General features: G+C 38.2%; 47 protein-coding genes and 4 pseudogenes (1 of these 51 cut by a window edge). 28 read left to right on the forward strand and 23 right to left on the reverse strand.

Annotated features, from left to right (window positions below):
- Window positions 1-81 precede the first annotated feature (81 nt).
- Complete coding sequence (locus AAFX60_014550; GenBank protein XDF79644.1) at window positions 82-1,452, forward strand: NCS2 family permease; 1,371 nt, start codon at window positions 82-84, stop codon at window positions 1,450-1,452.
- 78 nt (window positions 1,453-1,530) lie between these two features.
- On the opposite strand, the gene AAFX60_014555 is transcribed toward AAFX60_014550, so the two are convergent.
- From AAFX60_014555 to AAFX60_014590, 8 genes and pseudogenes are all read right to left on the reverse strand, one after another.
- On the reverse strand, window positions 1,531-2,139 hold the full coding sequence (locus tag AAFX60_014555) for a CDP-alcohol phosphatidyltransferase family protein (GenBank protein XDF79645.1): 609 nt from the start codon (window positions 2,137-2,139) through the stop codon (window positions 1,531-1,533).
- Window positions 2,132-2,779, reverse strand: coding sequence for an ATP-binding cassette domain-containing protein (locus AAFX60_014560; GenBank protein XDF79646.1), 648 nt, complete (start codon window positions 2,777-2,779; stop codon window positions 2,132-2,134). Before AAFX60_014560 ends, AAFX60_014555 begins: the two co-directional genes overlap by 8 nt.
- 13 nt (window positions 2,780-2,792) lie before the next feature.
- Window positions 2,793-4,454 (reverse strand): thiamine ABC transporter permease, encoded by a 1,662-nt coding sequence (locus AAFX60_014565; protein XDF79647.1) that lies wholly within the window; start codon window positions 4,452-4,454, stop codon window positions 2,793-2,795.
- Window positions 4,455-4,471: 17 nt separating this feature from the next.
- A pseudogene (locus AAFX60_014570) lies at window positions 4,472-5,616 on the reverse strand (ABC transporter substrate-binding protein).
- 240 nt (window positions 5,617-5,856) lie between these two features.
- Complete coding sequence (locus AAFX60_014575; protein XDF79648.1) at window positions 5,857-6,534, reverse strand: TVP38/TMEM64 family protein; 678 nt, start codon at window positions 6,532-6,534, stop codon at window positions 5,857-5,859.
- A gap of 15 nt (window positions 6,535-6,549) precedes the next feature.
- Window positions 6,550-7,323 carry a (Fe-S)-binding protein gene (locus AAFX60_014580; GenBank protein ID XDF79649.1) on the reverse strand — a complete coding sequence of 258 codons (774 nt, stop codon included), beginning with the start codon at window positions 7,321-7,323 and terminating at the stop codon, window positions 6,550-6,552.
- Window positions 7,320-9,116 (reverse strand): FAD-dependent oxidoreductase, encoded by a 1,797-nt coding sequence (locus AAFX60_014585; protein ID XDF79650.1) that lies wholly within the window; start codon window positions 9,114-9,116, stop codon window positions 7,320-7,322. The genes AAFX60_014580 and AAFX60_014585 overlap by 4 nt, the downstream gene beginning before the upstream one ends.
- A gap of 29 nt (window positions 9,117-9,145) precedes the next feature.
- On the reverse strand, window positions 9,146-10,129 hold the full coding sequence (locus AAFX60_014590) for a rhodanese-like domain-containing protein (protein XDF79651.1): 984 nt from the start codon (window positions 10,127-10,129) through the stop codon (window positions 9,146-9,148).
- A 412-nt stretch (window positions 10,130-10,541) separates the two neighbouring features.
- Between AAFX60_014590 and AAFX60_014595 the strand changes: the two genes are divergently transcribed.
- The 4 genes from AAFX60_014595 to AAFX60_014610 all read left to right on the forward strand — a co-directional run bounded on the left by AAFX60_014595 (window position 10,542) and on the right by AAFX60_014610 (window position 14,647).
- Window positions 10,542-12,239 (forward strand): PhnD/SsuA/transferrin family substrate-binding protein, encoded by a 1,698-nt coding sequence (locus AAFX60_014595; GenBank protein ID XDF80178.1) that lies wholly within the window; start codon window positions 10,542-10,544, stop codon window positions 12,237-12,239.
- An 8-nt stretch (window positions 12,240-12,247) separates the two neighbouring features.
- Window positions 12,248-12,865, forward strand: coding sequence for a response regulator (locus AAFX60_014600; GenBank protein XDF79652.1), 618 nt, complete (start codon window positions 12,248-12,250; stop codon window positions 12,863-12,865).
- Between the two features lie 93 nt (window positions 12,866-12,958).
- A complete protein-coding gene (locus AAFX60_014605) occupies window positions 12,959-13,633 on the forward strand; it encodes an NAD-dependent epimerase/dehydratase family protein (protein ID XDF79653.1) in 675 nt (224 codons plus the stop codon).
- 78 nt (window positions 13,634-13,711) lie between these two features.
- The gene (locus tag AAFX60_014610; GenBank protein XDF79654.1) at window positions 13,712-14,647 is read left to right on the forward strand and encodes a LysR family transcriptional regulator; all 936 of its coding nucleotides are present in this window, start codon (window positions 13,712-13,714) and stop codon (window positions 14,645-14,647) included.
- A gap of 66 nt (window positions 14,648-14,713) precedes the next feature.
- On the opposite strand, the gene AAFX60_014615 is transcribed toward AAFX60_014610, so the two are convergent.
- A complete protein-coding gene (locus tag AAFX60_014615; GenBank protein ID XDF79655.1) occupies window positions 14,714-17,122 on the reverse strand; it encodes a glycoside hydrolase family 2 protein in 2,409 nt (802 codons plus the stop codon).
- A gap of 446 nt (window positions 17,123-17,568) precedes the next feature.
- Here AAFX60_014615 and AAFX60_014620 point away from each other — a divergent pair, with 446 nt between their 5' ends.
- The gene (locus AAFX60_014620) at window positions 17,569-19,452 is read left to right on the forward strand and encodes a methyl-accepting chemotaxis protein (protein XDF79656.1); all 1,884 of its coding nucleotides are present in this window, start codon (window positions 17,569-17,571) and stop codon (window positions 19,450-19,452) included.
- A 327-nt stretch (window positions 19,453-19,779) separates the two neighbouring features.
- Here AAFX60_014620 and AAFX60_014625 read toward each other — a convergent pair whose 3' ends face one another.
- Window positions 19,780-20,553 (reverse strand): LuxR C-terminal-related transcriptional regulator, encoded by a 774-nt coding sequence (locus AAFX60_014625; GenBank protein ID XDF79657.1) that lies wholly within the window; start codon window positions 20,551-20,553, stop codon window positions 19,780-19,782.
- 329 nt (window positions 20,554-20,882) lie between these two features.
- On the opposite strand from AAFX60_014625, the gene AAFX60_014630 reads away from it, so the two are divergent.
- Window positions 20,883-21,167, forward strand: a complete 285-nt coding sequence (locus AAFX60_014630) for a hypothetical protein (GenBank protein ID XDF79658.1) — start codon at window positions 20,883-20,885, stop codon at window positions 21,165-21,167.
- Window positions 21,168-21,248: 81 nt separating this feature from the next.
- Here the strand turns inward: AAFX60_014630 and AAFX60_014635 are convergent, their stop codons facing one another.
- The gene (locus tag AAFX60_014635; GenBank protein ID XDF79659.1) at window positions 21,249-21,734 is read right to left on the reverse strand and encodes a hypothetical protein; all 486 of its coding nucleotides are present in this window, start codon (window positions 21,732-21,734) and stop codon (window positions 21,249-21,251) included.
- A 191-nt stretch (window positions 21,735-21,925) separates the two neighbouring features.
- On the opposite strand from AAFX60_014635, the gene AAFX60_014640 reads away from it, so the two are divergent.
- From AAFX60_014640 to AAFX60_014655, 4 genes are all read left to right on the forward strand, one after another.
- Window positions 21,926-22,876, forward strand: coding sequence for an HlyD family efflux transporter periplasmic adaptor subunit (locus AAFX60_014640; protein XDF79660.1), 951 nt, complete (start codon window positions 21,926-21,928; stop codon window positions 22,874-22,876).
- A gap of 4 nt (window positions 22,877-22,880) precedes the next feature.
- Window positions 22,881-23,807 (forward strand): ABC transporter ATP-binding protein, encoded by a 927-nt coding sequence (locus tag AAFX60_014645; GenBank protein ID XDF79661.1) that lies wholly within the window; start codon window positions 22,881-22,883, stop codon window positions 23,805-23,807.
- Window positions 23,804-24,904 (forward strand): ABC transporter permease, encoded by a 1,101-nt coding sequence (locus AAFX60_014650; protein ID XDF79662.1) that lies wholly within the window; start codon window positions 23,804-23,806, stop codon window positions 24,902-24,904. Before AAFX60_014645 ends, AAFX60_014650 begins: the two co-directional genes overlap by 4 nt.
- Before the next feature lie 450 nt (window positions 24,905-25,354).
- On the forward strand, window positions 25,355-25,477 hold the full coding sequence (locus AAFX60_014655; protein ID XDF79663.1) for a hypothetical protein: 123 nt from the start codon (window positions 25,355-25,357) through the stop codon (window positions 25,475-25,477).
- A gap of 74 nt (window positions 25,478-25,551) precedes the next feature.
- Here the strand turns inward: AAFX60_014655 and AAFX60_014660 are convergent, their stop codons facing one another.
- Window positions 25,552-26,211: a nitroreductase family protein gene (locus AAFX60_014660; protein XDF79664.1), complete on the reverse strand. Its 660-nt coding sequence runs from the start codon at window positions 26,209-26,211 to the stop codon at window positions 25,552-25,554.
- A gap of 218 nt (window positions 26,212-26,429) precedes the next feature.
- On the opposite strand from AAFX60_014660, the gene AAFX60_014665 reads away from it, so the two are divergent.
- From AAFX60_014665 to AAFX60_014680, 4 genes are all read left to right on the forward strand, one after another.
- Window positions 26,430-27,599 (forward strand): methyltransferase domain-containing protein, encoded by a 1,170-nt coding sequence (locus tag AAFX60_014665; protein XDF79665.1) that lies wholly within the window; start codon window positions 26,430-26,432, stop codon window positions 27,597-27,599.
- A 75-nt stretch (window positions 27,600-27,674) separates the two neighbouring features.
- Window positions 27,675-27,884, forward strand: a complete 210-nt coding sequence (locus AAFX60_014670) for a hypothetical protein (GenBank protein XDF79666.1) — start codon at window positions 27,675-27,677, stop codon at window positions 27,882-27,884.
- A gap of 41 nt (window positions 27,885-27,925) precedes the next feature.
- Window positions 27,926-28,210 (forward strand): GNAT family N-acetyltransferase, encoded by a 285-nt coding sequence (locus AAFX60_014675; protein ID XDF79667.1) that lies wholly within the window; start codon window positions 27,926-27,928, stop codon window positions 28,208-28,210.
- Window positions 28,211-28,397: 187 nt separating this feature from the next.
- Entirely contained in the window at window positions 28,398-29,327 is a 930-nt protein-coding gene (locus AAFX60_014680) for a Gfo/Idh/MocA family oxidoreductase (GenBank protein ID XDF79668.1), read from the forward strand.
- 3 nt (window positions 29,328-29,330) lie between these two features.
- Here the strand turns inward: AAFX60_014680 and AAFX60_014685 are convergent, their stop codons facing one another.
- From AAFX60_014685 to AAFX60_014700, 4 genes are all read right to left on the reverse strand, one after another.
- Window positions 29,331-30,182, reverse strand: a complete 852-nt coding sequence (locus tag AAFX60_014685) for a DMT family transporter (protein ID XDF80179.1) — start codon at window positions 30,180-30,182, stop codon at window positions 29,331-29,333.
- A gap of 111 nt (window positions 30,183-30,293) precedes the next feature.
- Window positions 30,294-31,397 (reverse strand): alkene reductase, encoded by a 1,104-nt coding sequence (locus AAFX60_014690; GenBank protein ID XDF79669.1) that lies wholly within the window; start codon window positions 31,395-31,397, stop codon window positions 30,294-30,296.
- A 12-nt stretch (window positions 31,398-31,409) separates the two neighbouring features.
- The gene (gene gloA, locus AAFX60_014695; protein ID XDF79670.1) at window positions 31,410-31,790 is read right to left on the reverse strand and encodes a lactoylglutathione lyase; all 381 of its coding nucleotides are present in this window, start codon (window positions 31,788-31,790) and stop codon (window positions 31,410-31,412) included.
- A gap of 189 nt (window positions 31,791-31,979) precedes the next feature.
- Complete coding sequence (locus AAFX60_014700) at window positions 31,980-33,092, reverse strand: NADH:flavin oxidoreductase (GenBank protein ID XDF79671.1); 1,113 nt, start codon at window positions 33,090-33,092, stop codon at window positions 31,980-31,982.
- 330 nt (window positions 33,093-33,422) lie between these two features.
- On the opposite strand from AAFX60_014700, the gene AAFX60_014705 reads away from it, so the two are divergent.
- The 3 genes from AAFX60_014705 to AAFX60_014715 all read left to right on the forward strand — a co-directional run bounded on the left by AAFX60_014705 (window position 33,423) and on the right by AAFX60_014715 (window position 37,253).
- Window positions 33,423-34,889: an oligopeptide:H+ symporter gene (locus tag AAFX60_014705; protein XDF79672.1), complete on the forward strand. Its 1,467-nt coding sequence runs from the start codon at window positions 33,423-33,425 to the stop codon at window positions 34,887-34,889.
- 344 nt (window positions 34,890-35,233) lie between these two features.
- A complete protein-coding gene (gene dtpA / locus AAFX60_014710; GenBank protein ID XDF79673.1) occupies window positions 35,234-36,718 on the forward strand; it encodes a dipeptide/tripeptide permease DtpA in 1,485 nt (494 codons plus the stop codon).
- Between the two features lie 184 nt (window positions 36,719-36,902).
- Window positions 36,903-37,253 carry a rhodanese-like domain-containing protein gene (locus AAFX60_014715; GenBank protein XDF79674.1) on the forward strand — a complete coding sequence of 117 codons (351 nt, stop codon included), beginning with the start codon at window positions 36,903-36,905 and terminating at the stop codon, window positions 37,251-37,253.
- 9 nt (window positions 37,254-37,262) lie between these two features.
- Here AAFX60_014715 and AAFX60_014720 read toward each other — a convergent pair whose 3' ends face one another.
- The gene (locus tag AAFX60_014720) at window positions 37,263-37,970 is read right to left on the reverse strand and encodes a DNA-3-methyladenine glycosylase I (GenBank protein XDF79675.1); all 708 of its coding nucleotides are present in this window, start codon (window positions 37,968-37,970) and stop codon (window positions 37,263-37,265) included.
- Between the two features lie 201 nt (window positions 37,971-38,171).
- On the opposite strand from AAFX60_014720, the gene AAFX60_014725 reads away from it, so the two are divergent.
- From AAFX60_014725 to AAFX60_014740, 4 genes are all read left to right on the forward strand, one after another.
- On the forward strand, window positions 38,172-38,642 hold the full coding sequence (locus tag AAFX60_014725) for a hypothetical protein (protein XDF80180.1): 471 nt from the start codon (window positions 38,172-38,174) through the stop codon (window positions 38,640-38,642).
- 289 nt (window positions 38,643-38,931) lie between these two features.
- A complete protein-coding gene (locus AAFX60_014730) occupies window positions 38,932-39,201 on the forward strand; it encodes a PTS sugar transporter subunit IIB (protein ID XDF79676.1) in 270 nt (89 codons plus the stop codon).
- Window positions 39,202-39,216: 15 nt separating this feature from the next.
- The gene (locus tag AAFX60_014735; GenBank protein ID XDF79677.1) at window positions 39,217-40,473 is read left to right on the forward strand and encodes a PTS ascorbate transporter subunit IIC; all 1,257 of its coding nucleotides are present in this window, start codon (window positions 39,217-39,219) and stop codon (window positions 40,471-40,473) included.
- The gene (locus AAFX60_014740; GenBank protein ID XDF79678.1) at window positions 40,470-40,919 is read left to right on the forward strand and encodes a PTS sugar transporter subunit IIA; all 450 of its coding nucleotides are present in this window, start codon (window positions 40,470-40,472) and stop codon (window positions 40,917-40,919) included. Before AAFX60_014735 ends, AAFX60_014740 begins: the two co-directional genes overlap by 4 nt.
- Window positions 40,920-40,988: 69 nt before the next feature.
- Here the strand turns inward: AAFX60_014740 and AAFX60_014745 are convergent, their stop codons facing one another.
- Together AAFX60_014745 and AAFX60_014750 are read right to left on the reverse strand one after the other, a co-directional pair.
- The gene (locus tag AAFX60_014745) at window positions 40,989-41,297 is read right to left on the reverse strand and encodes a hypothetical protein (GenBank protein ID XDF79679.1); all 309 of its coding nucleotides are present in this window, start codon (window positions 41,295-41,297) and stop codon (window positions 40,989-40,991) included.
- A gap of 182 nt (window positions 41,298-41,479) precedes the next feature.
- Entirely contained in the window at window positions 41,480-42,460 is a 981-nt protein-coding gene (locus tag AAFX60_014750; protein XDF79680.1) for a hypothetical protein, read from the reverse strand.
- A gap of 489 nt (window positions 42,461-42,949) precedes the next feature.
- Here AAFX60_014750 and AAFX60_014755 point away from each other — a divergent pair, with 489 nt between their 5' ends.
- Together AAFX60_014755 and AAFX60_014760 are read left to right on the forward strand one after the other, a co-directional pair.
- A complete protein-coding gene (locus AAFX60_014755) occupies window positions 42,950-43,777 on the forward strand; it encodes a type II CAAX endopeptidase family protein (GenBank protein ID XDF79681.1) in 828 nt (275 codons plus the stop codon).
- A gap of 164 nt (window positions 43,778-43,941) precedes the next feature.
- Window positions 43,942-44,178 (forward strand): hypothetical protein, encoded by a 237-nt coding sequence (locus tag AAFX60_014760; GenBank protein XDF79682.1) that lies wholly within the window; start codon window positions 43,942-43,944, stop codon window positions 44,176-44,178.
- 167 nt (window positions 44,179-44,345) lie between these two features.
- On the opposite strand, the gene AAFX60_014765 is transcribed toward AAFX60_014760, so the two are convergent.
- Entirely contained in the window at window positions 44,346-44,657 is a 312-nt protein-coding gene (locus AAFX60_014765) for a hypothetical protein (protein ID XDF79683.1), read from the reverse strand.
- A gap of 293 nt (window positions 44,658-44,950) precedes the next feature.
- On the opposite strand from AAFX60_014765, the pseudogene AAFX60_014770 reads away from it, so the two are divergent.
- Together AAFX60_014770 and AAFX60_014775 are read left to right on the forward strand one after the other, a co-directional pair.
- Window positions 44,951-48,147: pseudogene (locus tag AAFX60_014770) on the forward strand (DUF3427 domain-containing protein).
- Window positions 48,148-48,169: 22 nt separating this feature from the next.
- On the forward strand, window positions 48,170-49,870 hold the full coding sequence (locus AAFX60_014775) for a class I SAM-dependent methyltransferase (protein XDF79684.1): 1,701 nt from the start codon (window positions 48,170-48,172) through the stop codon (window positions 49,868-49,870).
- Window positions 49,871-49,888: 18 nt separating this feature from the next.
- Here the strand turns inward: AAFX60_014775 and AAFX60_014780 are convergent, their stop codons facing one another.
- On the reverse strand, window positions 49,889-50,920 hold the full coding sequence (locus AAFX60_014780; GenBank protein ID XDF79685.1) for an alpha/beta hydrolase: 1,032 nt from the start codon (window positions 50,918-50,920) through the stop codon (window positions 49,889-49,891).
- A 555-nt stretch (window positions 50,921-51,475) separates the two neighbouring features.
- On the opposite strand from AAFX60_014780, the pseudogene AAFX60_014785 reads away from it, so the two are divergent.
- A pseudogene (locus AAFX60_014785) lies at window positions 51,476-52,422 on the forward strand (hypothetical protein).
- Between the two features lie 85 nt (window positions 52,423-52,507).
- Here AAFX60_014785 and AAFX60_014790 read toward each other — a convergent pair.
- Both AAFX60_014790 and pflB read right to left on the reverse strand, forming a co-directional pair.
- Window positions 52,508-53,895, reverse strand: a pseudogene (locus AAFX60_014790) (DASS family sodium-coupled anion symporter).
- A 358-nt stretch (window positions 53,896-54,253) separates the two neighbouring features.
- On the reverse strand, window positions 54,254-56,551 hold the full coding sequence (pflB, locus tag AAFX60_014795) for a formate C-acetyltransferase (GenBank protein XDF79686.1): 2,298 nt from the start codon (window positions 56,549-56,551) through the stop codon (window positions 54,254-54,256).
- Window positions 56,552-57,078: 527 nt separating this feature from the next.
- Between pflB and gbpA the strand changes: the two genes are divergently transcribed.
- On the forward strand, window positions 57,079-57,671 hold the 5' end (the start) of the coding sequence (gbpA, locus tag AAFX60_014800) for an N-acetylglucosamine-binding protein GbpA (GenBank protein ID XDF79687.1). 886 nt of this gene lie beyond the right edge of the window; only the first 593 of its 1,479 coding nucleotides appear in the window; its start codon is at window positions 57,079-57,081; the stop codon falls past the right edge of the window.

Consider the following 57,671-nt stretch of genomic DNA (forward strand, 5'->3'; position numbering starts at 1 on the left):
ATTTTGCTCAGTTTGTGTGAAAATGCGCGCAAATTATGACTGCAACTTTAACGCACTTTAGTATTTAGTAAGGATAGTTCCATGTCTCAGGACAATGCACAGCAAGCTGAAACAACATCAAATTTTGAAAAGAAATTAGATGGTTTTTTTAAAATTTCACAACGTGGTAGTTCAGTTCGAACAGAAATGATTGCGGGTTTAACTACTTTTTTAGCGATGGTTTATTCGGTTATTGTTGTACCAAGCATGTTAGGAGCGGCAGGCTTTGATACTGGTGCAGTATTTGTTGCTACCTGTTTAGTTGCTGCATTTGGCTCACTGTTAATGGGGTTATGGGTTAACTTACCAATGGCAATTGGTTGTGCTATCTCATTAACTGCGTTTACTGCGTTCAGTTTAGTATTAGGTCAAGGCGTAAGTATTCCTGTTGCGCTTGGTGCTGTATTTATTATGGGTGCTTTGTTTACGCTTATTACGGTAACGGGCATTCGTCAGTGGATTTTAAATAACTTACCGTCAGGTATTGCTCATGGTACTGGCATTGGTATCGGTCTCTTCTTACTGCTAATTGCTGCAGATGGCACGGGGCTTATCGTAAAAAATGCACATGCGGGTCTGCCTATTATGCTAGGTGACATTACTTCGTTTTCTGTGATCATGTCAGTACTTGGTCTTGCGGCTATCTTTGGTTTAGAAAAGAAACGTGTTCCTGGTGGTATTTTATTAGTGATTGTTGCTATCTCAATCATCGGTTTAATTTTTGATCCAAGCGTAACTTACAATGGGTTCTTTGCTTTGCCGAGTCTAGAAACCGCTGACGGTAGTTCATTGATTGGTTCTATGGATATCATGGGGGCTTTAACACCTGCGATTCTTCCTGTTGTTGTTGCTTTAGTTATGACGGCAGTGTTCGATGCGACGGGTACTATCCGTGCGTTAGCAGGTCAAGCAAACTTACTAGATAAAGACGGTAAAATCATTGATGGCGGTAAAGCATTAACTGCGGATTCTGCAAGCTCAATGGTTGCTGGCTTTGTTGGTGGTGCTCCGGCTGCTGTTTACATTGAATCGGCGGCAGGTACTGCTGCTGGTGGGAAAACAGGTCTTACAGCAACGGTTGTTGGGGTGTTGTTCTTAGTGATGATCTTCTTATCACCAGTAAGTTACTTAGTACCTACTTATGCAACTGCTCCTGCACTTATGTACGTTGGTTTATTAATGCTAAGTAATGTATCTAAACTGGATTTTGAAGATTCAGTTGATGCATTATCTGGCCTTGTGTGTGCAGTATTCATTATTCTTTCTGCAAACATCGTAACAGGTATCATGATCGGCTTTACTACACTTGTTGTTGGCCGTGTTTTTGCTGGCGAGATTAAGAAGCTGAATGTTGGTATTGTCTCTATCACGGTTGCATTGATTATTTTCTATGTTGGTGGTTGGGCTATTTAAGTTGCCATAATAGATTGTTCAAAATTAAAAACGGATGGCATAAACCATCCGTTTTTTTATGCGTGGAGTTGATTAAATTTACGGTTTTAAAGTATGGAACCCAGAGTAAATGCGAGTAAAGGTGGTAAACCAACAAGCGGCACCAAACACATAGGCGATAATGGCAAAATGGGTTGGAAACAGACAAAATGCGATAAAACACGCAATGGTTTCTGTTCCTTCGGTTAAGCCACTCATGTAATAAAGGGATTTGTGTTTATAAACTGGATTATCAATTCCTTGTTTACTTGCCATAATAGCAAAAGCCAAAAAGCTGCTTCCTGTCCCAACAAATGAGAAAATTAAAAACGCACCCGCAATGGCATTTTGATCAGGATTAGCGAGGACAAACCCAAAAGGGATCAGAGAATAAAACAGAAAATCCAAACTGATATCAAGAAAACCTCCCGCATCAGTTATGCCTTGTATTCGAGCTAATGCCCCATCTAATCCATCACAAATGCGATTCAAGACAATAAATACTAGAGCCAATAAATATTGCTCTGCAATAAGAGCAGGGAAGGCTAAGCAGCCTAAAACAAAACCAAATAGCGTCGTTTGGTTGGCTGTAATTCCCAGTTTATTAATGAGCTTGGCACTTTGCGCTAAAGGCCAACGAATCACTTTAATACTGAAACTATCAAGCATGAGTTACCTCCCAAGGCCAAGTAAGTACTCGACTTCCTTGTGGAACATCTTCTTTATCGTGTGTCACCATTAAAGCCGGAACATTGGCTTCTTTTAGCTGTTCAACCACCCAATCTCTAAATTGAATACGAAGGTCTTTATCTAATTTACTAAATGGTTCATCCAGAAGGGCCACTTTGGGTTTTGCAAGTAGCATACGAGTTAAACTGATGCGCGCTCGTTGGCCACCAGAAATCTGAGCAGGAAAAGAGTTGGCAAGCTTGGTTAGCGAGATATGCTCTAATGCTTGCATTGCTTGTGTTTTACGATCATTGCCTTTGATTGCATTAGGTAGTGCAAACGCTAAGTTTTCCCAAACGGTGAGGTGAGGAAATAACAAATCGTCTTGAAATAAGATCCCGACTTTACGTTTATGTGCAGGAAGCTTGGTTAAATCAGCACTGTCTAAAGTTAGGTTTCCAGAATAAGAAAACTCATCAGAAAGGTGCCCTGCAATCACATCTAATAAGGTGGATTTTCCACAGCCACTAGGCCCCATTAAGGTTAGGATTTCTCCTTTTTTTACTCTCATATTTAGAGAGGTAAATAGAGCTTCGCCACCGGTTTTATGAATAGCGAGGTTTTCAAGATAAAGACACATTCGGTAATTAACCTTAAATAGAAATACGGCGACATTTTATCGGCAAACGGCTGATCATAATCGCAAAGGTAAAGAAAAATAACGGTAGTAAAGCCTGCCAAATTGCGTATATCGCAGTCACTCTACGATCAAAACCGCTTGAAAGCGCAACCGCTTCAGTTGTAATTGTGCTAATTCTGCCGGCACCGAGCATTAATGTCGGAAGATATTGCGCTAAGCTCACGCTGATCCCAACCGCCCATGCAAAAACAATAGCAGGCAATAAAATAGGCATTTTTACTTTCCACCAAGCTTGTAGCGGTGATTTTCCTAGGCTCAAAGCAACACGAGTAAGACCGGTATCAAAGCTTTTCCAAGGACCATCAAGTGATAAATAAACAAATGGGAAAGCAAAGAAAACATGCGCCCAACATACCCAGAAAAAATAGGAATCACTGCTTAAATAAAGCGTAACTACTTGCAAGCCAAATAATATAGAAAGTTGAGGGATAAGCATTGGAATTGCAATGATATATCCCGGAACTTGCCATTTGTATTTAATGCGGTATTCATGAGCTAACACCGCAAGCACTAACGCAATAGAAGCGGTAATGATGGCAATGGAAAGACTCTGATTTATGGTGCTCAAAATGCTGTCCCATTCTAATTGCCAAAATCGTTCACTATAACGACTAGGTAATAAATCTGGGAATCGCCAACGTTGTGCAAAACTCCAGATAATCATTAGTGGCACCATTAATACCGTGAGCGAGATGATGAGTAAGAAAAGGGATTTGCCAGGAAGAGAAATACCGCTACGACCTGAGTATTGCCAGCATTTAATGCCTTTTGTTATTGTCCATTCCACCAAGCGAGCAAAAGCGATTAATAGAGAAGCAATAGCAAAAAGTACAACAGCTCCGGCCGCTGCACGAGGCAGTAAATTTAGATCGGGCTCTGTAAACCACTGCCAAACTAAAACCGCAAAAGTCGGTGGGTTGGTTGGCCCAATAATTAAGGCGACATCAACAACGGATAAGCTATATGCAATGACAGCAAGCATTGGGAAGCGTAGTTTTGCTAACCATTGTGGAAACACGCATTTCCACCACATTTGTGCTTTGCTATAACCTAAAGAGGCACTGACCTTCTCTATTTGATCAATTTTAAGTTGGGTAAGAATTGAGATGCTCATTAGCAATAAGAACGGCACTTCTTTTAATGCCAGCATCACAATTAAACCAAGCGCATGCGGGTCTTTGATTAAGAATGCGAGGTCATTAATGTCTTGAGGTGAGGCATCGTAACCAAATAGACCGTGAAGAGCGCGAACTCCCATTCCTGTTGGTGCAAATAAAAAAGCAAAACCAATTGCAAAGGCTACATGGGGTGTAGCTAATAAAGGCGATAGTGATAATTCTACTTTTCGCCAAAATCTACTTCCCCATGTGGCTTGTAAAACAGCAAAGGTGATCAAACACGCTAAATAGCTGCTGGTTATGGCTGAATATATTGTGAGCCCGATAGAGCGCCATACTCCCTCCCAAGAAAAAACCAATGCAAAACCATCTAAGGAAAAGTGATGCATACCAAGAGGTGGAATATAGCCCAGAGCAGACACTGCAACTCCCAGTAACCCGGGAAGTGTAGGCAGAATACAGACTGCAATAATAATAAGATATAGAGCTCGTAACATACTAATTTTACTTAAACTTAACTACCGAAGCGTTTTAACCATTCTTTTTCGATAGCCGCTTGCCAACTTGGGTGCGGTTCAGAAACAGATTTAAATTGTTGCGTATTCTTTGCGCTACCCGTTAGGTATTTGCTACTTAATACAGAGGGATCACCCCAGACATTCAAATCCCCTTTACGAGATTGTGCTTCTGGGCTTAATAAGAAATTAATGGCAACTTGTGCACCCGCACTTGCTTTTGCATTCCATGGAATAGCTAAAAAGTGAATGTTAGAGAGCGCACCAGAATCCATGGCATAAGCTTTAGTCGTATTGGCTAAGTTACCATTGGCTTGTGCAGAATATACAGCGTTTGGATTGAAAGTAACGGCTAAATCAAGCTGTCCATCATCAAGTAGTTGAATCGTTTCCGATGTACCAGCAGGGAACTGCTTACCGCCACGCCAAGCCACTTTATGGAATTTTTCGAGGTAATCCCACAGTGGTGCGGTTACGGCATTAAAATCCGATTCAGAAACGGGTTTTTGCAGCGCAGGATTATTGTTTGTTAGCTCAATTAACATAGATTTTAAGACGCTCGTCCCATGAAACTCTGGTGGGCGAGGATAACTTAAGCTGTTTGGTTTTTTCTGAGCATAACTTAGCATTTCAGCAAATGAATGTGGTGGGTTTGTTAGGTTCTCAGAGTCATGAATAAACACCAGTTGACCCACCCCCAAGGTGCTTCTAAACCATCTGTTGGTTCTGAAAAATCCACATCAATAGGTAACATTTTATCGACGTATTTCCAGCTTGGTAGATTTTCAGTAAATGGGCCAAATAACAATTGATTGTCTTTCATGGATTTGAAGTTTTCACCGTTAATCCAAACCATATCGACACTACCGTTCGTGTTTTTATCTGCTGCTTTTTCAGCAATAAGACGTGGAATAGTCTCAGAAATATCACTGACTTTTACGTGTTTTAAAGTCACTTGGTATTTTGATTGCAGTTCTTTATTTGCCCATTGAAGATAATGGTTAATTTCTTGGCTACCGCCCCAAGCATGAAAATAAACCGTTTGTCCTTGAGCTTCTTTTTCAATTTGTGTCCAATCGGTGGCAAAAGAGGTGGTTGCAAAAAGTGAAGCCATGATCCCGATGGTGGTAAGTTGCTTATTCATAAAGTCATCCGTTGAGTATTTTATTGGTTATAGCAAGCGTACTGTTTATTACTCTTATTTATTATAAAAAGTGTGATGGCGGTAAGAGTTTTTTGTTGTATTGGCAGTAACAACAAAAGGACAGTAATGTGTTCTTAACTATTATACCTCTGGTATTAATAATAGTTTCAAACAATTACCATCCTTTTTAATAACGTTTAGCAATACGTTGGATACCAATGTTCTAAGGTTATCGCTTTATTATTTTGCTAACTCTTCCATATTGATGCCTTTCTTCTTCGCAATGTATTTTGGAATTAGAGACATGCCAAATAGGATCAGACCCGCAACCGCAAATTTAACTAATAACATTGCAGATACGCCGTTTGTCGCAATATCACCAGCCATGTAAGCAAAAATGAATGCACCAGGAGCCATGGTAATTAAAGAAACTAGAGCGTAAGTGCTTAGGTTTAAACCCGTTAAACCGTAGGCATAGTTTTGTAAACTAAATGGGAATACAGGCACTAAGCGAGTTAGGATTAAGAAGCTTGTTCCGTTCTTTGCTACACCGTCATCGATTTTTTTAAAGATTGGGTTATCACCAAACTTTTTCATGATGGTATTGCGAAGTAAGAAACGTGCAACGATAAATGCCACAACTGCACCTAATGTCGCTGAAAATAGTGCTAAAACACCACCTTTGATAGGACCAAATACGATGCCAGCTACAATTGTGAAGGCGCTGCCTGGTAATAAAAATACACAAGCAAACACGAATGCTGCGACAAATACGATATAACCCCAAGCTCCAAAGCCCGCGATCCATTCTTGAAGGCTCTTAATATCAGTAATGATTTCAAGTACGCCTGTTTGTTTAGCTGCAAACAATACCAATGCAATAACAGCAATGATAAGAGCAATTTTTACGAATTTCATTTTAAGTCCCTTTAATTAGTCAACAGACATACACTTGATTAGGCCTGATTTTGCTTTATAGCGGTTGAACCATGATTTCACTGGGCTTGCCAATACGTTGACTGGTGGTTCGTCACCATTCATTACGACTGGACCAAACATTAAATCAAGGATATGCCATGCTTTAGTGCCAACGCCCATCATAGAGGCACGACATGCAGAGCAGTACACAACAACGTGGCCTGTTTTAAACTCTTCAACACGACGTTGAATAACACGTTTAGCTACATCAGGGTTTGCAGGAACCACCATGCCACCAAAGCCACAACAACGTGTGTTCTCTTTGGTGTATTCAGGTTCTGCAATTTGATAACCAAGCTCAGTTAAGATCCAGCGAATACCTGCTTGAAGCTCACTTTCATAACGTGTAGAACAAGAGTCATGAATGGTGAATACCACATCGCTGTTTTTCGCTTTACCAATTAACTCAGCAGGAAGGCCAATTTGAGGTAGCAGTTTCCATAGTGATACCGGTTTTTGATTACCGCCTGATTTTTTAATGACCGCATAACAACTTTGACAAGCCACGATCACTTCTTGTGCATCAAGCTTATCGAAATCCGCTTGCAGTTGACCGTAACGCTCTTTAAATAGCTCCGTTTGACCGATAGCTGATGTTGGTTTACCACAACACTTTTGTACTGCCCCCATATCTGGGTACACTTCTTTTAGATATTTTGCGATGCTTGCAACGCCTTCTGGCGAGTAGGATGGCAGACTGCATCCTGGCATAAATACTTTATTACTCATTTTGAAGCCACCGTACGTTTAGCCATAGTGAAGAATTTAGAGAAGCCAAGCTTCTGGTGCATATTGATTGCTTTGTGTCCCGGAATTGGAGAGTTACCGCCATTGGCATTAACAAAATCCACACGAGCACTTAAGAACATTTCTTTCATTGGGTAGTCTTTAGGACAAACAATCGTACATTGGTCACAGGCATTACATGAATAAGCCAGTAGGGGATCCATGGTTTTGTTATTAATGAAATCACTAAACAAGGTTTTAGGGCAATCGCCAAAGTCATTCATCATCACACATTCATTCATGCACAATTTACAAGTACATTGCAGACAGCGAGACGCTTCTTGCTTGATTTGTTCTTCTGAAAAACCAAGATCAACTTGTTTAAAATCTTGCTTACGTTCTTCAGCATCACGTAATTGACCATGTAGGCGAGGTGTATCGGTCGTGCCTTTTGGAAGCGGAATATCAAGACGAGAAGGGTAGTTGTACTCTTTCTCAAAATCACGATTTTCAGTAAGAGGACGCTTAGCGAATTGACGCTCAATACTCAGTGCCGCTTTATGACCTAGTGCCATTGCCTCAACAACAATGTTACCGCCACAGGCATCACCAGCAACGTAAACACCGTCAACGGAAGACGCTAGGGTATCTTTATCAACCACGTAACGGCCGCCACGAGTTTGTTCAAGAGCACCATCAGTAATGTCTGCTACTACTTGTCCTGTTGCGAAAATAACGGTATCTACAGCGATCGTACAGGTTTCATCCGAGTAACTTGGTGAAAAGTTGCCATTTTCATCAAAAATAGAAATGACTTTTTTAAGTACGATTCCAGTTACTTTTCCGTCTGTTTCTTCAATTGAAATCGGTCCCCAGCCAGCATTAAATAACACGCCTTCTTCTAGAGATTCATCAATTTCAATTTGGCTTGCAGGCAGTTTCGCCATTTCTTCTAATGAACATTGGTGTACTTCATCTGCACCGATGCGCCATGATGAACGAGCACAGTCCATAGCAACGTCTCCGCCGCCAATGACTATGATTCGCTTACCTGCACGAGGGAAATCACGAGTTTCTGATACTTCTTTTAGATACTCAACCGCAGAGAATACGCCTTGTGCTTTGTGACCTGGAAGCGGAATGATTGAACCAACATGAGCACCGTGAGCTAAAACAATAGCGTCATGAGAAAGACGAAGTTCATTGAAAGAGATGTCTTTACCTATCTCTACTCCGAATTTCGTTTCAATGCCTAACATGTCTAAATAGCCGTATTCAAAATCGATAACATCACGCGGTAAACGGTATTCAGGAATACCCACACGCATCATGCCACCGTAAACATTCAGCTTTTCATAGATCGTCACTTGGTGACCGCTACGGCGAAGCTCAATCGCTGCTTGTGCACCAGCAGGGCCTGCGCCAACGATAGCGATTTTTTTACCGCTGTCATTGGCAACGGTGAGATCCCAATTGCTTTGTTTATCCATTTTTTCGGCAACAAAGCGTTTGATCCCTGCAACACTGATTGGTTGGTTATACTCAGTATTACGACGACATGCTGCTTCACATGGATGAGCACAAATACGGCCAAGAGTTTGAGGTAAGAAAAGTTTGCCGCGGATCAGATCTAAGGCTTCTTGGTAGTTACCTTCACCCGCTAAGCGTACATATTGTTTCACATCCGTGTGCATTGGACATGCAGTTTGACATGCTGGGTCGGCATCACCCATGCAGCCATCTACGACCATTTGGGCGGTATCGTAGAGTTTTTGACTAAAAATTACATTGCTCATTTTTATTATGATTCCAATTTAAGATTGAATTAGATTTGGCCGTTGATAACGGTAACGTTCGGCTGTTTTTCTTCATAGTGAGCGTGGCTGTACTCAATCCATGAGCCGTCATAGTTGTAAACTTCTTCTGCACCAAGTACGTTTTGTAGAATCATGGTTGTATGTGCAGAGCGAACGCCTGATTGACAGTAGGCAATGACTTTTTTGCCTTTAATAATGTCGCCGTATAGCGCTTGTAATTCTTCCGCTGATTTCAGTGTGGTGTCTTCGTTTACTGCTTTAGTCCAGTTAATGTGTACGCTTTTTGGAATCGTTCCTGGTCCAAATGCGCCACCAACTGTTGTTGTGCCATTAAATTCGTCGTTACCACGCGTATCAATGATTACCCACTCATCATTGTTTTGAGCTTCAATCACCATATCTAACGTAGCAAGAGCAGTGTGTTTATGTGCAGGTTGTGATGCTTGATAATCACTTTGAGCAACCGATGGATTTGCATTGCCTGTTGGTAAATCAGCACCAACCCAAGCGTTTAAGCCGCCATCTAGGTAGCGAATATCGCTGTGGCCTAGTGCTTCAATTTGCCAAAATAGACGAGCAGCATCGTGGTGTGATGTTGCTGCATAAACAACGATAGTTGATTCAGGTGTTGCACCATAAGAGCTTAGAATTTTTTCCATCTCTTCGGTTGTGTTACTCATGCCATCGAACTCATAAGTGCCTTCTTTTGCCGAGTAACCATCACGCCACATGGTAAAAGAGCCTTCGATAGGAGCGTCAGGTTTCATTGGATTTAATGCACCAATAACCACAACATTATCACCGTTATCCATCATCTCTTTTAGATCTTGAGCTGCGATAAAGTGCTCAGGATGAGCGTAATGAGAGAATTTTTCAGTTAGGTGTTGTTTACTGATCTCAAAAGCGGGAGCTGAAAACATGGATTTGTAAGTTGGGTACCCTATTGCGACCGCAGCGGCTAAAACGCCGATGGCAATTGTTGATTTTTTCATTGTGTATTTTCCAGTAAGTTTAAAGTTTTTATGTTTTGTTCATCGGTATAAACAAAACAGATTGAATTTTTGAACCTAAAACTGGAGGAAGTGGCCGCTAACTTTTTTATTTTAATTTGGTGTTAGAAGTGACACAAAAGGGTGTTATCCCACTTACCTCTAAGGTAGTAGTGAGATTTTGAGTTATTCATTAAATTGTCACTATTGTGGTAAACCACAATAATGCTAAGGACTTGATCTAAAGCAATAAAATTATTGTGAAAATCGATGATAACTGCATTCCTAAATGTGATGTATAAGGCCCTTTTCATTGAGTGATAACTATTACCAAAAACGACTTTCATTTCTTTTATGCAGTTGTTTATTTGTCTTACTGATTTGTCCTACGGTTTGCTACGCAAATTCAGAAAAAATTAAGCAATATGACGTTGGTGTTTTGGCATTAAGAGGGCATTATCATTGTAATATAGCGTGGGATCCGACAATGAAATGGTTGGAATCACAAATTCCAAACAGTAAATTTGTTCTGCATTCTTACAATTTTGATGGACTAGAAAATGCATTTCAAAATGGAGAGTTAGATTTTTTATTAACCAGTCCAGGGCAAGCCACTACATTTGCAAGACGATTACCTATTAACTGGCTAGCGACTCAGAAGAAAGGGCATGAACTACCTTTTAGTAAAGCCATTGCCTCTTCTGTGATCGTTCGGGCTGATTCGCCATATCACTCTTTACAAGATATTGAGTATGCCAAAATAGCTGCCGTATCAGAAAAAGCTTTTGGCGGCTTTATCGCCTTTCATTTTGAAATGGATAAATTGGGCTATTTCCGTTCTTCCTTTTTTGATCGAATTCAATTTACTGGGCCACCAACAGATAACCTTATTCGCTCCGTTGAAAATGGTGATATTGATGTTGCAATAGCACCAGCTTGTACATTAGAAGAAATGGTCGAAGAAGGGTTCATTGAACGTTCTCAATTTAGAGTGTTAGGTCAACAGGATCATGATGGATTTACTTGCGCTGTCAGTACACCACTTTATCCTAACTGGACATTTGCTAAAACAGATAGAGCATCTAACGAAATAGGTAAAAAAGTCACTCAAGCTCTATTAGCCATGCCTGCTAATGCATTTGCAGCAGAATCAGCAAACAACGTAGGTTGGACACTTCCAGAAAGCAGCTTAAATGTAGATAAGGTGTATCAACATTTTGATATGCACCCATTGCAGAAACCATGGACACAACAAATGGAAGATTGGCTACATCGCAATCCATATTTAGCTTTAACCTTGATTGCTGGGTTGTTTGGTTTAAATATCTACCATGTGTTACTTGAGCTACGTTTTAAGCGCAGTAAAAAAGTGTTGCGTAAAACATTAGAAGATTTGCGAGAGAAAAGCTCCATGCTTGAACACGCACAACGAATTATGATTGTCGGAGAGCTAGGAAGCAGTTTGGCTCATGAGATCAATCAACCTTTGTCGGCGATTAAAAATTACAGCCATGGGGTCAAATTACGCATTGAAAAAGGAAATAAATCCGAAGAGTTGCTTCCTGTTATGGAAAAAATTCAACAGCAGGTCACCGCAGCCAGTGATATTATTCAACGCCTAAGAGATCTCATTCATAAAAAACCGATAGAGAAACGACGTTTCTGGTTAGGCACGCTAGTTAATGATACGTATCGTTTGGTTGAGCATGATTTTCAGCGGAATAACATAGCGATAGAGATTAACAGTAACGGTGAGCCTAATATGGTTTCAGCGGATTATACTGGCTTACAACAATTGTTACTTAATCTATTAAATAATGCTAAAGATGCTTGTATCAAGATAGAACAAGTAACAGATCCACTTGTTGTCAGGATTGAGTTGATATACCTCGTTGATCAAGTACGAATTATGATCATAGATAATGGCGTTGGTATTGAAGATGAAACGACACCGTTAGAGCAGGCATTCTATACAACCAAAAAAGATGGGTTGGGGCTTGGTTTAGCGATTTGTCGTGATGTGATTGAAAATCATGATGGAATGATGAAATACAGCTCAGTCAAACCAAGAGGCTGCTGTGTTGAGGTAATTTTACCTTATCAAAAGGGATAACAAAGGGAATGAGTAAAGGACATATCGACATAAGTAATTCAAATGTTTATGTGGTTGATGATGAGCTCTCAGTTCGAGAATCATTGGTTTTCATGCTGGAAGGATACGGTTTGTCTGTTTCTGAATTTTGCAGTGGACGAGCGTTTTTAGATTCCGTTGATGTATCAACGCCGGGGTGTGCAATTCTAGACAGCCGGATGCCTGAGCTGAGAGGTCAAGACGTACATGAATTATTGAAGCAGCAAAACAGCCCTTTAAGTATTATTTTCTTAACCGGCCATGGAGATATCCCCATGGCGGTTGATGCACTTAAAGCGGGAGCTGCTGATTTTTTTCAAAAGCCAGTGGATGGTGAAGAGCTGTTTATCGCAATTAAAAATGGATTAGCCGCATCTGAAAAGCGTTATAAAAGCCAAGATGCACATCGCTCTTATCTTTCTTTAACGGCCAGAGAGCAAGAAGTACTTAAATTGATTGTTCAAGGAATGAAAAACCAACAAATGGCTGATGCAATGTGTGTTTCTTTACGAACCATTGAAGTTCATCGTTCAAATTTAATGAAAAAACTGGACGTAAATAGCGTGGTGGATTTGATCATGCGCTATGGAAATAGCATTAGTAATTAGCCAAACCTACAACAATGAATAACCAATTTGTGTTTCCGTTTATGTAATTAAGCTAAAATTATAATGATAAACACAAATACTCAGGAGTAAATTATGTTTGATTCAGCATCGATCATAATCGCAGGTTCAACAGGATTGATTGGCCACCATTTATTGAATTTTTCACTAAAAAATGAATCCGTTAATCGAGTTTATAGCCTATCTCGCCGCTCACTTGATGAAACGAGTTCAAAATTAGTTCAAATGGTGAGTGATGACTTATCAATAGATAAAAACCAGCTAGAAGAGCAGACTCCTGATATTGGTTTTATTACATTAGGTACTACAATCAAAAAGGCTGGCAGTAAAGCCGCACTAAAAGCGATAGATACTGATCTTGTTGTTTCTGTTGCTCAATCAATGCGAGAAGTGGGTGTACGACACATTTATGTGGTTTCGTGTATTGGTGCGTCTTCTTCTGCATTCTCGCACTATTTAAAGTGTAAGGGAGAGATGGAAGACAGTATTACGTTATTAGGCTTCTCTAGTACGACCTTTATGCAGCCAGGACCACTATCGGGTGACCGAAGTGAAACTAGAAAAGATGAAGTCTTATTGCAAGGCTTAATGGGCATTATTAATCCATTAATGAAGGGGTGTCTATTAAACTATAAGCCAATTGAAGGTGAAGTAGTTGCTGAATGTATGCTTGATCTTGCATTACAAAATGATAATGCTGTTGGGGTTCATCGGTATCGTTCAAAAGCGATGTTTGAAATGAAATCATGACGTGAATTTCACAATCAAAGTATTGAGTAATGATAATAATCAGCAGTGAAGATAAAGGTATGTTAGGGGTGGGATATCGTGTTGCAATTTGATTATAATTTATTGAATACGCTTGAGGTTTTATTAGAAGAACAAAGTGTTACATCTGCAGCTTCAAGACTGCATTTAAGTCAGTCAGCTGTGAGTAAGCAATTAGCAAAGTTACGTGAAGTCTTTGATGATCCTTTGTTTGAGCGAACGCCTTATGGATTAAGAGCAACACCTAGAGCGAAGCAATTAGCCCCTGAACTGCGCCAAGTATTGCAACAACTTGAGTTATTTACACGACCAAATAATTTTGAGCCAGAGAAGAGTAACCGAACGTTTGATATTCATATGGTAGAGCCTGCGTATTCTCTGACTTATCCTCATTTTATGCCCGCTTTATTAAAGCAAGCTCCCCAAATAAATGTGCATGCAAAAACATGGCGACGTGACAGTTTAGATCAATTATTACGTTGTGAGATTGATTTGGCGATCAGTTGTTGGGAGTGGGATACACGTTCAAAATGGCACGTGAACAACATTCCTTCAGAGTTGAATTATATTGAGTTAGCGAGAGATCACTCAGTGTGTTTGGTTCGTGAAGGCCATCCTCTATTTGATGAGGAATGGGGACTCGAAACCTTCTTAAAATACCGTCACTTACAAGTGGTTTTTGGCGGGATTGAACAATGGCTTTTGGACGATATCTTAAACTTGCAGCATTTAAAAAGAGATATCGCAGTGAATTTAACGGATTTCCATTCAGCGATGGAGCTATGTGAGAACAGTGATTTGATTTTGTGTGCTCCTTCAAAGTACATAGACAATATGCTTAAAGGTTCACCATTAAAAAAATTACCAGCACCAATCTCAATGGAGCCGGGTTGTTATGTGTTAATGTGGCATAAACACTTTGAATTTGACCATTCACATCGTTGGCTCAGAGAGCTAATTATTGATAAAGTGTCCAAGGAATATTTGGTCAAATAACTCTATCGTACAATGAAAAAAGCCAATGAAAGATCATTGGCTTTTTTATTAGAGTGGTGAGTTTTCTCAGTAACTATTGGATAAATCATACACTCGGAGTGTATTTTTTAGAGTTTCGATATCATCACCAAGATACTCAATGGTTACCGGTTTTTCAGGTAATAATGTAAAACTCGAGTCACTAAATCGTCCTTTACCATCATGTTCTAGGTGAACAAAAAAAGCAGGGTGATCTGATTGAAGGGTAAGCATTGTTCCCGACTGAATAAGATTGATTTTAGCCTTCTTCATAGTTAACTGTTTGAGTTTAGGTGTTGCAAACCACGTGTTTTGAATAGATTCTCCGTTAACTTCGATTTCAATAAAGAAAAAGCTATTATTCTCACTAACTTGGAATTTTTCTTTACTTAATGACCAAATAACATCATTGCCATCTTCCTCAATGGTGTAATTTACAGCCCATTTACCCAGTAGTTCCCCATTAAAATCCATCCAATAAACAGTGCCATCAATATGAGCTTCGGTTCGATGATCATTGACCGCTCGAATGCGTAATTCAGAATTTGTTTCTTCAAAAGGCACGTAAGTTGGCGCGAAGAAGCGTTTCGCATGATAATGAAGCTGCTTCCAACGACCGCTGTATTCAATGCTCGACCATGAACTTACAGGCCAATTATCATTGAGTTGCCAATAGAGCATGCCTCGACATATAGGACTGATTGCACGCCAATATTCGCAACCAGTTTTAATCGCGATAGCCTGTTGCACTTGGCTTAAATACAGCATTTGTTCAAAGTTAGATGGAAAGCGGAAATAACGAGTAAACATCTCAGTGATGATGCTATTACCACGTCCATTTTTTTGGTGTCCTTCAAAGGTGGGAGAGGTGACATTCCAGTCTTCTTCAGGAACAAAGGTTTTTACCTCTGAAAAAGAAGGCCAAGACTGAAAACCAAATTCAGAGCAAAAGCGTGGTTTGATATCTTGATAAGCATCAAATGATTTTCCTGAGTGCCAAACATCCCAAAAGTGCATATCACCGCGGTTATCATTATGCCAAGCATCACCAAAATCCATATCGCCATTACAAGGAGAGCTAGTCCAGAACCGACGACTTGGATCTTCTTCTGCAATCCATTGAGCAATATTGCGATTTAAGCGATCGTAATTAACCGTATAGGTTGTTTTATTGTTCTTAGATTCATCGTACCAACCAATCGCCCCAATAACTTCGTTATCGCCACACCAAAGAACAATTGAGGGGTGATCTTTTAAGCGTTGAATTTGTTGTCGGATCTCAGGTTCAACGTCTTTTAAAAATGCATCCGTAGAAGGATAAAGAGAGCAAGCAAACATCATGTCTTGCCATACCATTAATCCCAGCTCATCACAGAGATCGTAGAATATATCTGACTCATATTGACCCCCTCCCCAAACACGGATCATGTTCATGTTAGCGTCTTTGGCACTGGTTAATAATTCTCGGTAACGGCTTTCAGACTCAAGACTTGGCATTGCATCCATAGGGATCCAATTTGCTCCTTTTGAGTTAATAGGAAAACCATTAATCACAAATTCCATCGCTGAGCCAATTTCATCATTTTTGTTATTAAGCTCTAATTGACGTAAGCCAACTCTTTTTGTGATTGTTTGTTCATCCAGTTCAACGGTGAGTGAATATAAAGGTTGCTCACCGTAGCCAGAAGGCCACCAAAGTTCAGGATTTTCAATGTGGAAAATGGTGTTTGTTTCACCGCTCTCATGACTAATTAACGTGTGAATTTCGTCATTGAAATTAACGGTAATCGCTTGTCCCGCAATACACTCATGTTTAACATTAACCGTAAGATCAACAGCACCTTGATACCAAATTTGTGCAGTTTCGATTGAGCTTAATTCAATCTTTTTTACAACCTCAATATAAATAGGATCATAGATACCAGAAACCATTAAGCAAATTCCCCAATCCCAACCAGAGTGGCATTGTGTTTTGCGTATTAGGTTCATGTGCGGAAGCTGATTATTCCCTACCGCCCATGGGATAGGCATAGGTAATTTCTTCGCTCTTGATAGCGCCTCTTCATCGACTCGAGAGAAATGAACTGAAATCGTGTTATCACCCGGTTTAACAAATGGTTTGATATCAATGCGGTGGCGTTGAAATTGGTTAGTAGAGCTTAAAACAAGTTCATTATTAATAAAGACATTAGCCAATGTATCAACACGACTTAAATTGAGTATTAAAGATGCAGCACTCATCTCTTGTGGTGAAAGAGAAAATTCTTGAGATAGATGCCAATCGCATTCTCTTACCCATTGAACCTCATTTTCGTTCGTTCCCATATATGGATTGGTAATGACTCCTGCTTGGTATAAAGCATGGTAATTATCGCCGGGAACCGTCATTGGAATTGCAAGATGCGAATGCGCTGGAGAGGTGAGTATCCATTTGCCATTAAGAGAAATTTGCGACATAAAAAATCCTTCTGATGCCGTATATAGTGAAGAAATTGCAAGAAGTGTATGTCTGAAAGCAGAGAAAATATGTGACTCTATTCTCGGATGAGAGTGAATCCTTTTTATAAATTCAATAATTTAGATCGTAGCCACAATTCAAATGTGTGTTGTTTATTATCTACCCTTAATATTAATGGAATGATGTGTTGTTATTAGGCGCAGAACGCCATACACTATCCTAATTAATAGACTTGTTTGGAAGTATAGATTGATTGAATGTGTTCTTGGTTCAATTTTGAATTTAATCTTATTGATGCAAATCATTATATATAATTCTAGTGAATGCATTCGTTATCTGTCAGTTGTATAAGACATTCAGGATTTTATTTGGTGTAGTCCAAAATGAAGCAGCAAAGTGCTGTTATTTTGAGTTTAAATGGAATTTATAGTAGTTAGGCACGATCATGTACAAAAATATCTCAATAAAAAATAAGTTAACCCTCATGTTTGTGGTGGTTATCTTGGTTATGGCGTCAATTCAAACTTATATGACAGGTAAGCAATTGATGAAAGAAACACATCGGTCTGTTGAGCAATTTTCATTAGCTATTACACAATCCAGCATTGCGGGTATTGAGAAGTGGATTGATGGGAAGGTGCAGATCTTATTAGCGACAGAAAAATCGTTTTCTTATTCGGATAAACCAATTAGCTACTTTGCTCAAGCAGAAAAAGCGGGTCAATTTGATATTACTTATGCAGGTTTATCAACGGGTGAATTTTACCAAAGCCGAAATCTCCCCGTACCAGAGGGGTATGACCCAAGGGGACGTGATTGGTATTTAGCGGCACAAAGCTCATCAGCTCCTATCGTTACAAGTCCATATATTGATGCGGGAACAGGCAATTTCGTTGTGACCATTGCTGATTCATTTAATACCGATATTTACGCAGGCGTTATTGGTGCTGATATTGGAATCCAATCTATTGTTGCCGATGTACTCGCTGTTAACCAAGATGGAGTATCTGCTTATTTGGTGGATAAAGATGGGCATTTTGTTGCGCATCAAGACCACAACATGCTGCAGAAATCCGTTTCAACATTAAGTGATAAACTTTCTGTTGCTGGCATTGAAGCACTATCAAAAAGCGGTTCTTTATCTGAAGCGGTAATTAATGGTAAAGACGTATTTATCACTGTGGCAAAGGAAGCGATTTCTGGTTGGTATTTTGTCACGATTATCGATAAGGAGCATGCATTTGCCTCTGTAAGAAGTGTGATTAGTGATTCTCTTTTTATGGTGTTGTTGCAGCTTATTATTATCGCAGCATTAGCAGCATACTTGATAAAACAAGCTCTATCTCCACTTACGTTGTTAAGCAAAGCAATGGAAGATTTATCTAAAGGTGAAGGGGATTTAACACAACGCATCACGGTTGATTCAAAAGATGAAATTGGTCAATTAGCCGGTCATGTAAATGCTTTTATTGATAAATTACATTCAATTATTAAAGACATTGCTTCTTCTTCGTTAGAGTTAAACTCTCAATCAAGATTAAGTACTCAAATGGCAGGTAAAACCAGCGAAGGTTTAGCGATTCAGGTAAATGAAATTACACAAATTGCCGCAGCGGTTCATGAAATGTCAGCTACCGCTCAAGAAGTTGCTAATAATGCACAATTAACGGCTGAATCAGCAGTGAGCTCTACAGAAAGTTGTGAGCAAGGAAAGCAGGTTATTATTCGCAACCAAGAGTCTATCGTGAACCTAGCTAATCAAGTTGATAATGCATCAAACATTATTCAAGAGTTAGAGAGCAACGCTCAGCAAATAAATACTATTCTTTCAACGATCAGAGAAATTGCAGAACAAACTAATTTGTTGGCGTTGAATGCTGCAATTGAAGCGGCGAGAGCTGGAGAGCAAGGTCGAGGTTTTGCAGTAGTGGCAGATGAAGTCCGAGTGTTATCGCAACGTACTCATAGCTCAACAGATGAAATCCGCCACATGATTGAAACCTTACAACGAAATACTCATTCAGCAGTTCAGAGTATGGATGAGAGTAAGAAGTTTGCTCAATCAAGTGTTGATGATGCGAGTAATGCGACCACAGCGTTAGAAGAAATATCTTACTCTATTCAACAAATATCAGACATGGCGATGCAAATTTCTAACGCAGCAGCAGAGCAAAGAACTGTAACCGATGAAGTAAACCAAAACATTCAATCGGCGAGCGATGTATCTGATCAAATGTCGACAGAAGCAAACAATTCACAACAATTATCCGAAGAATTACGTGAAATAGCGACTCGTTTGAACAATCAAGTGAACTTGTTTAAGTATTAATAAAATTCGCCTAAAAAATAGCCTCTTGCATTTAGTGGCAGCTAAATTTAAGAGGCTTTTTTATTAGAGAGCAAAACAAGTTGCAGATTCTTTCTAGGGGGAAAAGAACCTAATAACTGTTGATTAACCTTCTATTCCATAGTTTTGAGCCATAGCAAAATGCAGCTTTGCTTTTAAGTGCTGTCGCTTTAATTGCTCTTTTTTAGTAACTATGTTGTAGAACTTCATGATTAATTTCATTGTTATCTCTATCGTTGTAGGTACACGTTATATGTGAGATAGATTTTATTTAAACTGGTTGAAATTAATACCGTAAAACTACCGCATTTAAGGATTATATTTTTTCCCTAAATCATTACGTAATGCAAACTGCATCAGCTCAGAGTGATTTTCTAATTGAAGTGTTGTCAGCATTCTATATTTATGTGATTCAACGGTTCTAGGGCTAAGGTTTAGCTTCTCTGCACACTCTTTTGCTGAATGACCTGTCGCAAGTAAGTTAAGAATAATCGTCTGTTTCTTACTGAGTAATAGCAGTTGTTCACCTTCATTAATATGACGTTGTTCTTCACTTTGTAAGTTGCGGGTAAGTACAGAGTGCTGCCAATAGCATAACCACATTTCACACAGCATTTTTAAACGATTTATTTGTATATCATCGATTTCTTTTTCTGCTTGCTCTAAGCGTCCTAGTGTTGCTGCTCCCCACACTTTACCGTGCATCGATAGAGGGATGATGCAATGCCACCTAGCTCCATCTTGATAAAGAGAACGTAAAACCTCTAAGTTGCTATTTCTCAGTTCATAAGCAGAAAAGGTGATGATTTGTTTAGAAGAAGAGAGCAGCTTTAAATATTCTGTTGGTTTTTTATTTGAATACTTTGCTCTTTGGACTTCAGCAATACCCGGTTTTTGGGCATTAATGAGCTTTCCTTCATTGAATAGAATAAGAGAGTTGGGAAAAAGGGATAATCTATCAATGTCAAAAAGTTCTAAAGCTTCAACTGCGCATTCTCTCCATGTAATTTCGAATAAGGATGGCTCGCATTTTAGTAACCGATTAGATTGAGATATTAACAATGATTCAAAAGCAGTATGCATACAAATAGGTAATTCTTATTAGTTAAATGATGTTTTTATCAATAGATACTAGCAAGGAAGTGTATTGTTCGTTAAAAGGGATTTTTGGTATTTATAGTCTTTTTGCATGTGTTTTACCTATGTATTGATTTTGTGAACCTATTGCATGCAATCATTACAGTGCGTGATGGTGATCATCCTTTTAGCTTCTATGTATTGTTAATCACAGTTGATACCTTTAGATTGATTCATGTAATTTATAGGTTACTTAAGTTTCATTTCTGTAAATAAAGTATCGAAACCAATTTAAACCCTATTTTGAGACGTTTTATTTAACAGAGGAAACCAATATGGCTAAGTACCAATTTTTTTGCATTCCCAATAGTGATCGTAAGAAATACACCTTCCTAGATATGGCGTCGGAGTCTTTTTTAAAAGAGAAGTCCGCCATACTCGCACAAGGCTTTGAAGTTGAAGATGATGTTATCTATGCAGAAACATCAGAAGAAGCCGTTGAAAAATTTAAATCCAACTTTGTTTATGCAGTAGATGAATATGGAAAAGCTGATGTTAGTTATGGCTTCGCTATTTTTATTCAATCTATTTATAAGAAATTATTTAAGAAAAACGCATAAGTTTTATTTAAATAAAAGCAAAAGGATGAGAATTATGGATAAGGTGTTTTGTTGCTTAGTGCTTTTGTGCAGGCCAAAAAGTTAAAATAGGTCATCAAAAGAGAGCTCAAGATGATGCATGAGTATTATCCCTTTTGAATCCGGCACAATCCCATTCACTAATGATAGAGAGATTGTGTCGGTAATAGGGTAAGAAATAATAAGCTCAGGTATGAGATAAAGGCTGATATCTTCATTGATATAAGTAATGATTTCCTCTTGTTTGTAGCCTGTAACTAGACCTAAAACAACCCCAGCATCAAATGATAACTTGCTAAGCATTAATGCATCGTCGGTTTGAAATTTCCAACCAACAAGTGTTGATTTTCTATTATATGAATTAGTGAAATTCGCAACACTAAAACCGTTATTGATGCTAAAACCTATCAGCTTATGCTGTTCATTATAGTCATAGTCTCTATCAACATAATGGTTGCTGTAACCAAGAAAAGCCACTTCGATTGACGTCGCCTGAACGGGGCGAGAAAGAGCAATAAGTAGGAATGCAAATACAGAAATCCATTTCATATTTATCCTAACATTTAAGTAAACATACTATTAATAGTAGTAGGCAGTTATTTGTTTTGCTTACTTCTTTTATTAGATTTGCCATAACTTCCCCCTTTTTGTTTATTATCGCAATATTGGTATTAAAGGATTTAATCGTATTTTATTAGGAGTAATATGATAAAGACTAGGTAATCAGTTAAGGGACGAAAATGCGTAAAATACTATTAGGATTGGCATGTATTGTGACACTACAAGCGTGTTCGCCAGACAAAGGTGATGAAGCATTAGGTACATTAGAGCGAGATAGAGTGACTTTTTCTGCTACCTCAAATGAAATTATTCGAGCATTACCAGTTAAAGAGGGAAGTGAAGTCAAAGTCGGTGATGTTTTGGTGCAGTTAGATACCAAAAATCAAGAAGCGATTCTTGCTCATGCCATTGCGAATACGGCTAAAGCGCAAGCGTATTTATTACGTTTAACGAATGGAGAGCGCCCAGAGGATATTGCCTCTGCGCAGGCAAGGGTTGATCAAGCCAAAGCTCAACTGATCGATGCTGAAAAAACGTATCGTAGAATGGTCGAGTTAGTAAAGAAGAATCTTGCCAGTCAATCAAATAAGGATGCCGCATTAGCATCAAGAGATTCAGCCAGAGCGGCATTAAATTCAGCAAATGAAGAGTTTTCAAAACTGACTGCTGGAGCAAGGCCTGAGGATATTGAGCAAGCAAGAGCTGAGCTTGATGCAATGAAAGCAGAAGCCATTTTGCAACAACAGAAACTTGATGAATTAACCATTGTTGCTACTCGTGATGGTATTTTAGATAACCTACCTTATAACCTAGGTGAGCGTGTTCCTGTTAATGGCTTTGTCGCTGTTATTCAAGCCAATAGAGTTCCTTATGCTCGTGTTTATGTTCCTGCATCGTATCGTGTAGGCTTTGTACCTGGGAAAAAATTCTCTGTTAAAGTTGATGGTATTGATACTCCTTTTGAAGGAACGGTACGATGGGTTGCAACGGATCCATCATTTACACCTTATTACGCATTAACAGAAGAAGATCGTTCACATCTCGTTTATTTAGCTGAGGTTGACTTACCCGAATCAGCCGCTCTATTACCTTCAGGTGTACCTGCTCAAGTTAAATTGAGTAAGGACTAAGCATATGACTGAATTGGCAATTCAAGCAAAAGAGGTAGTAAAAAAGTTCGGTGATTTTACTGCGATTGATGGGATTAACTTATCCGTACCTAAAGGCAGCATTTATGGTTTTTTAGGGCCGAATGGTTGTGGTAAATCAACAACTATTCGAACCCTAACAGGCTTATTAAGTCCAACATCAGGAACCGTTGATGTACTGGGTTTATGCATACCAAAAGAGTCGGAAGCGTTACGTTTAAAGATTGGTTACATGACTCAAAAGTTCTCGTTATACGATGATTTAAGTGTTGAAGAGAACCTAGAATTTATTGGCCAAATCTTTGGTATGGAAAAGCAATTATTAAATGCTCGAGTTTCTGAACAACTAGCGACATATGGGCTTGATCAGCTACGCAAACAACGAGTATCAGGAATGAGTGGTGGCCAAAAGCAGAGATTATCATTGGCCGCTGCCACTATGCATAATCCAGAACTTTTGTTTTTAGATGAACCTACATCAGCGGTTGACCCTGAAAATCGACGAGAGTTTTGGGAGCAATTATTCGATCTTTCAGATAAAGGCACCACCATTCTCGTGACAACTCATTACATGGATGAGGCTGAACGTTGTCATCGTTTAGCGATTATGGAATCAGGCATTATTCGGGCTGATGGTGAGCCTGAAGAACTCATGGCAAACATGGGGGTTAATATTGTCGAGGTAAAAGCGAATAACTTACGAGCGTTAAAAGCAAAATTAATGGCTTGTGATGAGGTACGCTCTGCCGCTCAACTAGGGATCCGCTTACGAGTGCTTATTCATCAACATATTGATGACCCGATCTTATGGTTAAGAACAAATTTTAATGAATTAAAAGACGCGGAAATGAATATCGCCCGTCCTAGCTTAGAAGATGTTTTCGTTACCGTAACAGGGAAGGGACGTCAATGAAATCAATGAATCGCATGAAAGCCATCATGATGAAAGAAATACGCCAGCTATCTAGAGATAAGTTGACGTTCGGAATGGTTATTATGATCCCATTAATTCAATTGTTGTTGTTTGGCTATGCCATTAACACGGATATTAGGGATATTCCGGTCGCTGTTGTCGATCAAAGTGAGAGCACATTAGGACGCTTAATTACGGAGTCAGTTAAAGTAACTCAAGTGGTTAGTATAAAGCAGTATTATCCTACGGTTGAAGAGGCTGAAAAGGCGATTCAACAAGGTGTGGTTCGTGCTGCTTTAGTCTTACCAAAAGACATCACTCAACGAGTCATGCAGAAAAGAGAACTTGGCCAATGGATCGTTGATGGCTCAGATACCATGATCAGTGCTGCTATTTTATCATTACAAACTATGCCATTGGCTGATTTGGATTTTGATGTAAGAAATACGGCAAAAGCCAAAACATTTGAAGTTACTTTGTTTTATAACCCTAGTCGACGCTCTGCAGTTAATATCGTTCCTGGTTTATTGGGCGTTATATTAACCATGACCATGGTGCTTTTTACTAGCTCTGCAATTGTTAGAGAGCGTGAAAGAGGCAATTTAGAGTTATTGATCACCACTCCGATCCGCTCATTTGAACTCATGGTCGCAAAAATTATCCCTTATATCTTTGTCGGCTTAATTCAAGTTTTGATCATTCTTGGTTTAGGTTACGCTATTTTTGATGTACCTATTAATGGTTCGTTATCACAAATATTATTTGGAACATTGTTATTTATATCAGCAAGTTTGACGCTTGGCTTGGTAATCTCAACAATAGCAAAAACACAGTTACAAGCGATGCAAATGACGATATTTATACTCCTTCCATCTATATTGTTATCTGGTTTTATGTTTCCGTACGAAGGTATGCCTGTCATCGCTCAATGGATAGCAGAGATATTACCCGCAACTCACTTTATGCGGTTGATTAGAGGTATCGTATTAAGAGGGGCTGATTTAATGGACTTATGGCGTGACACGATTTGGATGATAGTGTTTACATTAATAGGGCTGTTTGTCGCGTCTAAACGGTTTAAGAAATCATTGGATTGATTGGTTAAATAGAGAGAATGCCCTGATTGTTTGAGCACCAATTCAGGGCGTTTTTATTCCAATCTAAAGCTTGTGTACCTTAAGCGATAAAAATTACATTTCCGCAGATACAAACCCAAATATGGCGGGTTTCGCTATAGAACCATTCTTGATGTTGTTGGCAGCATGGGCAGACTATTTTATCCATAAGTTTCCCTTAACTTTTTTTATTATCAAGATCTAGTATGGAAAGAAAACTTATCTTATCAAATCAAAATATGAGCTTGTGAGTCTCAATTCGACATAAGCAACACTTTGATGTAACTATGAGATTAGTTAATAGCAATACGTTTATTTTAATTACATTTTTAAGAGATAAGCGTCGTAAATTTTGCGGGCTGTCACATTATGAATATTGTCTCTGTGTATAAAATGAGAATCCAAAAGAGAAAGTATGCTCAAGGAGGAGTCATGTTTTTATTGGAAGGGTTAAGCCCACTTACAGAGTTAATTATATGGATAAGTTATGCCATCACGATTGTAATTTGTGCGTTGACGGTTGCTGTTATCGTTGAATTCAGTAAAAAAGAGTAAGACACGATGACTTATCCTAAAAACAAAAAAGAGCACATTGGTTATGTGCTCTTTTTTTATTTACATTAGGAAAATTAAAGTGTTGTAATCACATCTTCCATTGGTAAACGTGCTTTTGGTAGACCGTGGTTATAATCTTCGCCATCTTTGTGATAACCCAAAGCAAGGGCAAAATCACATACATAACCATCTAATTCATCTTTAAACTCTTCACCAATCAATGCTGAGTCAACACCTTCCATTGATGTTGATGCTATGCCCATACGAGCAAGAGTATGCAGTGTGTTACCTAAAGCAATATAGCTTTGTGCTTTTGTCCAGTTACCATTAAAGCCTGCTTCGTTAGTATTTAATTCAACAAAGCCAAAAGCGCCATCTAGCATATCGTTGTAACGCTCAGCAGGTAAGTGGCCAGAAGCAACTTCTGCATCCACTACTTTACGATATTGGTCTTTTGTATAGTTTGGATTGTGCGCAAATAAAATCGTGTGTGATGCTTCTTTTGCGTGTGGTTGATTAAATTCAAACATGTTCGCAAATGTACCATGAAAACGTTCTTTTGCTTCTTCACTCTCAAGAACAATGAACTTCCAAGGCTGAGAGTTAATTGAAGATGCAGATAGACGAATCGCTTCTTTAATTACGTCCATATCTTCTGCTGAAATGCGCTTTGTTGCGTCGTATTTTTTAGCAGTATAACGAGAATTTAAATCAGCAATAATTGGGTGAGTCATATGAGCTATTTCCTAAATCTGGTGAACAAAAGCGCGAGTTTATATTTTCTTTACTCGTCGTTGATGTGAGTAAGATAAAGAAAATCAAAGACGAGAAAAAGAGATGAAAGATCCAATCACTATGGAATAAAAGTTCCATAATTGTTGACCTGTCTATAGCTTTACAGTTTATGATAGGTACCAATTGAACGGTGAGTTTTATTTAACAGGAGTCAACCATGTACCGTATATCACAACTTGCAGAGTTAGTGGGGTTATCAAGAACAACCTTACTTTATTACGAAAAATTGGGTTTGATAAAAGGCGAACGTTTAAATAATGGTTACCGTCAATACAGTGAGAAAGATGCGCAACGATTGGTTCTATTACAAAACCTTCAAGCGGGTGGATTAACGCTTAAAGAGTGCCAAGCTTGTCTTGATGCCAAAGTGAACCGTGAGGTTTTAGTTGAGCGTTTAGAGCAATTGGATCAAGAGATTGAGCAAAAACAAAATTCACGTCAGTTGCTTGCCGCTTTATTAGGAGAAAGCAGTTTAACAGACTGGCATGAGTCATTAGACCAATTAGCGCCAGAAGCGCATATTGAGTGGTTAATGAAACAAGGTTTTGATGAAAAGCAAGCAATGAGACTGAAATGGTTATCTAAAGATATGAACGAACATGAACGCTACATGCAAGATTTTGATTTGATTTTTAAAGAATTAGAAAGATGGGGGCCTGGCTCTGAAAGTGACACATTAAAAGCATTAGAGAAAGTACTTAATAAACCAACGACGCTACTTGAAATTGGTTGTGGGCAAGGTATTGCGACTGAGCTTTTTGCTCGATATTCCGATGCGATGATTACTGCAGTTGATAACGAAGAGTTTGCACTCAAGCATTTAATGGAAAAAATGCAACAAAATGGTTTAGAAGATAAGATCACAACGGTGTGTGCAGATATGGCTAAAATGCCGTTTGAGACAAAGAGTTTTGATCTTATTTGGTCAGAAGGCAGTGCCTACATTATGGGCGTTCAAAATGCGTTAAAAGCATGGAAACCATTATTAAGTGAAGATGGTGTTCTTGTGGTAAGTGATTTAGTTTGGAGTACGGATAAACCAAGCGAGAGTGCCTTGTCTTTTTGGAAAAAAGAGTACCCAGATATGGTGTCAGTTTCAGATCGAATTAAGCATGCACAACAAGCAGGTTATGAGGTTATTGAACATTTTTCTCTTAGTGATGCCGCATGGGAAGCGTATTACCATCCCTTAATTGAGCGATTAGATACATTAAAAGATAAATTAATAGATTCTCCAGTATTAATTGATTTTGAGAATGAAATAACCGCTTTTAAACAGAGAGCAAATGAGTTCGATTATGAGATTTTTATACTAAGGTCTCGTTAAGAACAAAAACTACTGACCTATTTGTCATTTTACAGATTATGCTTTGAAAAACGATAAAACATATAAGGTTGTGGAATGGATTACTCTCAATATCATGTTGAACAAACTCAAGAAATTACGGATCTGGTTACTCGTACTTTTTCAAAATCAGAAGGGGTTGATGAAGGCACATTGATTGGTGCATTAATCAAAGATCTTTTTGCAACAACAGACTCTGATGATATGTTTCTTTTTGTTGCGAAAGATAACGGCAAAATTGTTGGAAGTATCTTTTTACACGCTTAACATTTGAAATAGATACAACGGCATTTTTACTTTGCCCTGTTGTGATCGATACTGAATATCAAAATAAAGGTGTTGGTCAGACGCTTATTCATCATGGTCTTGAAGTTTTGAAACAAGAAGGTGTTGAGTTGGTATTTACTTATGGTGAGCCAAAGTTTTATGAAAGAGTTGGTTTTGAGGTCATAAGTGAAGAACAATTTAAGTCTCCAATTCCTTTGAGTTATTTGTATAGCTGGTTAGCTCAATCTTTAAATGATGAAGTATTAACTTATATTCCGGGGCGCTCAAAATGCGTTGCTGCTCTTAATAATTTGCGACTCTGGTAACTGCTACCTATTATTGCTTCATTAGTATATTGATAAAATGGGAAATCTAAGTACGGATATCCCATTTTGCGTATATTTACCCATTCTATTCACCTTTCCAGTATGAATGTTTAGACAGGATGTATTTGATTTGGCATTCTCATTATTATAATAACACTAAGGCATATTCGCCTTTAAAAGGATAATAATGAAAATAGGAATAATCGGCTTAGGTGACATTGCGCAAAAAGCGTATTTGCCCGTCATTACTCAACTTCCGGGCATTCAACCGCTTTTTTGTACGCGAAATCCTGACACGCTCATACAATTATCGTCAAAATATCGTATAGAAGGGACTTGCCAAGATTACCAGCAGCTTCTAAAAATGGGGGTGGATGCAGTGATGATCCACGCTGCAACTCAAGTTCATTTTGATATTGCCTCTTTTTTTCTGAAAAATAGTATCCCAACCTTTGTTGATAAGCCTCTTGCTGATTCCGCACAAGAAGCGGAGTTGTTGTATACGATTGCAGAGCAATATAACACACCACTTTATGTTGGATTTAATCGCCGACATATTCCATTGTATAACCAATTTGTACCAGAGCTGGCGAACGGAACGGTAGGTAAATTGCGTTCATTACGTTGGGAAAAACATCGTCATGCTTTACCGGGTGATTTACGAACCTTTATCTTTGATGATTTCATACACCCATTGGATAGCGTAAATCTAAACGCTCAGTCCACCATTGATGATGTTCATGTTATTCATCAAATGCAGGGAACACAGTTAGCAAGATTAGACGTTCAATGGCAAGTTGGAGAGACAATACTGCATGCCTCGATGGATCGTCATTTTGGAGTGACCACAGAGCGAGTTTCTGTTGGTTATGAAAATCAATCTTTTGAGTTTCCATCATTTGTTGAAGGCCGACAATGGAAAGACAGCACAGAGCAAAAGTTAGTGTTGAAAGATTGGACGCCAATGCTAACAAGTAAAGGGTTTGAAACTATGATTAAAGATTGGATTCGAGTAGTGGAAAAAGGCAAGTTATCAACCGCAACAGCGGATCGTAACCTTGCTAGTCATCAATTGGCGGAGGCTGTGTATCAGAAAATACACAACCAATTGAAATAACAATTATTTCAGCCTTCTTGATAGTTTAATATAAACAAATAAAGATAAGAATATGACCGCACCTCCAATGAGTTTTTGAGGTGCGACAACTTCATGAAGTACGCTAATACTCAATACAAGCGTCCAAACCGGCTCCAATATCATGATGAGTGAAGCGGTTTCAATGTTAACTGAGAATTGTCCAAGGGTTTGTGCAAGATATCGAATTGCGGTTGCTACAATAGTCGAAATTAAAAACCAAAAGATCGCATGCTGAGTGATTTCAAAAGGAGGATGGGAATTAAGTGAGGCATACAAGCATCCACTAACGCCTACAACAAATAATTGAACACAAATGGATAAAAGTGGCGTGATAGCACCAATAATGCGTTTATTAAGCACAAAATGCATGGAAAGTAATAACGCAGATAGCATAAAGCCAAGTTGACTGGCTTCCAACTTCCAACCATTTCCTAACGTCAGCAAAATCATTCCAAGTACTGATATTGGTAGGGCAATCCAAAAGGCTTTATTAGGTTTATTGCGAAATAATATCCATGAAATGATAGGTGCAATGATCATCGCTAAACTCATGATGAATGCGCCTTCAGCAAGTGATGTGGTGATGGATACGGCATACACCCACACTTGCAGAGCAAAAGATAAAACCAACCCAACCCCACTTAAGGCTAAAATTTGTTTGCCAGTTAATGTACGAAACTGTTTAAAACAAAAGGGTGCCAGCACAAAACTAGCCAGTAGAAATCGAGTTCCAATAAAAATATCACCGGGTATGGTCATCACGACCATTTTTGATGCTCCCCAGCCAATGGCAGCAAGAATGGTAGCAATAATTAAATAGATCATTCCGCGCATGATGTTATCTCTTGATAAAAATGACGATAATACCAGTGTTATCATCATTTATAAAAAATAACCCCACTCAAAAGAGCAGGGTTATGTGCAGTTGGTTCACTTGTTTTAAATTTAATGCGCTTCTTGGTATTCAGGGTAATCTACAAGCCCTTGTTGTGCACCACCAAATAGCGTGTTTGGATCGTGTTCTGCTAATGGATAATCATTTTTAATACGGTTAGGCAAATCAGGATTCGCAATAAATGGGCGACCAAATCCAACTAGATCTGCCAAGTTGTCTGTCAGTGCTTGCGCCGCTTTACCTGTATTATAACGACCAGCATAAATAATCGTGCCTTGATAAGCCTCACGAATTGCTGTTTTAAATTCCTCAGGCGTTTCAGGGGCATTATCCCAGTCCACTTCTGCAATGTGCATATAAACCACGTTGAGTTTGTTTAATAATGCCGCTGCTGCCGTGTAGGTTTCTACTGGTGTTTTATCGACTGTGCCATTTAGAGAAGTAAATGGAGCAAGGCGAACACCAACACGGTCGTGGCCAATGGCTTCATTTACAGCTTCGACAACTTCGCCTAGAAAACGCAGACGATTTTCGATAGAACCACCGTATTCATCGGTACGGTTGTTCGCTTCAGAGTCAATGAATTGATTAATTAAATAACCATTGGCTGCGTGAAGCTCAATACCATCAAAGCCTGCTTCAATCGCGTTTAATGCCGCTTGGCGATATTCTGCGATAACATCGTTAATATCTTGCTGAGTCATTTCACGAGGCTCAACAACATCAACAAAACCTGGCGCATCAGTACCGTTATCGATGAATACTTTTACGTTCTCTGCTTTAAGTGCAGAAGAAGAAATCGGTTGTTGACCACCAATGTTTTCAGGGTGAGTGACACGGCCTACATGCCAAAGCTGAGCGAAAATAGTACCGCCTTTAGCGTGAACGGCATCAGTCACTTTTTTCCAACCAAGGATTTGTTCTTGAGAATAAATTCCCGGAGTCCATGCGTAACCTTGACCCATTTCTGAAATTTGAGTTCCCTCTGCGATAATAAGACCTGCACTTGCACGTTGAGCATAGTATTCGGCCATCATATCGTTCGCTACATTACCCGGTTGGCTTGCACGAGAACGAGTCATAGGAGGCATAACGATACGGTTTTTTAGTGTCAGATTACCAAGTTGCATTGGTTGAAATAGTGCATTTTTCATCAATAAATCCTCTTATTTGCTTAATTGAATAAGCTCAATTTGATAACCATCAGGGTCTGTAATAAACGCAATATGCGTTGTACCGCCTTTTACTGGCCCAGCTTCACGAGTCACGTTACCACCTAGTGCTTTGATGTTATCGCAAGCTGCATAAATATCTTGGACACCTAAAGCTAAATGACCAAACGCATTACCCATGTCGTAATTATCGGTATCCCAGTTATACGTCAACTCGATACTTGTTCCGCCTTCTTCATAACCAACGAAAACGAGTGTGTAGCGATATTCACTGTTTTCGCTGTGATCGAGCACTTTCATTCCCAAAACTTTGGTATAAAATTCAATAGATTGTTTTAAGTCTGTCACTCTGATCATCGTATGTAGAAATTGCATGATTTCACCTTGCCAGTGCTGATTGTTGTCGTTTGTATGAGTTAACGATACGCAAGATGACTAAATTTAGGAAATTATGATTTTTTATTAATTTAATAATTTTTTGTTATTAAGAACGGACGGTTGTAATGATGGATACAAAAATGCCGCAGTGTTATCTGCGGCATTTTTTAATTTATAACGTATGGATTAAGCGCATTCTTTCTTTGGTTTTCTTTTTTTATAAACCACACAGAAGTTGCCACGTTTGGTTCGGCACTTAGAACAACGCTCACAATCGACTTCGGCTCTATTGCCTTCCTTCCAACGTTTAATTAGCTGAGGTTCTGCAAGTAAAGGACGTGATAAAGCAAAGTATTGGATATTCGTTTCTTCAGCAATCTTTTCAATAGCATTAATGTCGTTTAAACCACCAACGGTAATCACAGGAACATTAACATCTTGGCTGATCACATTACCATATTCATGGAAATAACCTTCTTCTTGAAGCGTATAGCCATCAAAAGATTCACCAACAAGTGTGCTTGCATTACCGTGAATGTTGCCTGAAATGATGATCCCATCAACACCGATCTCTTCCAGTTTTTTACAGATGATTCGAGTCTCATCGAACGTTAAACCACCTTCAAAGAACTCAGAAGCCGTCAGTTTTACTAGGATAGGGTAATCGTCACCCACTTGTTTTCTGATCTCTGCGTAGATCTCTAACAAGAATCGCATACGATTATCTAAGCTACCGCCATATTCATCTTCACGACGGTTATAGTAAGGGCTTAAAAATTGGTTGATTAAATAGGTGTGAGCCGCATGGATTTCAACACCATCAAAACCAGATTCTTTTGCTCTTAGGCTTGCTTTGGCAAACGCATCAACAATGTAGTCGATTTCGTCTTTTGTCATCGCTTTGCCTTGTGTTTGTGTACCACGTTCACACACATCACTTGGAGCAAAAATAACACGTTCACCAACATTATAAGTCGTTTTAGTGCCACCATAAGCAAGCTGCATAACAATTTTTGAATCATTTAGGTGTACAAGTTCAGTCAGCTTTTTGTACTCTTCAATGAAAGAATCGTTATACATACCCATCATGCCAGCGTTGGGTTTTTCTTCTTCAACAATGTTTGCATAGCCAGTAACAATTAAGCCAACTTCACCTTTAGCGAGCTCTTCGTAGATATCGTATAACTTGTCTGTCATATGGCCGTCTTCTGTTGCCATATTTTCCCACGTTGCACTTCTCATGAAGCGGTTTTTAAGTGTCATGTTGCCAATGCGGGTTTCGGTAAACAAAGTGCTCAAGTGTGTTCCTCTATTACTGGTTTTATTTTATGGGCGATTTTAGCGTCAATATAAAGCAAAAAACTTAATCTGTATTAAGTTCATGTCATATCCGATTAAACAACAAACAAAATAGGGATAATTATTCTTACTTCTTTCCTATATTGCTGTTTTTATATGATTTTTTTTGGTCATTTATAGAACACTATTTTTGAAAACTTATGTTGCACGAGTTTCGCCGCAAACTTCTTGGTGTTTTTATCGATGCTGTGTATGTTTACCCAATATTAATGAATAAGTACCAATGAAAATGGGGTGCACTTATTCTCTCTAGCAGTTGTGGGACAATAGATGAATACAATCAAACAACCTAAAGGGATATTCCATATTATTGCAATCCAAATGTGGGAGTTCTTTAGTTACTATGGTATGCGCTCTTTATTAATTCTTTTCTTAACGGAGAAGCTATTAATGTCAGATCAACATGCCTACGCTTTGTATGGTGCGTATACATCGCTTGTGTATGTGACTCCTATTATTGGTGGTTATTTAGCGGATAAGTATTTAGGTAACTACTGGTCGGTAATTTTAGGTAGTTTGTTAATGGTGGGTGGGCACTTTGTGCTGAGTTTTCCAAGCAGCGATCACACGACCTTATACATTGCCTTGTCTTTGATTATTTGTGGTTACGGATTCTTTAAAACCAATTCAAGCTGTTTGTTAGGTGAACTGTATCAAACTAAAGAGCAAGAGCGTGGCCGTGAAGCGGGTTTCTCTATCTCTTATATTGGTGGCAATATTGGTTCGATGATTTCTCCGATTCTATGTGGCTTTGCTGCAATGAAATGGGGATGGCATGTAGGCTTCTCGCTTGCGGGAATTGGGATGCTAATTGGCTTATGCATCTTCATGACAGGTCGTAAAAATTTTTCTCATGTAAGTAAACCTAATTTACCAGCGCTTCAGAAAAAGAGTGCAGGCATTCCACACTGGTCATTATTATTCGCTTCATTAGTGCTGGCTGCTGTTGGTTTGGTATTTGTGCTTAAAAACTTATGGGCAGGTTATATCTTATTGGTGATTTGTTTAATGTCTTTAGGGCACATCATTAACTTGTACCGTAAGAGCGATGAAGAAGATCGTCAAAAACTGAATTCTATTATGTATTTTATGTTGTTTGGCACGGTGTTTTGGGCGTTTGACCAACAAGGTGGCAGCTCAATTAGCTTATTCATTGAACGTAATATTGATACTGATATTGGTGGGTTTACTATTCCAACGGCTTTCTTTCAATCCATTAACCCGATAGCCGTTATTGTGGGTGGTGCGGCGGTGGCATGGTTATGGAAAATGTTAGATTCAAAAAGCATCTCAGTGAGAACGCTAACGAAACTGAATATTGGTCTTTTATTGCTTACTGCTGGCTTTAGCTTAATTACGTTGTCTTCAAAATTAGCAATGGCAAGCGGTCAAACTACCTTTGTTTGGTTATTGATTGGTTTATTGTGCATTGGGGTGGCAGAACTGTTTATTGACCCTGTGGCATTGGCTGCGATTACACGCCTAAACCCACATGGTGCAACAGGGACGTTAGCAGGTATTTATATGCTTGCTGGTGGTTCAGTAGCAAATTACCTTGCTGCGGATATTGCTCAGTTCACATCGACGGGTACGGGTGAAAATGCAGGAACTCTGGATTTAATTGTATCGGCAACGCAATATCACCATGTATTCCAAAGTATCCTTTTTGTAACAATTGGCGTGTTTGTTTTAGGTTTATTGGTGGACTTTAAACACCGTAAACAAGCAACTATTTAATTCCATTATAAATAACAGCAAGCTGCCATGGCTTGCTGTTCCTTATCTCTTTCCTCTTAATCATTCAAATTCCCCTTAACTTTTTAGAATCAATAAATGCTGAATCTCTGTGTTCCAATTTAATTGTCATGATAATGTCAGTATAAAATGTTGCAAAATGTTTCTGTTGGTAACTTTGTGTAAATTATTGATCATTAAGTGGTTATCTCTATTTTTCAAAATTGATAATTTAGATTTCATTTATGGCTAGTGATAAGTAAATGTTAAAAACGTAAGTTGGTTGTGTAATGCGTAAAAATGCATAAAAAAAGAAGCAATCACAACACATACACAGGGATTAATTTATGTCTAACTTGAATGTATTCAAGCAGCCTAAGCAGTTTTATCTGATCTTTTCTATAGAGTTTTGGGAGCGTTTTGGCTTCTATGGCATGCAAGCAATTTTAGCGGTTTATCTGGTTAAAATTCTAGGAATGTCAGAGTCTGAATCATTTGTACTTTTCGGTGCTTTCTCAGCGCTTATTTTTGGCTCTGTTGCTATCGGTGGCTGGGTTGGTGATAAAGTTATTGGTACCAAACGAACCATTACTTTAGGTGCCTTGATATTGACCATTGGTTACGCACTATTAGGTGTGTCGGCATCGGCAGGTAATATTGGTGGTTCTGGTCTAATTTATGTCGCAATGGGCTTTATTACTATGGGTAATGGTCTATTTAAAGCAAACCCATCAAGTCTACTAGCTAAAGTTTATGATAAAGACGATAACCGTTTAGATGGTGCATTCACAATGTACTACATGGCGATTAACCTTGGTTCATTCTTCTCTATGCTTTTAACGCCTTGGATTGCAAACCAGTTTGGCTATGGCATGGCATTTAGTGTGAGTGCGGTTGGTCTGATCATCACTGTTCTTAATTTCGTTATGTGTTCTCGTATGGTTAAAGGTGTTGGTTCAGAACCGGATCTTATCGCAGTAAATAAAACACATTACTTAGGTGTCGTTGCAGCAACAGTTGCTCTTAGCTTCTTATGTTCAGTATTACTACAAAACCTGTTTTACGCTCACGCTATTTTAGTTGTGGTTGGTATTGCGATTGTTGTGCTTTACATGAGAGAAGCATTTAAAATCTCAGGTTTAGAGCGTGCAAAAATGTTGGTAGCGTTTGTATTAATGCTGCAAGGCGTTGTGTTCTTTGTGCTTTATTTCCAAATGCCAACGTCATTAAACTTCTTTGCGATTCATAATATCGAACACAACATTCTGGGTATTTCTGTTGCTCCTGAGCAATTCCAAGCACTAAACCCATTCTGGATCATGATTGCGAGCCCAATTCTTGCTGTGGCTTACACAAACTTAGGTGAGCGTTTTGCGATGCCTTATAAGTTTGCTTTCGGTATGGTGCTGTGTGCATTGTCATTCTTAGTTCTAAAGTTCGGCGCTAACTTTGCAAATGAAGATGGCATCATGAGCTCTAACTGGTTGGTTATCTGTTATGCTTTCCAATCTTTAGGTGAGCTTTTAGTGTCAGGTCTAGGCCTTGCGATGGTAGCTCAACTGGTACCACAACGTATGATGGGCTTTGCAATGGGTATGTGGTTCTTAACATCAGCAACGGCTGCGGTTATCGCAGGTTGGGTTGCTGCATTAACAACTGCACCAGCAGGTTTAACTGACGCAAACCAAACGCTAGCTATCTACAGTGATGTATTTGGTAAGATTGGTTATGCAACTGCAGGTGTTGCTGTTATTACGCTATTAATTGCACCTAAGTTAACTCGTATTATTCGTGGTGAATCTGAAGGTCAAACAGAAGCAGCAAACGCATAATTAAGATTTGCATCAGCTTAATGTGATTAGGCTGAAATAATAAAAAACCAGTGTTATTCCTTCTTATCATCGAAGAAATAGGCTGGTTTTTTTGATCTCGGCTTATAAATTTGAACAATAGAATAGGTGAGGTATCCCACTCTGAATTAGGATTAGCATAAATCGAATTGTGAAGGATAAACACATGAAAATAAAAGTAGGTTTATGTGCGCTATTGGCTATGTTCTCTTTTAATAGCTGGAGCTCAGATCGAAGTGAACAAGCGTGGGAACAAGTAGAGCAGGGCGCATTATTAATTGATGTGCGAACTCCAGGGGAATTTGACCAAGGGCATTTAGATGGCGCAACGAACTACCCGTTAAATACGGTAGATAAAGCGTTCGCTAAAATAGATAAAGATACGCCGATAGTTGTGTATTGCCGAAGTGGTGCTCGTTCAGGAAAAGCCATGAGTTACTTAAAGCAAATGGGATTCAAAGAGGTGTATAACGGCGGTGGTCTAGTTGAAATGCAATCGACTAAACCAACACCATAATGATATGTTTTACTGCTCGGAGGCTGAAATAAGCACTCGATTATCACCGCAGCTATAAGCGATCACTTGGCTGATCTCAGATAAGCTGCGGCCTGATTCTTCTTTCCATTTATTAAAGGCTTGGTTTGCTGCGAGATGCACACGTTTTGTATCTCGACCACCATCAATAATGCCGTAATTACGTAAGTAAGACTCCACATCAGAAGATAAGATAAAGGTATCAACTCCCATTTGGCGTAATGCATAAGCGCCAGTATTGCCACCTAAACGTTGACCGTGTTTCTTTAAGTAAGCCCATAATCCGGTAATGTCTTCACTTGGCCAGTTCGCCACCATGTTACCAAAAGAGTCGTGTTGTAATCCGGCGGAGTAGATCATCATCGCATTCGCAGGAATGGTTTTTACCTTGGTTAAATGACGAATAATGCGTGGGTCTTGTGCTTTTTCTTCCCATACTTCGTCAGGCTGCATTAACAGTGGTTGGATGCGAAATTGGAAAAAGACCTCTTCAAAATTAGGCCATTTCTTTCGCACTACATTCCAAGAAATACCACATTGAAAAACCTTCTCTGTAAAAGCCGCTAACCAACGATCATCAGGAATTTTTGCTAATTCACTACGAGGTAATGGCTTGTTTAATAACAACTCAAGCTGAGCAGTTCCACCTTTGCGGAGTGCTGCTCGCTCATAAATAGATTCAAACTTTTCAATGCTCATGATAGAAACCGACGATAGAGAAATGAGATTAAGATAGTAACAATAATGGTAAGAACTGCACAAGAAAGAGGCGTAATGATAGATGTATATTAGTGAAATATATATACTTACTAGTAACTGAACATTTAAATGGTGCAAAAATCTGTATTACATAAAGTGTTTAGGAGAGAGAAGTAGGAAGAAGTAATGTTAGCAAAAAAGATGGATGCGCCATTGGATATGCAAAATGGGGCGCGATTTAAAACAAAAAAACACGGTTATGTCACTGTTATTGAATACTACAATACACACACCGTGATTGTTGCTTTTGAAAATACAGGTAACATTCGTGCAATTAGTGCAGCCAAGTTAAGAAGTGGCCAATTGGCAGACCGTTCAGTACCACCAGAATCGATCATGGTGGGAGAGAAGGTAGAGTCTGTAAAACACGGCATATTAACCATTGTTCAAGTTGAATCTGAAAATATTGTATTACTTACTACAGAAAGTGGTGAAGAAGTACGTATGCTATTGCCTGCGGTTCAAAAAATGAAAACCAAAGCAGAAGAGCCAACAACTACCAAAGAAGAACCTGAATTGCCAACCTCGTTAAGTGCATTAACTAAGAGAAACAAAAAAACCAAGGATGTGAATAATTTACTGAAAAAAATGCTTACTGATTACGGTAAATAATAGATTTATTCAAAATAAAATAACGAGAAAATAAACACTAAATAATTACGACCTTAATTAAAATATAAATTCCAATCTAGATCACACTCTTCGAATATAATAAAACCCTAAAAAACAAAATAAGAAATATCCCTATCAATAAGCCTCTATTAAGTAGATCTGCGTCACAATCTCATTTTGACTTTGTGATTTAGATCTATTTAAATCTCCATTTTACTCTTTAAGATTCATTACATAATAACTCGGAGAATATTATTTAGCTCCCGCAACCCTACAGAGAGTATATAAAATGAAAAAGATCTTAGTTGTATGTGGAAACGGTTTAGGCACTTCTTTAATGATGGAAATGGCAGTAAAAGAAGTGGCAAAGAAAATTGGTTTAGAAGCTGAAATTGATCATGAAGATTTATCATCAGCAGCATCTAGCAATGCTGATATTTGGGTTGCAGCAACAGATGTAGCGACGCAGCTTGAAGAAGCAGGCAAACAAAACATAGTAAGTCTTGCCAATATTTTTGATAAAGCATCAATCGAAGCGCAGTTAAAAACATTCATCTAAGCTAAGGTCACTATTATGGCAAATTTCTTTGAGTTCATGCTCGGCTTATTAAAAGAGCCTGCAATCATGGTTGGTTTAATTGCATTTATTGGCCTTGTTGCCCAAAAATCAGATATATCAACCATTCTAAAAGGCACAATTAAAACCGTAATGGGATTCTTAATTCTTGGTTTTGGTGCAGGCGCATTAGTTGGCGCATTAAATAATTTCTCAGCGGTATTTACAGAAGCTTTTGGTGTAAGTGGTGTTATTCCAAATAACGAAGCGATTGTGGCATTAGCACAAGAAGCGTTTGGTTATGAAATGGCATTAATTATGTTCTTTGCGTTCATCGTAAATATATTATTAGCTCGTTTCACTCCTTTAAAATATATCTTTTTAACGGGTCACCACACTATGTTTATGTCTATGCTTGTCGCGGTAATTCTATCGACAGCAGATATTACAGGCACAACATTAGTGGCGCTGGGTTCAGTTATTGTTGGTTCATTAATGGTTATCATGCCTGCTATTGCCCAAAAATATACTGAAAAAGTAATGGGTACCGATCAGCTGGCAATGGGCCACTTCTCAACTTTGTCTTATGTGATTTCAGGTTACATTGGTAGCAAATTTGGTGACACATCAAAATCAACAGAAGACATTAATGTACCAAAAAGTTTAATGTTCCTACGTGATACTCCAGTAGCCGTAGCAACTACTATGCTTCTGTTCTTCTTGCTTGCTTCTGTATTCGCAGGTGGTGAGTTTGTAGAAAGTGTTTCTGGCGGTCAAAACTGGGTTGTATTTACTTTCATGCAATCATTAACGTTTGCTGGTGGTGTATACATCGTACTGCAAGGTGTGAAAATGCTGATCGCTGAAATCGTTCCTGCATTTAAAGGTATTTCAGATACATTAGTACCAGGTGCAAAACCAGCGCTAGACTGTCCAATGGTATTCCCAGTAGCACCTAATGCAGTATTAATCGGTTTCTTAAGCTCATTCACAGCAGGTTTAGTTGCAATGGGTATTCAAGGTGCATTTGGTTGGACAATCATTGTTGCAGGCGTTGTTCCTCACTTCTTCGTAGGTGGTGCAGCAGGCGTATACGGTAACGCAACGGGTGGTTTACGTGGTGCGGTACTAGGCGCATTTACTCAAGGTCTATGTATCTCATTCTTACCAATGCTACTGCTTCCAGTTCTTGGTGGCCTAGGTCTAGAAGCAACAACATTTGCTGATTTTGACTTTGGTGTTGTTGGTCTTGTTCTTGGATGGATTGTGTCATGAGTTTATTAGATTTAATTGGTAACGACGGCATTGTTATTACGACAGAGAAAGAGCTAACACTGGATGCAGCATTAGATTTAACCTGTTCACTACTGATCAAAAATGGAAAAGTAGAAGCAAGTTACCTAGAAGCCATTAAACAAAAGCATAAAGAAATTGGTGCTTATTATGTTCTGGCTCCTAAAATCGCAATGCCACACGCAAGACCAGAAGATGGCGTAAACGAAGCTGCACTACAAATCACGGTATTTAAAAATGGTGTTGATTTAGAGTCAGAAGATAATGGTGACGTGTACTTCTCTGTCACTCTGGCGGCGATGGATTCTGATAGCCACATTCATACTATTATGGCGCTTTCAGAGTTGTTCCAAAATGAAGATGATGTCGATGCAATTATTCAAGCAGAAACTGAATCAGATATTAAAGATATCCTAAAGAAATACTAGAATCCCCCTCTAGTAGCTTATTGATGAGCTAGTGATTGAAATTCCTAGCTCATCAAATTTCGTTTTAATCTATTGCGATTTACTTGTACAAAGAACTTGGCCTCGGAAGGTATCACTTAGTAGTGGATACAACGTATTACCGTCTTGTTCTACTCGATTATAGAACCAAATATTTTCATCCGTATCATCTAAAAAACCCATAGATTGTGTAAATCTGATGTTATTCATCACATTCATAAAATCATCGTCTTTATTTATTAACGCATCATTAAATTCATTTCGAGTTGGAAGTTTCCAACTTAGTCCTTTAAGACTAAGGGACTCGCAAAGATTTATGGCTTCAGTTCGGACTACGGCATCTTGGCCACTCGAAATCATATACCAATCACCAAGCGTCCAATCTGTCGCTTGAGCTTGAAATGTTATAATCCCGAAAAAAGCAGTTAGTAAAAATCTTTTTGATTTCATATTAAATTAATCCTTAATTAAATACCTATTAACAGGACTTATAATAGCCCTGTTATTTAAATATATTTTTTTATTCTATTAAAAGGACATCATTACAAAGATGAAATTTTAATATTATCTAAAATAAGGCCATACGCTGATTTCGTTACATTTGGACTGTTTTTTAACTCTGGGTAAGAAATTTTAAGCCCAATAACATCACCTTCTCTGTATTTAAAATCACATGATTTCATTGATTGCCATGAAGTAATGTTAGATATATTTTGTGAACAAACGATATCATCACCATTTTTTACTATAGACAGTATTGATAACGTATCGTCAGCCTTAGATATATCAATATTTGACCTCATTAAATCAAAATCTAAACGATAATTTTGATTATTTTCTAAATAAGGCTGATATAAAGAATTTAATAGAGAGAAGCTAGTAAGCGCTGATTTGTTTTGGCTTCCTGATACAGGAATTATAATGGCAACATTCGATGGATCATTACCATCTCCACCATGTAAAATATCTGATGATTGACCATTCTCTGGAATGTATTGATTAGGGTAGCTTGATGTTGGAGATTGATCCGTAATATCTTGAACCGTTACACTTGCTGGTAGATAGAAGCTTGAAATGAAGTTTGCTGGATAATTTGGCAATAACGAAGCTTGAGCATTTGAATCTAGGTCGTATTCTGCCATTACATGATCAAACGTTTCTTTCCAAAGGATATCAGGGTCTTCTGTACCTGAGTCATCATTTTTTATATCAAGTATAGTATCCCCACTTGATGGAGCTGATACCTTAACAAGAGCATCATCGACTCCTTCTTTTAAGTCTACATTTAGTACACAGCTAGCTGAACATGTAACGATTGTAGAACTATTGAAATAACCATTTGGTAAGTAGGATAACTCTTGATTAAATTTAGCTTTATTTTCATCTAAAATTTGAGTGTATACAGGCGACCCTGTTTTTGTACTAATGACAATTTCATTTGAATTAACGGATACTATAGGTTCAGCATTAACTGCGGAGGAGAGGATAGCCGTTGTCGATAATGCTAATATAGATAATTTCATTTTTAACCTTCTTATTGTTTGTTAGATATAATGGTGTGATTGCAATCAATAATAGTCTTATTTTTTTATGGTCTTTGTCTATAATTAGCACTTTGCTATATAAGTTTTTCATAAAATCTAAGCAGTTTTTAAAGTCAGCCTATAAAAATAATAATGGGCCATTCTTTTTTATTTAATAATATGATAAGGGATTTAATAGATATGATGGTGGTGAAAACTTTAAATTAATCAATTTAATAATGATTAATAAACGATTAATGACACATTGATAATTATAATATTATTAATATATTAAACCTTTAATTAGTAACTGATTTATATAATTTGTTGGTAGTTTAAAATCAATAATAAGTTGAGAGAAACTGATGTTAACTAGATTATTAATTTAACAAATCTGCACTTTTTTCACTATTTTTTTCGGCAATATTGAAGTAATCTCGTTTCACATTTAAGACGCGTTAGACGTCACATCACTTCAAAGGAAAAGTAATGATATTAGATATTTCTATGTGGATTTGGATCCCGCTTGCGTTGGCTATCATCTTAGCGTTTATCAATCAAACCAAAGCCAGTTTTGCCTTACTTGGCATCACCTTAATTGGTGCCATCATAGAGCAACGATTAAACATGATTGGGTTAGCAGGGATAGCGGCAGGTTTGCTTGTTGCCTACAAAACACCAAGCTTAGAGAAAAAATGGCAACTGGGGGCATACCTATTTATCTTCTTATGGTGCATTGCACTATTTCTTCATTTAATTCCCGGCTTTAACAACGCCAAGGTATTGGATGCCGTTGTTACCGGCCCATTAAGCGTTCCATTCACCTTATATTTAAACCTAGATAAACCGCTTATCTTATTTGGATTATTACTTGCTTATCCCGCTCTATTGGGAAGCAAAGTCAGCATCAACAAAAAAGCACTTATTTATACTGCGATTCCACTTTTTAGCTTGTTGCCTCTTGCGTGGGGATTAGGTGCATTAAAACCAGAGTTCACGATCCCTAATTGGTGGTGGTTGTTTGCATTAAATAACCTATTGCTAACTTGTGTAGCCGAAGAAGCCTTCTTCCGAGGTTTTATACAACAATCACTCAGTAAACGATTTGGTTGGATAGCAGGGGTAGCTGTAGCCAGTGTGCTATTTGGTATTGCTCATATTGGCGGCGGTTTACTCTTGGTTATTTTTGCTACCTTAGCCGGAGTAGGTTATGGATTAGCCTTTCATTACAGCGCACGTTTGTGGGTAGCGGTTGTGTTCCACTTCTTGTTTAACTTCATGCACTTGGTGTTTTTCACATACCCAATAATGAAATAACTCACTCAATTTAAATAACTTTTATAAATGAAACTGAGTGGGCTTTTGCATTTATTTACTGACTTAAGCCAATAATTTGCGAAACCCCATTCAGTATATCTTGACCGCCATCACGCTTAGAACTAAAGTCTCACATATAAGAGACAATCATTTACTGAGGTTATATGAAGGTAGAAGCTGTTGGCAAAATTCAAATGGAATCCATTGAAAGAGAAAAAAGCCAAGAAGTATTAAAGAACAGCATTAGCAACATGAAAATGCAAAACGAAGGCGTCTACGACCAACAAGCCATCAACTTTGCGCTAAAGCGCGGAGAGATAAAAGAGCAAGAAATAGAATCCAGAGTAAACCGTTTAAAGATTTACATGGATAAGCAGCGAGAGCTAAACAACATCGCATAACGCTTGATGATTAAGGAATTTTATAATTGCTTAATCATCAAGATATTTACTCGTTAATGATTAATCAAAACGAACCGCAACACCCACATAAAACGCATCATTATCATAAAACTCTTCATCAACGTCTTTGTATCCTGCTCTGATAGTCACACGTTCAAAATCGTACCCTATCTCAGCCCCAAGGCTGTAGCTGTAATCAATATCCTATTAAAGTAATGCATGCCGACAATTGGCGCTAGGTAGAATTGTTGTTTACGAAAAGCCGGTTTAATGTTGATACCAAATGAATGAACATCTTGGTTCCATTGCGTGAAATCTAACTCATACCCAAAATCTAGCTCTTGGTTAACAGGGAAATAAAAGCCAGACTGTAAAGAATAAGCGCTAGAGTTTGAGAGAGCATCAGCACCAAAATACACCTGTGGTTTTGCGAAACAAACACCAGAGAACAGAGCTAATAATAAGAAATACTTTTTCATTTAATACATATCATTCATTTGGGGAATGCTTAATTCTAGCACGGCAGAAAGGTAAGAAGCACCCTTCGGGCAACCTGCTTTATTTCGCGAATTGGTGCATTACTCATTCTTCGCAACACACCAATGGCTCAACCAAGCCACAAAACGCTTCGCTGTGTCTTGTCCCTACGGGTCACAATCAGGGCTATTTATGTAAGCTATACAGCAAGATAAGTATCTTTGGCTGTTTAATTTTAGCTATAACATTTATTATGAAAGAATTGGCGCTAGGTATATAAAAATAAAGGCTAACAGTGAAATCATCCGGAATTTATGAGCAACTTATAACACAACTTGTAGAGAAAAAATTAGAGAGTAAATCTAATGATTTTTATATAGGTAAAAGATTATTAGAAAAAGAAGATGCAGCTATTTGGGTAACTCGTTTTTTAAGTCGTTTAATTGAAAGAGTTATGGCTAGTGTTCCTGAGCATGATGAAAGCAGAGTTTATGAGCAGATATCTTTAGCTAACCGTTTAATTCATTGGTTAAGTGAGCATATAAATGATGATGATTTTATTTCTGAAAATTTGTTAGATACTCAAGGATATGTTTTAACAGCTTTATTTAATAAGTCAGATCCTATAGCAGCTGATCTTTCTAAATATGCAGAATTGATTATGCCAGAAACAGGTTTAACTCATAGTGAACTTTTTTGTGGTAGTAATGTAGGAGTGTCATTAGAAAGTGAGCTTAAACGAGAAATACAATCAGCTGATGAAATATATTGGCTAGTTTCATTTATTAAATGGACTGGTATCCGTATTTTTAAAAAAGAGTTAGAAGATTTTACTTGTGCAGGTAAAAAGTTACGGGTAATCACTACTTCATATATGGGGCTACTGATGCAAAAGCTGTTGAGTTTCTAGCTTCATTACCGAATACAGAAGTCAAATTGAGCTACAATACTCAGCGTGAGCGATTGCATGCTAAGTCATATCTTTTCAAGCGTAATAGTGGATTTCATACTGGTTATATTGGCTCTTCTAATTTATCTCATTCTGCTTTAACTAAGGGACTTGAGTGGAATTTAAAAGTTACCTCACAAGAAATTTCTCAAGTGATAGATAAAAGTTTAAAAACATTTGAAACTTATTGGGAATCAAGTGACTTTGAGTTCTTTGATGGTGAGATTGAAAGCAAGCAAAAATTACAACATGCATTACAAGAAGCTAGAGGAGGAGAGTGGAAACCAAACTCTAATTTTTATTTTGATGTAATTCCGCATTCTCACCAACAACGCATACTTGATCAACTGCAGGTTGAGAGACGTGTACATAACCGTTATAAAAATTTAGTTGTTGCAGCAACAGGGACAGGTAAAACCATAATTTCAGCATTTGATTTTGAGCGTTATTATAGACAGAATCCCGAGGCGAAGTTTTTATTTATTGCTCATAGAGAAGAGATATTAAAACAAGCACAAAGTGCATATCGAGGAGTATTAAAAAATGGTTCTTTTGGGGAGTTATGGGTTGGGAGTTATAAGCCTAGTAGTTATAAACATTTATTCACTTCAATTCAAACGTTAAATAGCCAACTATTAAATTTAGAATTGAGTCCCGGTTATTATGATTATATTGTGATAGATGAAGTTCATCACATTTCAGCTAAATCATATAGAACTGTATTAGAACATTTTTCACCTCATATTCTACTAGGTTTAACGGCTACACCAGAAAGGCAAGATGGTGCAGACATATTAAACGACTTTTGTGATGTAATTGCTGCAGATATTCGTTTGCCTGAAGCTATAAATCAAAGGCTGCTTACGCCATTTCAATATTTTTGTATAGATGATGATACGGATATATCAAATGTGTCATGGACCAAAGGTCATTATGATATTGCTGAATTGACTCAAATATATACTCATAATGATCAACGTGTAATCCGAATAATTAATTCGATGAATGACATCATTACTGATATTACTCAGATGAAAGCACTGGCATTTTGTGTAAGTAAAGAGCATGCAAAATACATGGCTCAGAAATTCACTTTATATAATATTCCTTGTGGCGTACTTACGTCTGATAATCGTAATGAACGCGATATTCAGCTTCAAAAATTAAAATCAAAACAAATACATGTGCTCTTTGTTGTTGATATGTTTAATGAAGGTGTTGATATTCCTGAATTAGATACTTTACTTTTCTTACGGCCAACAGAAAGTTTAACAGTGTTCTTGCAGCAACTAGGAAGAGGTTTACGTCTAACTAAAGGTAAAGAGTGTTGCACTATTTTAGATTTTGTAGGTAATGCGCGATCTGATTATGACTTTACTCATAAGTTTAGTGCATTAATGGATAAAACTACTCAATCAATGGCGAAAGAGATTAAGCAAGGATTTCCTCATTTACCTCTTGGCTGCCGTATTGAGTTGCAAGAAAAATCACAAGAAATTATTTTAAGAAATATTAGTCAAGCAATCTTAAATAAAAATAAACTGTTGAACTTAATACGCAACTTTAAAAATGTAAGTAGCTTGCCACTAACATTAAGTAATTTTTTGATCATTTATCCTCATATTACAATTGAGGATATTTATAAAGTAAAAGTTGGGAAATGTGGTGGATGGGAAGTATTACTTGCTGAAAGCCGTGGATACTCAATTGATACCACCGAAATCGATATTTATTCTGCATATTATCGAGCTATTAATAATCGCCTACTAATGTGTACGTCACTTTCATATTTAAAGTTTGTTAAATATGGTATTGAAAGAGGGTTTAATTGGGATGATTATCGAGCAAATAATAGTGAAAAAGAGTTAATGGCTTTAATGTTACATTATGATTTTTGGGACCAATCCGGCACCAAAAGTGGTTTTAATATTCTTTCAGATAGTTTTAAGAAGTTAGGGAATGATGGACTACAAAATGAGATGTTAGAAGTTATTCAAATTCTTATGGATAGATTAGATATTAATGAGTTTGATATGGGGGCGTTGTTGAGTTCGAGTTTTGATTTAATTCCCTTAAAAATGCATGCAAGATACCCTAAAGAACATATATTGGTTGCTTTTGGTGATAGCTCATTTGAGAAAAAATCATCAAGTCGCGAAGGCGTGCTAAGCATTAAAGGTACTAATACTGAGTTATTTTTTGTGACATTAAATAAATGTGAAAAACAGTTCTCAGTAACAACTATGTATCATGACTATGCTATCAGTGATACTTTATTTCATTGGCAAACTCAAAATAGCTCTAAACCTGAATCAGGAAGAGGCTTAAGCTATATACAGCAAGTTAATACGGATAAAACATGTATTTTATTTGTACGAGAACAAGCGAAAGATGAATTTGGACGAACAATGGGGTTCGTTAACTTCGGACCTGTTGATTTTGTCAAATATGAAGGAAGTCAACCAATGAACATTACTTGGAAATTAAGACACCCAATGCCCGCTTACATGTGGCATGATACAGCAAAGCTTTCCGTTGGTTAATTAAGGTAGTTCAACAAAGCATATGGATAATATTCAATTCTATAATCAAAATTCTGAAACTCTTTTTCAAGATTATACTTCGGTTAATTTTGAAGATGTTCATGCCTGTTGGAAGCCATTTTGGCCATGTTCGGGGGATAAGGTTTTAGATGTTGGCGCTGGAGTTGGACGTGATTCTAAGTGGTTTTCTGAGCAAGGCTGCTCTGTCATCGCACTTGAGCCTGCAAAATCAATGCGTGAACTAGGTCAAAACTATACCGGAAAGCAGGTTCAATGGCTCGATGATGTACTTCCTGAATTAAGCCGTGTTCAAGCGTTAGGTATGCGCTTTGATGTTATTTTAGTGAGTGCGGTATGGATGCATATCGCACCATCATATAGAGCTCGTGCTTTTCGAAAACTTTCTAATTTATTAGCTCCTAATGGTTGCTTAGTCATTAGCTTACGACATGGTGGCTTTTCTGATGGAAGGGAAGGATATTCTTGTTCTTCTGATGAGTTAGCTCAATTTGCAAAAGATGCTTGCTTACATACTCGCTTAGTTACTGAGATTGAATCTGATGCTTTAAAACGTGGTGCTATTCAATGGCAAACAGTGGTGATGAGCTTACCAGATGATGGCTCGGGTGATCTTAATAAAGTTCGTCACATTATTGTTAATGATAGTAAAAGTTCGACCTATAAATTAGCGTTACTTCGTGTACTACTTCGTATTGCAGATGCTCACTCAGGCTGCGTTATGGATCGAACGGATGGAGAAGTATCTATACCACTAGGTTTAGTCGCTCTTTATTGGATTAAGGCTTATAAACGATTAATTGATGTTGGTAATATTCAACAAAATAGTAATACCAAAAAAGGTTTAGCGTTTATAACGGCAGATGGTTGGGAGCAGTTAACACATTTATCTGCGGATGATCTGGCTATTGGTGCTGTATTTTATAACGAAGAAGCGGAAGCATTACAAAAAGCGGTTCAAGCTGCGATTAAAACCATGAAAGATGGACCGATTAAATTTATTTATTCGGGTACTTTAAAAGAAAATAATAAAGAGTTTTCAACATTAGCACCATTGAAGAGACGTAAAATGGAATCAAGTATTGTTCTTGATCCGACGTTCTTTGAAAGTTTTGGCTCATTTGTTTTAAAGCAAAATCTTTGGGAGTGTTTTCGCCTTTATTACTCTTGGATTGAACCATTAGTTGTTAATCAGTGGATATCTGAAATGCAGCGTTTTGAAGCTAATAGAGAAAACAATATAACGCTACAAACGTATCATGACTGTTTAATGTGGTTAGATAAAAAGCATGATACTCATAGAGTTCGCTCGAAAATAGAGGCCTTACAAGCTGATGGACATTCGATTAGGTGCGTTTGGGGACAAACAAAACTTAAGCGAGAATATCATGTTGATCATTGCTTACCTTTTGCGTATTGGCCAAATAATGATCATTGGAATCTATTACCTTCGAGTCAGTCATTAAATTTAAAGAAAAGTGATAAAGTGCCTTCACGAGATAGACTTGAGAAATCAAAATCAACTATTTTGGATTGGTGGCAATTAGCATGGCAAACACCAAGTGAGCAGCAACGCTTTTTTAATGAAGCAACGCTATCCTTACCAAATATTCCGCAACAATGTAGAGATTTTGAAGAAGTATTCGATGCAATGGGATTTCAAATCAAAGGCGTCCAAAGTCGCTTATTAATTAATGAGTGGTGATCTTTTTCACCATTCCCATCATTTCAGTCTTTTCTTACTGATTGTCACTGGTGTTTTTACCGTTAGTCTCAACTCACCATTGACGCATTCACGGGTGGGAATGGCGTGTCTATCTATATCGCCTTTTAAGGTGTGAGCCAAATCTTCCATAAAGTGATTGCAGTGAAAGTGCCAAGAGTGGCTCCAGTTGCCTATGGCTTTGCTTTCTTCTAGCTCTGTAAGCAGTTTCCAGTGATCTCCGCAGTGCACGTTAACAAGGTTTGATGGTGCATCGCTAGGTAGTCCAACACGTCCACAACGAGGGAATAACCCAGCTCGCTTAATATTAGAGATTTTTAATGCGTTATCATAAGGGCTTTGGTAGTTGGTAATTCGACTTGATTGAGCAAACATAGGCGCAGATTTATTGTCACATTGAGTTAATGACTTCTGTGCAATATCTCCACCAATAAAGCAGATTTGACTCACGTTCCAGTGAATTCGCTGCAAAGTTCGATTTTTACTTGCTTGATAAAATGCCTCTCTAATCACATAAGCCCCTGTAGAGTGGCCTAGTAAATGAATATCGATGTCGCACTGGTTTTCTTTCTCGTGCAGTTGATTTATTGCTAATGGGGTTATGCCGCCTGTCACCAGTTGAATCGCACTTTTGTAGGCATCCATTCTGTCTTCTAAGTAATTTAATGTGTAGTTCGCGCAAGGCCAATCAAAACTCACAACCGTTCCTGTATATCCATGTTGTTTTAGCTGTTTCTCAAGCAGTTTATGGCGTGAAACGATTTCATCTTGGGTGTTGTTATAGCCATGAGCAAAAAACAGAATATTGCCGGTTTTATATTGAGCTAGGGGATGAGTATCTGGGTGGCGTCCCGTTGTGGCTTGGTTGGTTAATGCAGTTACCCATGCATCTTGTGGCAGTTGATGTTGGTTTAAATCAGGGCTCGTTGCTTCATCTGGCAGCATTAGATAATGAGCTTCACCTGGTTCATTGGTGTGCTTTTCATTTGGAAAAAATCCGATGCGCTTGCGAGTGCTTAATATGAAGATCATTTCATGTCCCTGAGATGCATTAATCGTAAGCCATAAGGATAGGATGAATGAATAATTTGAGAAGTGAAAAGATACTGAGTTGCGGATGAGAGCTAAGTGATTATGTAAAGATATGTACAGATGTATCGATTTTAAGATCCTTACTGATACTTGTATTTATTATTATATATATCAATAGGTTAATTTTATTCACAGTTTGTGAATCTGGTGCATATGTTTGTATTGAATAGTTTCATTTTGTCATAAAAAAAGCTCATAATAGATTTATAAAAATAAAAGAGTAGTACAACTCAAAAACACTCACAAAAATAAAAATGCAAATATATGCATTGTGAGGCTAGGCGACATTGGCTTACATAACACAGGGTAATGATATGTTCTATATAAGTGACCAAAGTTCATTTATGACGTTTATGGAAATCTTAATTTCGATTCTTATTGTCGTGATAATTCCAATGGCTTTTCATACGTTGGGGATCTTAAGAAGAAAAGAGTAATCCTATTTTCGTTATCATGGGGTAGAATGCATTTTTCGAATGCGTTGTTGGATGCCCCATGGTTAACTATTCTCTTATTGATGTCCCTTTTAATCTAAGACATACCTGCTGGTTTTGTGGCGAGCCTTCGTATGATCTTCTCTCTTTTCCAGCGTCTTCGCATCAAGTTCATCATATATTCCATCAACCAATTGAATTACCTGCCTGCAAAGAGTGTTTGTCATTTTCATCTTCTGGCGTGTTCGAGTCTATTTGGTCTTATCGAGATAAAGTAAAACATTCATTAATGAATAAGTACGCCAAGCATTTGGGTATTGGTTTACAATGGACAAAAGAAGAGCTTGAAGAGGCTGAGTTTCATGGCGCAGTACTTGAAGGTTTTGGAAAAAGTGCATGGCAAATGTATGAAATAGCAAAAGCACGGGTTGATTATGTCGGTTGGGAGCTGTGCGTTGATGGATCTCCATTAGAAGGGGATGAAACTTACGGATTTGAGTTTAATGGTGTGCGCTATTTAAGTGTTCAAGCGTGCATTGATCACCATGTAAAAGCTTTATCATTAGATAAAATATTATTAGAAACATTAGTTGAACTTGTTGGCTCTGAGCGATTTGCTTATGGTTTGCGTATTGCCGAGTTAAATCGTGATATTAGTAATAAAGAGCGAAATTCTATTATTGATGAGATCCAAAAGCAGGAGCAAGACAGAGTTGATATTCTAGAAGCTGCGCAATTTGAAAATGATGATGTTACCCTTCCATTAGTTGCTGTTGTTATGTCAGAAGCAACAGCACAGCCTGAGGCTATAGAGTGGGCGATTGAACATCAATGTGCAGATTTAGAAACCTTGATTAATATGGAAGATGCTTTTTTGATGCGTTTGAATATCTGGGTGGGCCGACAGCTTTTGCATTATTTGATGGATTGCAGTGGTACTTAACGGCAAGACAAGATCCTAAATGGCGTGAAGAAAATGATCCAAATGATGAGTTTTGGAACGAATAAAGTCGTTTAGAAATAGAAATCTTAAAATAAAGGCCTTGGTGGCATAAATGGTCACCAAGGCTTTTTTAATATTTATTATAATAGATTACGCCCAGAAAATGGCAGCGAAACCGGTTAAGACAACAACACAAACAAGGTTTAAGTAAATACCTACACGCATCATTTCAGATTGTTTAATATGACCAGAGCCGAAGACAATGGCATTAGGTGGTGTCGCGACTGGCAGCATGAAGGCACAAGAAGCGGAGATTGCTATCATGGCTGAAAGCACAACAGGTGAAATACCAAGAGCCTCTGCCACACTTGCAAATACTGGGATAAGCAGAGCGGCACTTGCCGTGTTACTTGCAAACTCAGTTAAGAACACCACAAAAGCTGCAACGGTTAATATGGTAAATAATATGCCAGCTTGAGAAAGAATATCGCTCAGGCTATGCGCTAGGAAGGTACTGGTTCCGGTCGCTTTTAGGATGTTACTTAAACAGATACCACCGCCAAATAACAGTAATACACCCCAGTCAGTGGTTTTTTCAATGTCTTTCCATTGCACCACTCGTGCAAACCCAACCAGAATGATCGCCATTAGCGCCACAATAGTATCGAATTTTGAGAACCCACCTAGCATGGCATTAATTGGTTTGCTGAAAATCCATAAGGTAACCGTAAGAGCAAAAATCATGAGAGTAACGACTTTGCCTTTATCCCATGCAATTGGTTCTCGGTTTAGCTCAAAGACTTCATTTAAGTTTGGTTTTAGCATGAAGTATAAAAGTGCAACTGTGGTAGGCAGTAGAACCAAAGTAACCGGTACACCAAAGGCCATCCATTCAGTAAAACTTAAACCAACTTCAGCTGCGGCAATGGCATTTGGTGGACTACCAACGATGGTTGAGATCCCGCCAATGCTGGCACAGTAAGCTATACCCAGTAAAACGAACACATAGGTATTGTGGCCTGATTTTGAATTTACTTTGTTTAATACCCTAAAACTAACGGAAGCATCATGGCAGTAGTGGCAGTGTTACTTATCCACATTGATAGTCCTGCTGTTACACCAAATAGCATGTAAATAGCGGTACTCATTTTACCATTTGCTAAAACCAATACTTTATCTGCAATGGCTTTATCTAGCTCTTGTCTGTGAAGTGCGGCTGCCAGAGCAAAACCACCAAGAAAGAGAAAAATGATCGGGTTTGCGAAGTTACTGAGTGCTTTTCCGGTGTCAAAAATCCCAAAGCCAATGGCAAACATAGGAACTAAAAGGGCGGTGATACTAACGTGCATAGCTTCGGTGAGCCATAAAATAGCAACAAACGTTAAGATACTTAACCCGAGTACAACGTCTCTTTCAAATGGAAGGAAGTTATACAGTAAAGCAAAAAGAACGATATCAGCGAGGATGATAAGGCTATTTTTATTTAAGAACCATTCCCTGGTATTTGTGGGTAACGGTAGGTTTTCATTTTTGAGCATGACGAACTCCATTCTAACGATGAATTTTCAGACCAACTTTCTATCAATATGTTTTGATATCACTTGTTATTGTTACAGAATATTAACCGTAGTAAATGGAAGGTTATGAGGAGTGTCGTTTAGATCGTTTATATAATGTTGTAACTCTATTTAAGATCACGTTTTAAACAGAAAATGCACTTTAATTGTTGCTCTTGTGTTAACTATTATTTACCGAAAGACAAAAATTTAAAAGGGGATTGAAATGAGAAAGGGGATTGGACTTATTTAATTTTATTCTTTTATTTACAGGTAGTTATTTGTGATTAACGCCACCAGTTATTATGGTGGCGTTAATTTTACTGAGTAAAGCCTTTTGCTACATTTGTTCTGTAAATGTACGGCTAATTACGTCCTGTTGTTGCTCACGAGTTAGTGAGTTAAAGCGTACAGCATAACCTGATACTCGAATGGTTAATTGTGGGTATTTTTCTGGGTGTTCTACAGCATCTAGCAATGTATCACGGTTTAATACGTTAACATTGAGATGTTGGCCACCTTCAATTCCCTCATTTGCGTTTGCGGTTTCGTGGTGGAAGTAACCATCCATAAGTGCTGCAAGGTTTTGTTTTTGTGCATCTTCATCTTTACCTAGCGCATTTGGCACAATAGAGAAAGTATAAGAAATACCATCTTTAGCGTAAGCAAATGGCAGTTTTGATACCGATGTTAGTGACGCTACTGCTCCGTTTTCATCTCGTCCATGCATTGGGTTAGCACCTGGACCAAACGGCATGCCTGCACGACGGCCATCCGGTGTGTTACCTGTTTTCTTACCGTATACAACGTTTGATGTAATAGTAAGAATCGATTGTGTTGGAATAGCTTCACGGTACATGCTCATTTTCTGAATTTTTTTCATGAAGCGTTCAACAAGATCACAAGCAATGTCATCAACACGGTTATCGTTATTACCAAATTTAGGGTAATCACCTTCAATGTTGAAATCGATAGCCACACCATCTTCATCACGAACTGGAGTTACTTTAGCGAATTTAATGGCTGCTAATGAATCAGCAACCACTGATAGACCTGCAATACCACATGCCATTGTTCGGCGAACATCGCGATCCATTAATGCCATTAATGATGCTTCGTAGCTGTAACGGTCGTGCGAATAGTGAATGATATTTAAAGCCGTCACATATTGTGTTGCTAACCAATCTAACATTGAATCAAAGCGTGGCATTAGACTGTCGAAATCAAGGACTTCGTCGCTTACTTTGTCTACTTGTGGGCCAACTTGTGCTTTTGATTTTTCATCAATACCACCATTGATGGTGTAAAGCAGTGCTTTTGCTAGGTTGGCACGAGCTCCAAAGAACTGCATGTGTTTACCAACGACTTGTGGGCTTACACAACACGCAATGGCATAGTCATCGTTATCGAAATCAGGACGCATTAAGTCGTCGTTTTCGTATTGTACTGATGAGGTATCAATTGACACTTTCGCTGCGTATTTCTTAAAGGCAATTGGCAGTTGCTCTGACCAAAGGATTGTCATGTTTGGCTCTGGAGCTGGGCCCATTGTGTGTAATGTGTGTAGATAACGGAATGTTGTTTTAGTCACTAATGTACGGCCATCAACCCCCATACCTGCCATGGCTTCTGTTGCCCAGATTGGGTCGCCAGAGAAAAGTGAATCGTATTCTGGTGTACGTAAGAAACGTACCATACGTAACTTCATGATGAAGTGGTCAATCATCTCTTGTGCTTGTTCTTCAGTAATTAAACCATTGGCAATATCACGTTCAACATAAACATCAAGGAAGGTTGATGTACGGCCTAGTGACATTGCGGCACCGTTTTGAGATTTAACCGCAGCAAGGTAACCAAAATATGTAAATTGAATTGCCTCTTGAGCTGTTTTAGCTGGTAGAGACATATCAATACCGTATTTAAGGCCCATTTGACGAATGTCTTCTAGCGCTTGAACTTGGTCTGCTAACTCTTCACGAAGTCGCATGGTTTTTTCAAGATCTTGGCCTTGTTCAAGGAAAGCTTGAGTTGAGTTGTATTGCTCTTTTTTATCGGCTTTTAAGAAATCAATACCGTAAAGCGCTAAACGACGATAGTCACCAATGATACGACCACGGCCATAAGCATCAGGAAGACCCGTGATGATGCCTGATTTACGACATGCAAGGATCTCTTTAGTATAAAGATCGAAACATGCTTTGTTGTGTGTTTTGCGATATTCAGTGAATATCTTCTCAACGTTTTTATCTAACTCACGGCCATAAACTTCGCATGAGTTTTTCACCATACGAATACCGCCGTTAGCGATAATAGAGCGTTTTAGTGGTTTGTCGGTTTGTAGACCAACGATTTTTTCTAGATCTTTATTGATGTAACCAGCGTCATGAGAAATGATGGTTGAAGGTAGGTCGGTATCGAAATCAACAGGAGCGTGAGTTCGGCTCTCTTGTTTGATGCCTTCTAATACGCTATTCCATAATGTAGTGGTTGATTCTGTTGCTTCTACAAGGAAGGATTCATCTCCTTCATATGGAGTGTAGTTTGTTTGAATAAAATCACGAGTGTTTACGCTCGTTTGCCATTCGCCATTAGTAAAGCCACGCCATGCTTCTATCATACCAGTTGTTGGAATAGTCATAATGCTTACCTATCTTTAATTATTTGTTTTTCAATCAGTTTGTAGAATCGTATTTTTGAATTAGGATGTTCAATAACCCGTAATAACAAACTGTTTTCTTTAAATCGATACTATTCCTATTAGCTGTATGAGTAAAATGAATGCTTTTCATTTTTTAAATGCGTTCTATGCATGTATTAAGTTTTTAATATTCTTTGTCGTTAGTCTGGTGAGTGAAATTTTGTATTTTCACTGTTGATTAATTGTTTGAATGCATCTGTTTTGTGAATGCTTTTTATTGGGGATATTTGCTTAACATCTGGAATCTGATATCTATATTTATTTCTTTATTTACAATAAGTTACAAAAAATAATATTGTGTGATTTGAATTCCATTTTATTGCAGTAAAAATCGTTTTTATAAATTCTTTCCATTACATTTCAGCGCCTGCCCAATCATGTCAAATTATCAAAAATAGGCGACCAAACTTATTGAAAGACTGTGCAGAACAAAAAACATAATAATAGCTGTATTTAAAGGTGAAGTAATGAACAAAAGCTCAACGAAAACGCTGATTGCGTTATCTATGATGGCGGTAAGCTCAGGCGTATCGGCACATGGTTATGTATCTGAAACTAATGATGGTATTGCTGGCTCTCGTGCTGCGCTGTGTAAATTCCCAACATCAGATACTCAAGAAAAAAACCGCGACTGTGGTGCTGTTCAATGGGAACCACAAAGTGTTGAAGGCCCTGAAGGTTTCCCTGAGAAAGGTCCTGCTGATGGTCAAATCGCAGGTGCTGGCCTGGTTCAATTTTCTGAATTAAACGAACAAACAGCTGATCGTTGGGTTAAACGTCCAATTACTGCTGGCGCACAAACGTTTGAATGGACGTTTACAGCAAACCACGTAACAAGAACGTGGAAGTACTACATGACAAAACAGAACTGGAATCCAAATGCGGTATTAACACGTGATTCATTTGATCTAACTCCGTTCTGTGAACTTGAATACAACATGGAAAAACCGCCTCTATACCCAAATACGTTCTCACACGAATGTATTGTTCCTGAGCGTGAAGGTTACCAAGTTATTCTTGCTGTTTGGGATGTGGGTGATACTGCAGCTGCATTCTATAA

Source organism: Aliivibrio fischeri, assembly GCA_038993745.2.
GTDB classification, from domain to species: Bacteria; Pseudomonadota; Gammaproteobacteria; order Enterobacterales; family Vibrionaceae; genus Aliivibrio; species Aliivibrio fischeri_B.

What these genes read in the sequence shown, in the direction of transcription:
- AAFX60_014590 (XDF79651.1), bottom strand. Translation starts at nt 10,129, where the DNA reads ATGAAAAAATCAACAATTGCCATCGGCGTTTTAGCCGCTGCGGTCGCA.
- AAFX60_014565 (XDF79647.1), bottom strand. Translation starts at nt 4,454, where the DNA reads ATGTTACGAGCTCTATATCTTATTATTATTGCAGTCTGTATTCTGCCT.
- AAFX60_014550 (XDF79644.1), top strand. Translation starts at nt 82, where the DNA reads ATGTCTCAGGACAATGCACAGCAAGCTGAAACAACATCAAATTTTGAA.
- AAFX60_014665 (XDF79665.1), top strand. Translation starts at nt 26,430, where the DNA reads ATGTACCGTATATCACAACTTGCAGAGTTAGTGGGGTTATCAAGAACA.
- AAFX60_014720 (XDF79675.1), bottom strand. Translation starts at nt 37,970, where the DNA reads ATGAGCATTGAAAAGTTTGAATCTATTTATGAGCGAGCAGCACTCCGC.
- AAFX60_014650 (XDF79662.1), top strand. Translation starts at nt 23,804, where the DNA reads ATGAAATCAATGAATCGCATGAAAGCCATCATGATGAAAGAAATACGC.
- AAFX60_014605 (XDF79653.1), top strand. Translation starts at nt 12,959, where the DNA reads ATGTTTGATTCAGCATCGATCATAATCGCAGGTTCAACAGGATTGATT.
- AAFX60_014625 (XDF79657.1), bottom strand. Translation starts at nt 20,553, where the DNA reads ATGCATACTGCTTTTGAATCATTGTTAATATCTCAATCTAATCGGTTA.
- AAFX60_014745 (XDF79679.1), bottom strand. Translation starts at nt 41,297, where the DNA reads ATGATTTCGAGTGGCCAAGATGCCGTAGTCCGAACTGAAGCCATAAAT.
- dtpA (XDF79673.1), top strand. Translation starts at nt 35,234, where the DNA reads ATGTCTAACTTGAATGTATTCAAGCAGCCTAAGCAGTTTTATCTGATC.
- AAFX60_014635 (XDF79659.1), bottom strand. Translation starts at nt 21,734, where the DNA reads ATGAAATGGATTTCTGTATTTGCATTCCTACTTATTGCTCTTTCTCGC.
- AAFX60_014620 (XDF79656.1), top strand. Translation starts at nt 17,569, where the DNA reads ATGTACAAAAATATCTCAATAAAAAATAAGTTAACCCTCATGTTTGTG.
- AAFX60_014730 (XDF79676.1), top strand. Translation starts at nt 38,932, where the DNA reads ATGAAAAAGATCTTAGTTGTATGTGGAAACGGTTTAGGCACTTCTTTA.
- AAFX60_014760 (XDF79682.1), top strand. Translation starts at nt 43,942, where the DNA reads ATGAAGGTAGAAGCTGTTGGCAAAATTCAAATGGAATCCATTGAAAGA.
- AAFX60_014640 (XDF79660.1), top strand. Translation starts at nt 21,926, where the DNA reads ATGCGTAAAATACTATTAGGATTGGCATGTATTGTGACACTACAAGCG.
- AAFX60_014580 (XDF79649.1), bottom strand. Translation starts at nt 7,323, where the DNA reads ATGAGTAATAAAGTATTTATGCCAGGATGCAGTCTGCCATCCTACTCG.
- AAFX60_014690 (XDF79669.1), bottom strand. Translation starts at nt 31,397, where the DNA reads ATGAAAAATGCACTATTTCAACCAATGCAACTTGGTAATCTGACACTA.
- gloA (XDF79670.1), bottom strand. Translation starts at nt 31,790, where the DNA reads ATGCAATTTCTACATACGATGATCAGAGTGACAGACTTAAAACAATCT.
- AAFX60_014775 (XDF79684.1), top strand. Translation starts at nt 48,170, where the DNA reads ATGGATAATATTCAATTCTATAATCAAAATTCTGAAACTCTTTTTCAA.
- AAFX60_014715 (XDF79674.1), top strand. Translation starts at nt 36,903, where the DNA reads ATGAAAATAAAAGTAGGTTTATGTGCGCTATTGGCTATGTTCTCTTTT.
- AAFX60_014780 (XDF79685.1), bottom strand. Translation starts at nt 50,920, where the DNA reads ATGATCTTCATATTAAGCACTCGCAAGCGCATCGGATTTTTTCCAAAT.
- AAFX60_014755 (XDF79681.1), top strand. Translation starts at nt 42,950, where the DNA reads ATGATATTAGATATTTCTATGTGGATTTGGATCCCGCTTGCGTTGGCT.
- AAFX60_014555 (XDF79645.1), bottom strand. Translation starts at nt 2,139, where the DNA reads ATGCTTGATAGTTTCAGTATTAAAGTGATTCGTTGGCCTTTAGCGCAA.
- AAFX60_014600 (XDF79652.1), top strand. Translation starts at nt 12,248, where the DNA reads ATGAGTAAAGGACATATCGACATAAGTAATTCAAATGTTTATGTGGTT.
- pflB (XDF79686.1), bottom strand. Translation starts at nt 56,551, where the DNA reads ATGACTATTCCAACAACTGGTATGATAGAAGCATGGCGTGGCTTTACT.
- AAFX60_014680 (XDF79668.1), top strand. Translation starts at nt 28,398, where the DNA reads ATGAAAATAGGAATAATCGGCTTAGGTGACATTGCGCAAAAAGCGTAT.
- AAFX60_014670 (XDF79666.1), top strand. Translation starts at nt 27,675, where the DNA reads ATGGATTACTCTCAATATCATGTTGAACAAACTCAAGAAATTACGGAT.
- AAFX60_014750 (XDF79680.1), bottom strand. Translation starts at nt 42,460, where the DNA reads ATGAAATTATCTATATTAGCATTATCGACAACGGCTATCCTCTCCTCC.
- AAFX60_014685 (XDF80179.1), bottom strand. Translation starts at nt 30,182, where the DNA reads ATGCGCGGAATGATCTATTTAATTATTGCTACCATTCTTGCTGCCATT.
- AAFX60_014630 (XDF79658.1), top strand. Translation starts at nt 20,883, where the DNA reads ATGGCTAAGTACCAATTTTTTTGCATTCCCAATAGTGATCGTAAGAAA.
- AAFX60_014585 (XDF79650.1), bottom strand. Translation starts at nt 9,116, where the DNA reads ATGAGCAATGTAATTTTTAGTCAAAAACTCTACGATACCGCCCAAATG.
- AAFX60_014705 (XDF79672.1), top strand. Translation starts at nt 33,423, where the DNA reads ATGAATACAATCAAACAACCTAAAGGGATATTCCATATTATTGCAATC.
- AAFX60_014765 (XDF79683.1), bottom strand. Translation starts at nt 44,657, where the DNA reads ATGAAAAAGTATTTCTTATTATTAGCTCTGTTCTCTGGTGTTTGTTTC.
- AAFX60_014660 (XDF79664.1), bottom strand. Translation starts at nt 26,211, where the DNA reads ATGACTCACCCAATTATTGCTGATTTAAATTCTCGTTATACTGCTAAA.
- AAFX60_014740 (XDF79678.1), top strand. Translation starts at nt 40,470, where the DNA reads ATGAGTTTATTAGATTTAATTGGTAACGACGGCATTGTTATTACGACA.
- AAFX60_014560 (XDF79646.1), bottom strand. Translation starts at nt 2,779, where the DNA reads ATGTGTCTTTATCTTGAAAACCTCGCTATTCATAAAACCGGTGGCGAA.
- AAFX60_014575 (XDF79648.1), bottom strand. Translation starts at nt 6,534, where the DNA reads ATGAAATTCGTAAAAATTGCTCTTATCATTGCTGTTATTGCATTGGTA.
- AAFX60_014645 (XDF79661.1), top strand. Translation starts at nt 22,881, where the DNA reads ATGACTGAATTGGCAATTCAAGCAAAAGAGGTAGTAAAAAAGTTCGGT.
- AAFX60_014655 (XDF79663.1), top strand. Translation starts at nt 25,355, where the DNA reads ATGTTTTTATTGGAAGGGTTAAGCCCACTTACAGAGTTAATTATATGG.
- AAFX60_014735 (XDF79677.1), top strand. Translation starts at nt 39,217, where the DNA reads ATGGCAAATTTCTTTGAGTTCATGCTCGGCTTATTAAAAGAGCCTGCA.
- AAFX60_014725 (XDF80180.1), top strand. Translation starts at nt 38,172, where the DNA reads ATGGATGCGCCATTGGATATGCAAAATGGGGCGCGATTTAAAACAAAA.
- AAFX60_014615 (XDF79655.1), bottom strand. Translation starts at nt 17,122, where the DNA reads ATGTCGCAAATTTCTCTTAATGGCAAATGGATACTCACCTCTCCAGCG.